Here is a 57671-nt window from a genome sequence, read left to right on the forward strand (position 1 = left end):
GCCATCGCCCGCCGCTTCGGCCTTGCGGACCCACACCCGTACGGTCTCCGTCTTCAGTGACATCCGTTCGGCGATTGTGCGGATCGCCTCGTATTCCGAGGCGTAGTCACCACGGTGCTCGAGGACCAGGCGCACGGCCTTCTCTCGCACCTCGGCTGGATAGACATTCGGCATAAGGATTACCTTCCCAAGAAAGAAGGTGCGCATCAAACCCGGGACGATTCACCATGAGCACAAGCCTGGCCCTGGCGGGGATGTGGGGGACGGGCTTGCTGCGCCGCCGCCGCGGCCGACTCCTCGGCGCCGCCGCCTGTATCGCGATCGCGGTCAGTCTCCTCACCGCCCTCGGCGGGTTCCTTGCCGCGTCCAAGGCCACCATGACCGACCGGGCCACCCAGGCGGTTGCCGTCGACTGGCAGATCCAGGTGCAGCCCGGCGCCGATCCCGGCACCGTCCTCGATCAGATCCGGTCCTATCCGGGGGTTCGGGTGGCGGACCCGGTCCACTTCGGTGACAGCGCCGGGCTCTCCGCCGCCGGGGGCGCCGCCGTGAGCACCGGGCCGGCGGTCATCGTCGGTATCCCGGATCGGTATCGGCAGCATTTTCCTGGCACCATCCGCACCCTCAGCGGAGCCGACTCCGGGGTGCTGCTGGCGCAGCAGACCGCATCGAATCTGCGGGCGACGGTGGGGTCGGTGATCACCGTCCGGTTGCCGGGCGGCGGCACCGCCGCCGAGACGGTGGCCGCGGTCGTGGATCTGCCGCAAGCGGATTCACTGTTCCAGACCGTCGCCGCCCCGGCTTCCGCGCAGCCGCAGGGACCCCCGGACAATGTGCTGCTGCTGCCTATCGGGGAGTTCGACGCCCTCTTCGCCCCCGGGCAGCGAGGCGATCCGGCGGTGGTGCGTGCGCAGGTGCATGTCGGCCGGGACCGGAATCTGCCGCCGGATCCGGCCGCCGCCTACGCTGCCGACACCGGCACCGCCCGCAACCTCGAGGCAACCCTCGCCGGTGCCGCACTGGTGGGGGACAACCTCGGCGCCACCCTCGACGCGGCCCGCCAGGACGCCCTGTATTCGCAGGTGCTGTTTCTGTTCCTGGGTCTGCCCGGTGTCGCGTTGTCCGCGGTCCTTGCCGCGGTGATCACTGCCGGCGGCGCGGCACGTCGTCGCCAGGAGTTGGGGTTGCTGCGAGCCCGCGGTGCCGGCGGCGGGCAGCTCACCGCGGTGGCAGCGTCCGAGGCGGTGGCGGTGGGGCTGATCGGCGGTGTGGTCGGCGCCGGGGCCGGAGTCGTTGTCGACCACGTGGTGTTGGGGTCGCCGGTGTCCCTGTCCTGGTTGCTCTCGGCCGCTGCGGCGGGTGTGGTGCTGACGGCGGTCACCGTTCTCACTCCCGCCCTGCGTGATCTGCGGTTCTCGACGGCGATCGCTGCACGCGCCGCGATCGGCCGCACCCGGCGCCCGCTGTGGCGGCTGGCCGGGGTCGACTTCCTCGCGCTGGCCGCGGCGTTCGCCGTCTACCGGGTCACCAGCCGCGCCGGGTACGCCCTGGTGCTCGCGCCGGAGGGGGTGACCGCGTTGTCGGTGAGTTATTGGACCTTCGCCGGACCGGCGCTGCTGTGGATCGGGACAGCTCTGCTGACACTGCGCCTGGCCGATCTCACCCTCGGCGGGGGCCGCCGCTTCGTCGCAGCCCTGTTGGGGCCGCTGGCGGGCCCGCTGTCGAGCACGGTGGCGGCGATGCTCGCCCGCAATCGCCGCGCGCTCGCCCGGTCGGTCGCTGTCGTGGCGTTGGCCGGGATGTTCGCCGTCTCGACCGCGGTGTTCAACAGCACCTACCGGCAACAGGCCGAGGTCGACGCCCGGTTGACCAACGGCGCCGACGTCACCGTCACCGAACCTCCCGCCGCCACCATCGGACCGGACCTCGCGGGCCAGTTGCGCCGGATTCCCGGCGTCCGAGGTGTCGAACCGCTCCAGCACCGCTACGCCTACGTCGGTGCGGACCTGCAGGACCTGTACGGTGTCGATCCCACCACCATCACCGGTGCGGCGCTGCTGCAGGACAGCTACTTCGATGGCGGCACCGCGACACAACTGATGGACCGCCTCGCCGCCCAACCGGACGGGGTTCTGGTCAGCGCCGAAACCGTGGCGGACTTTCAACTTTCCCCCGGCGACCCGGTGAAGCTGCGGATTCAGGACGCCGCCACTACGGCGTTCGAGACCGTGCCGTTCCGCTTCATCGGGGTGGTCAAGGAGTTCCCGACGGCACCGAAGGACAGCTTCCTCGTCGCCAACGCCTCCTACCTCGCCCAGGTGACCGCGAACCCGGCGGTCGGCGCGTTCCTCATCGATACCGGTGGGGCCAACACCCCGGCGGTGCGTCAGGCGGTGTCCGATGCCGTGGGTACCGGGGCCACCGTCACCGATATCACCACGGTGCGCGGCACCGTCGGATCCACTCTCACCTCCGTCGATCTGCGGGGGTTGACCCGACTCGAACTGGGTTACGCCGCGGTCCTCGCCGCGGCCGGGTCGGCGTTGATGCTGGCGTCGGGGTTCGCGGAGCGTCGGCGCACCTTCGCGATCGTCACCGCGCTCGGTGGCACCCGTCGTCACACTGCGTCGATCGTGCTCGCCGAGGCCGCCGTCGTCACCGCCGGCGGGGCAGTACTCGGGGTGATCGGCGGTGTGGTCCTGTCCCGTCTGCTCGTCGCGGTGCTGTCCGGGGTCTTCGACCCACCCCCGGCGACACTCGCGGTGCCCTGGGCCTATCTGACCCTGGTGACGGCGGCGACGGCCGCGGCCATCGCCGCCGTCACCGTCGCCGCCGCACACAGGGCCGCCCGGTATCCGATCAGCGTGCTCCGCGAATAGCCGACCCGACCGGCCGTGAGACAGGCTGCGACGGCCTCAGCGTGTGCACGGAGCCGAACCGCCGCGCTCGGTGACGAAAAGGTCGCCCTGGGCGTTCCCGCCCCGCGCTTGATCGTGGCTTGTTCCACCGGACGCTCACCTGCCGGGGCGAGCCGGATTCCGGCCCCAGCTACTACACCACCCCAGCGGAGCCGCAGATTTCTCCACCGGCGGGGCCGCAGCCTGTTCTGGTACCGAATGTTCGAGTGCGCCAGGGAATGATCTCCGACTGACGGGGCCCGCCGACGAGGTCCGCGTCGCTGGCGCCCAAGTCGGTCGGTGCCAGGATCCGAATTTCCACCGCGCCCGGGGAGTTGGTGTACTGCGCCACAGGCCAGGCGAGGTGTGAAGGGCCCCCGCCACCACGTCTAGGGGGCAGTGAGCGGGGGCCGACGTGTGCCGCCGTATCGGTTGCAGCGAACTGCAGCACAGCCTGAATCCTACGTGTCCACGATGGGCGAAAAGCGACGGATTCTCGTCTTCTCAGAGACGTCTCAGTTCTCAACATTCTCTCAGCGGGACTAGGGCATACTCCGCGCAAAAACGCTGACCACCGGTTCAGAGTGCTTATGAAATCCTCGCTCTCGCAACCCCTTTGTGTCATTGCGGGGCACCGTCTAAACCGCGAACGAGCCGCCGAACTTCCCCACTCCGGGACACAGCCGGTGCCTGACTCCCCACATGCCACTCGACCCGCACGGCGTCATGTCCTCACCGGGGCCGGCGTGACACTCCGGCCGTTGCGGTCTCGCCGCGGGTGTCGTGAAGTGCCACACCGAGGCTCTGCCGATAGTCGTGGCGTACGGCCTGTCTAGCTGTGCGGTACCGACTTCCGTCACAACCAGCGTGCAGGCGGATACGCTGCCGCGCGTTGCCTTACAACGGGCAAACCGGACTTCTCTCAGTGATTTCTCAGCACCCGCGTCGTACTGTGGCGCGGGATCGCCCTGCCCGCACAATAGTGATCGCGGAGTCAGTAGAAACACGAAAGGGCAAGCGCTGCATCGGTGTAGGTTGACGGCAACCGACCAACTGGTCGGACAAACCTGTTTAACGGAGACATCGATGATCAATGTGCTGATGGTGTTGCTTCTCTTATTCGCGGCCGTCGGTGGAACGGCTGTCGTTCAACGCCGCTTCGACAACCGGTGAAGTCGACGCTCACACTGGAGCCTCGACCATGTCCGGTTTTCACACCCCGTGCGGCCCACGCAATAGCTGGCCGACGCGACTTCCGTCGCGTCGGCCAGTTGTTGTCGTTCTCGTGTCGTCGCGGGACCACTGGTCGCCGGACGACGAACGCTAATTTAGCTTCTGCGGCATGCCGTACGTCGTGACGGTGTCACCGCTGGATGTCACGGCGGTGGCGTACGGCCGGATGGTGACCGCACCGAGCGCACCGGAGATGGAACCATGGACTCCCTGCATCCGCACCGACGCCGCCGGTCCGTCGAACGACTGGTTCTCCAGCAGCGGGACGGTGGTGATACCGCCCGGCGCCAGGTCGATGTCGAGTTCCTGCGATGGGATGATGTCACCGGCGAGCCCGACGTTGCTGCCCGCGTGTAGATCCAACGTGGGTGCCGGGACGAGTCCGAGATCGATCCCGTTGCTCGAACCGATCACAAACCCCAACCCGGGCGAATTGAGAACAATGGTCGCGCCGCTCAACGCGATCGGATACCCGATCTGGTAGCCGACGGTGAGCTTGGTGCCCTTGAACTCTGCCGCGTTCGGGCCGGTGATGTTGACCCCGGCGTAACCGTTGTGGAAGAACTCGACACTGGTGGGAACACCGTCCAACGGCGGGACCACCTGATACGACGTGTCGCCCTGCAGGACTTCGATCCGATTGCCCCGCGCGTCGACGACGGAGCTGGAATTGTCCACGCCGGCCGAGGCGGTGCCGTTGCCCAAGACTATGGCGAGCACGGCGATTCCTGCGACTGCGACTGCGCGGGTGAATGATCTGTATCCAGAGCGAGTTGTGCTGATGTCCGTCATGCCGACCCCATTCAGAGTGCTTCGAAACAGAGATGAAGAAGTACGCGAAGCGTAACCACAGGGGGCGCATCAAATCTCAGTATTGATAAGAAGTTCACGACCTATGTTTTTCGCATCCGATCGGTGGCACGGCGAGACCCTACAGGAGCCCATAATGTTGCTGGGCAACGAGATTCGGTCCTAGCAGAGTGCGCACGTCCCGCGGACACGCGGCTCCGGCTCACGTCGCCCCCGGCGCGCGACGGAGGACAGATGGCTGTGTCCTAGGTGAGCTGAGGAAGCCTAGCTTTTCCATGCTGAAAGAACGCTGAGAACGAATCTCAGCTTCATGCGCGATTCGAGGGGATGCAACTCGTGCTGCGGTCCGCCGCAACCAATACGGAGGCACCCCCCAGGCATGGTGACGGGGACCGCACTGGTGGAGTCCGCGTCGCACACCATCGACGTTTATCGCACACCCCTACAATGCGGCCGTGGATCGACGCCAATTCCTCACTCTCGCCGCGGCCACCGTCGCCGGCGCGGCGGCCGGGTGCAGCATCAGCACCGCCGAAACCCCGGGCACCGCCGTCCCCGCCCCCGCCGATCCGGGCATTCCTCCGGCACCGGCAGCATCCCCGCCACCGGCGGTACTCCCGCCACCGCCGGCCGGGTCCCGCATCCAGTTACCCGGCGGCGGCACCCTGACAGCGTTGCCCGGCAACGGCGACCTCCTCGCGCTCACCGTCGATGACGGCGTCAACAGCGACGTGGTCCGGCTCTACACCCAGTTCGCGAAGGACACCGGGGTCCGTCTCACCTACTTCGTCAACGGCCAATACGACTCGTGGACCGACAACGCCGTACTCCTGCGACCACTGGTCGAGCGCGGTCAGATCCAGCTGGGCAACCACACCTGGTCCCACCCGGACCTGACGACCGTGTCGAAGAGTCGGATCGCCGACGAACTCACCAAGAATCACAAATTCCTGAAAACGACGTACGGCGTCGACGCCGCACCCTACTTCCGGCCGCCCTACGGAAAACACAATGCCACCGTCGACGCCGTTGCCGCCGACCTCGGCTACACCGTCCCGACCCTGTGGTACGGCTCGCTGTCAGATTCCTCGCTGATCACCGAGGACTACATCCTTCAGATGGCCAACCAGTACTTCACCCCGCAGGCAATCGTCATCGGCCATCTCAACTACCTGCCGGTCACCCACGTCTACCCGCAACTCGTCGAGATCATCCGGAACCGAAACCTGCGCACCGTCACCCTCAACGACGTCTTCGTCGAACCGTAGCGGAATGCGGATTGTTCGGATCCGTCCCGGATCCCGGCACCGCGGCGGAAACTGATCTCCCCACACCGGGGCCGGCGCCCACTCACCGACACCTACGCCTGTTTCGCACCGCAGTCCCGGTCAGGGTCGCCGCCGCAGCACCGGGGGGTCGGTCAGGTTGTGAGCCCCAGCCGGGTGGCAAGCCAGTCCATCTCGGTGGCGAGTGCGGCGGCCCACACGGCGAAGTTGTGGCCGCCGCGAACCTCCGTGTAGGTGACGTCCATCCCCGCCTGCCGGGCGGCGTCACAGGCTTTACGGATCGCCGGCTTGAGTTCGTCGTCGTGGCTACCGACCACGAAGACACCGGCCGAGCCGGGATAGCGATGTTCGGCAAGCAGATCGAGGGGATTGACCCGAGTGAACGCGGCCTGATTGCCTCCGAACGCGGCGTCCAGGGTGCGTTGATGATCGCCGAGGGTGGGCTCCGGGTCTCCGGAGAGGTCCAGGAAAGTTGGATATGTCTGGGGGTAGTTGGTGGCCATCTGCAGCGCGCAGGTTCCGCCCAACGACAGGCCGCCGATCGCCCACGCGGCCGGGTCGGGGTCGACCTGAAGATGGGCCTTGGTCCAGGCGGGCACGTCCTCGGCGAGGTAGGTTGCGGCATTTCCGAGTGGCGAATCGAAGCAGAGCGGGTTTCCCCAGGTCGATCCCGTCGCGTCGGCGACCACCACGACGGGTCCGAGCCCGCCGTGGTCGCGGGCGTAGTTGTTCATGGTGGTGCCGAGCCTGCCTCCGGTGAGCCAGTCTCTCGGTTGGCCGGGTTGACCGGCCAGGAGGACGAGAACTGGTAGCTGCGGTCGTGGATCGGTGAAATAGGCGGGAGGAAGGTAAATTTCGGCGCGCCGAGCGGAGAACCGGGAACGGTCCCCGGGGATGGTCACCGAGGTCAGCTTGCCAGAATGCGGCATGTCCGCCGGTGGCGTCCAGACGGATTCGAGGGGTCGGCCCGAGATCGGTGCCGGTACGGGCGGGGGAACTGCCTGGAAGTCGATGCGGGTCACATGCTCGAACCCCATGGCTGCGCCGACCGTGGGGTAGGCCGCGAAGAACAGGTTGATCTGTACTGCGCAGGCCGCGACCACGGCGACGGCGGCAACCACCGACACCGCCGCCGCCCATGCACGGCGGGGGACGGTGAGAATGCGGGGGACCAGCAACGTCACCGCCCACAGGGCGAGGGCCGTCCACAGGTAGACGGTGAGGGGTATCGGGTCGGGAAGTGGACGCCACAATCGCTCCACCCAGAACCAGAGGCAACCGGTGAGTACTCCCGCCGCGGCGGCGCACAGCGGTATCGCCCGGCGCCGAAACCACCCCGCGCGCCCGGTCAACAACCACACACCTCCCGCCGCACCCGTGGCGGCGACCACGAATGGGACCGGCCCCGACAGCAACGACAGATCGGTCAACATGTGCCCCTGCAGAATTCCTGAATTCCTGAGATCTCGCTACCAACCGTTCTACTCGTGGTCGCAGACCCAACCGCCCCGGACCGCTCCTCCGCCAATAGTGTGCGGACATCCGAGACGGTCGCGGGGAGAGGGGGGAGGGGGCCCGCCGACCTGTGGAGTTCCTGAGAATTCGGATTCGGCTGTGAGGGCCCGGCCTACGATGAAGGTGGACCGAGCCTCGATCTGTCCTCGAGCCGCCACAGCGGATCCCGGACATCCACGCGACGGTCACGAATACGCCAGGACGACATCGGTCGAGAGGTGCCCTCTGTGACGGTTTCATGGCCGTCCCGAAATATGGGGACTGACCATCATGAACACGAACACGACAGTCAAGAGGGGCTCACGCTTCCTCCTCGCAACACTCGTGGCGGCCGTCCCGCTTGCCGGGCTGGCAGCGGGAGCGGCATCGGCTGACGCGACGATGACCGCAGTCGGCGGACCGGGCAAGGTGACTGTGACCGCCAAGGGTGACAACACCGCGCGAGACTGTGATGTCGGCGTGCTGGATCAATCGAAAAGGTCGATCGCTTCGCAAGAGGTCAGCCTGGCGCCGAATAGGACTCGCACTGTGACGCTCACCAGCATTCCTGCAGGAAGCTCCTACACGGTCGTCATGCGCTGCGGTGGTCAGAAAGAGACTTGGGTCGAAGGCGTCGCGGTCCGACCTGCGCCCGATCCGCATTGAACCGAGATACGGAGCGGTCTGACGCGTGACCGACACACAGAGCCATCACTCCGGTTCAGCGGCCAGGACGATCCGGTGCACACTGAGTTGATGGACGTCGCCATCTCCTCACGCCTGCGATCCTTTCCGCGGGCAGCGTGGATGTACGTTCGGCGGGCACCCGGGACCTACATCTGGCTGGCGATCCTGCTCGTGACGTCCGTGGTGATGAGGAACCTGCCACCGGATGTCCTCGCCCAGGTACTGGGCGATCGATCGACCAACTTGCATCATCTCGCCGAGGATCCCGTCCGGGTACTGATCTCGAGTGCCTTCTGGCTCGCCGGCGGCGGATGGATCACCTACTTCATTTCGTTCAACGTCTTCCACGTCCCGGCGGAGCGGTGGCTGGGGACACTGCGGTGGTTGTGCGTGGTGGTGATCGCGCACGTCGGCGCGACCTACCTCAGCGAGGGGGCGCTGTACTGGGCCATTCGCCATGGCCACGCCCCCGCGTCGGCGGTCGACACCCTCGACATCGGTGTCAGTTACGGACTGGCCGGAGTGATCGCGGTGCTGACTTACCGGATTGCCCCGCCGTGGCGTTACCCCTATGTCGCAGCAGTGCTCGTGTTCTTCGCCGTCCCGCTTGTCGTAGACCTGAACTTCACGGCGATCGGACACTTCACCGCGGCACTTCTCGGTCTGGGGTGCTATCCGCTGGTTCGCTCACACAGGAGCACGTGATCCCCGGGCGGGGCGGTGCTCCGTGTACGGAGAATGAGGGCGGTCTCCTGAATCCGGATGGATCGTCCTTCGCCGCGCTGCCCGAGTGGATTGCCGTGTCGACGCTGGAGTGCCCTGGTATCCGGTCGCCGACCACGGTGCCGTGGGCGGGTGCTCGCAGCGGTCCGCGTGCTCAGGGTAGGCGTTGGTTGAGAACGAGTGCGGTGCCGGCTGCCACCGCGATCAGGATGGATCCGAGGATCAGCCATGGTCGGCTGGCGTCGCCGAGGTGGGTTTCGTAGCCGATCTGCTGTTGCAGGTTCTGGTAGCTGGCTTGGAGCTCGTCCGCGCTGGTTGCGGTGAAGAACGAGCCACCGGACAACTCCGCGATCCGCCGCAGAGACTCGTCGTCGACGGGACGGGGATGTGGCTTCCGTTGAGGTCGATCGCACCGGCAGTGGTGCCGAAGGAAATGGTGGAGATGGGGACGTTGTGCTCCTTCGCAAGACGTGCCGCGGTGAACGCGCCGCGCGGATCGTTCAAATCGGTGGGCTCGGTTTGCTTGCCGTCGGATTCGAGGACGATCCGTCCCGGTGGCGGCGCACTGCCTCCACCGAGTACGCCGGCGAGGGTGTCGATCGCCTGCAGGGCAGTGAAGATCGCTTCCCCTGTCGCGGTCCGTTCGGCGAGTTGCAGATGGTCGAGAGCGTTGTCGGTTGCGGTGTGGTCGGTAATCGGTGAGACCAGCATCGACGCCGTCCCCGCGAACGCCTCCAGTCCGAGGTTGATGCCGGGGGTGAGGTTGTCCGCGAACGTTTTTGCGCCGGCCTGGGCTGCGGCGAGCCGAGACGGCGGCACGTCTGTTGCGCGCATCGACAGTGACACGTCGATCGCGAGGATCACCGTGGCGCGGTTGCGCGGAACTCTGGTCTGCGCCAAGGGTCCGGCCATGGCGACGGTCAGCAGCAGCAGTCCCACCAGTAGCAATGTCGGTGGAACGTGCCGCGACCATCTGGGCCGGGTCGGTGCGACGGTCTCGAGTAGTTCCAGATTGGTGAACCGCAGAGTGTATTTACGCCGCAGACGATGTACCCACAGGTAACCGATCGACAGCGCGGCCACCACGGCGGCGAATGCCAGCCACCCCGGTGTGGCGAGACCGGAGAACCTCATGTCTCACCTCCGGTACCTGACACCGCCCGCCGCGATCTGCGAGGCCATCATCGGTTCGGCATCATTATCACCTGCCGCACAATCACTTGCCGCAACTCGACGGGCCGAGGGTGACGAGCCCCCGATTCCGGTGGATCATCCAGGAGCCGGTACGAACCCGGGCTCGGGAACCGCTCCGAGGGTGCCGGGTGGCACCCGAGAGGCGAACGCCACCAGCCCGGCGTGCCCCACCGTCAGACACATCGCCGCGACCAGCACTCCCGCCGCCACCTCGGTCAGGGGCATCCCGGCATACAGGCGGGTACCGACGAGAGCGACGACGGCGATGATCACGGCGGCGGCCAGCACCGCCCGGCGGGTGCGGCTGCGGCCGATACCGGCGATCACCGCCGCCATACCCAGCACCGTGGCGGTCCCGGTGAGGTTCGACAGCACCGCGTTCCCGGTGTCGACGTGTCGCACGCCGGCAACTGCCCGGTCCGGCCCGAGCACGGTGTCGAGGGCGGCGCCCGCGAACAGGGCGGCCATCACTGCACCCAGCATGATCGAGGCAACCGGCACCGGCCGACCGCGCCGGATCAGCACGATCCCGGCCACCGCGGCCGCGGCGATCGCAACCGCCGGGGTGCCGAGCGCGATGCCCACGGTGGCAAGGTGATCGAGTCCTGCTCTGTGGTGCGCTGCCAGCACGGAGGTGATGGAGCGGTCGGCGCCGGTCAGCCAACCACCGTCGCGGAGGTGAATGCTGACAATGCCCAGCGCCAGGGCCAACGCCGCGGTGCGCAGCCCGCTCGCCTGTCCGGACCCGGCGACGACCATCCCGGCGACGAACACCGCCAGGGCGATCCCGAGGACCGTGAGAGCGATCTCCATCGTCGCGGTCTCGGTCACGACCTCGGTGACCATCTCCCGAACAAGGGGCACAGTGCCGGACACCCTTCCAGTCTGATGCGCGGGTGCTGTGGAAACGCTGAGAGCGGGTAGCGCAGAGGGACTTTCCGTGTCCTGATCGGGTGTCGTCGGGGGAGCGTGGGCACCTCGCTTCCCCGACTCGAGGGTGCACGCCGGTTCATCGGTCACTGCAGAGTATTTCTCGCGGGGTCATTCGCGCATGTGGTGGTGCCAGTCGCCTCCCTCGCCGCCGTGCGCGATCAGAACAATCGCGGCGATCGCGTAGAGGACGATCGCCAGCAGCAGCAAGCCACCGAAGATCCACAGCGCCAGTTGCCCGAGCTTGCGTACCCGGCGGGAGGCGTATTCGGCGCCGTCGATATCGCCGTCCACCCATCTGGGGTAGACCTCGAATGCGTGGTGGAAGGCCGAGAACGCCAGCGGCCAGAAGAACAGCAATGACGCCACCGCCCAACCGGCGTTGCTGGTGGGTCGCGACCGGACCGATGGGACCGCGGCTGCGTCGGCGGCGGGGCCGCTTCGGGTGGGCCGATCGTCCGGCGCAGGTTCGGATGCTGGATTGACCATGGTGACTCCGTATCCGTCATAAGGGCATCCGTCATAAGGAAACCCGATTCGACGGTACGTCTGCCACGCTGAGGATTGGCTGAGAGCTGCGAACGAGGTACCGGCATGCGCGGGCGGTAAACCGCGGCGGTGACGGACCCGCTGTCACACTTGCCGCCCCGGCCCGTCCAACAGGGACGGAAGGCTTCTCTGCGGCCGCAACACCGTCGGTGTCGGGTTGCGGCCGAGGAACGCCGGGGACCATGCGCCTCTCGTGGCCGAAAATTCACCCTCCCGGGCTGGCTGGGTGTGATCGCCGTCCCGCTCTCAGCGGCTCCACAGCGGCCGACACTGATACTGCGGGTGTGAGAGAAGCAATACAACCCCCGGTGTCATTGGCGTCGGCGCACGGTGCACCGATTCATTCCAATCTGGTCGGGCGGGCCCACGAGGTGGTTGCCGATATCCATCAGGGCGGTGCCACGACCCTGGCCTTGGCCGTGTTGGTCGGGGGTGCGGCGTTGTTCCTGGGTGGGTCGGTCTGGCGGAGCCTACAACGTGATCGCCGGGGTCCGGCCGCGGCGGCGATCGCCGTGCAGTGCACCGGATTGGCGGCGGCATTCGCCGCGTTGGCCTATCAGGTCAGGGCCGGGGGCTGGGTGACCGGTGCGGACCCGGCGGTGCTGGGTTGGTTCACCGGACACCGGTCGGACTGGGTGACCGCACCGGCCATCGCGGTGACCGACGCCGGCGGTCCGGCGGGCACCATCATCGCCGCGGTCGTGATCGGCGCGGTGCTGTCGCGGCGAACCCGCTCACCGATCCCTGCGCTGATTCTCATCGGGACCGTCGGTGCGGCGGCACTGGCCTCCACCGTGACGAAATCCGTTGTCGGGCGCGCTCGCCCGCCGATCGTGTCCCAGGTGTTGCTCGAGACGGACCATTCGTTTCCGTCCGGGCATGCGACCGGGGCGATGGCGTTGTTCACGATGGCTGCCGTGATGTTCGGGTACGCCCTGTCGCCGACCCGTCGCGCCCTGTTGCTGATCTTGGCTGCGGCGGTGACCGTGGTGGTGTCGGTGACCCGCCTGTACCTCGGTGAACACTGGCTGACCGACGTGATCGGCGGGATGCTCCTCGGTGGCCTCGCCGCGGTGATCGGCGGGGCGCTCTACACGACCTGGATGGACCGGACCCGCGCCCGGGTGGCTGCGAGTACGGACGAGAACTACACGCACTCGGGTCGCAGCGACCCGACGACGATGGGATACGCGGCATGAATGTGGCACTGGGACTTGGCTTACTGGACGCGTCGACGCTGCTGGGTGCCTTGGGGTTGCTCGGCGTCCTCGGCGCCGTGGTCATCGAAACCGGTCTGCTCGTCGGCTTCTTCCTGCCGGGCGACTCGTTGCTGTTCACGGCCGGTGTCTTCGCCGCCCAGTCGCATCCGTTCGCGCCGTTGTGGTTGCTGCTGCTCACCGTCCCGGCCGCGGCGATCGTCGGTGACCAACTCGGGTTTCTGATCGGCAGACGGGCCGGGTACACGGTGTTTCATAGGCCCAGCGCCAAGCGGATCGGTCCGAAACAACTCGAGCAGTCGCGGCGGTTCTTCGACCGCTACGGGCCGCGCACGATCCTGTTGGCCCGGTTCGTTCCCGTCGCCCGCACGATCGCACCGGTGATGGCCGGCGCGTCCGGGATGCCGTACCGAACCTTCGCCGTCTACAACGTCATCGGCGGCATTGCCTGGGGAGTCGGGGTGCCGGTCCTCGGCTACCTGCTCGGCGGAATCGCATTCGTCCGCGGTCATATCGAGGTGATTCTGATCGCCCTCGTGCTGGTGTCGATTCTGCCGCTGTTGATCAACGGTCTGCGGGCCCGGCGTCGAGGACAGGGTGCGGTCCTTCAACCGGACAGCATCCCGACGCCCACCGGTGAGCCGGGCCAGTGCGCCCGTCCCGGCGCACCGTTCACCCGATGAACCTCGACGGTCACAACGACATTCCCGACCACCTCGTTCCCCACCGACCTCGTCCTCGGCCTGCCCGGATGCAAGTGTCGGCGGGTGCGCTCCGCACGGATTGGAGGTCGATGAAGAAGCTGCCACAGGTGACCGCGGTCTTCTGGATCATGAAGATTGCCGCCACCACCCTCGGGGAGACCGGCGGCGACCTGCTCGCCCAAACCCTCGACGTCGGTTACGCCGTCGCCTCGGTGCTGTTCATCTCCCTGTTCCTCGTCAGCCTGATCACGCAGATGAAAGCGAAGAAGTTCCATCCCGCGCTCTACTGGACGGTGATCGTCTCCACCAGCACCGCGGGCACCACCATGTCCGACTTCCTCAACCGGTCCGCCGGCCTCGGCTACGCCAAGGGCTCCCTCCTGCTGATCACCTGCTTGGCCTGTGTGTTCGCCATCTGGAGCCGGTGCGGAGAGACGTTCGACGTCGAACAGATCACCACCTTTCGCGGTGAGATGCTCTATTGGATCGCGATCTTGTTCTCCAACACTCTCGGTACCTCAATCGGGGATTTTCTCGCCGACAGCTCCGGTCTCGGCTTCGCCGGCGGAGCCGCGGTGATCGGTGTGCTGATGGCTCTGATCCTGCTGGCGCACTACTTCACCCGCATCTCGGGCACCGTCTTGTTCTGGGCTGCGTTCGTGCTCACCCGCCCGCTGGGGGCCACCGTCGGAGATCTGTTCAGCAAGCCGCACGACAAGGGTGGTCTCGAGCTCGGCACTGTCGGGTCGTCGGCGGTCCTGGCTGCGATCCTGCTGGCCTTGATCGTCTACACCCATCTGCGTCACCAGCAGACCGCAGCCGAGCGGGAGCCCGTGCACGAACGTTCCTGACTGCCTGAGCGCCCATCCGAGTGTGAGGGGTTCCGCGATTTCATCCCCCGTCAAAGGAGGAAACACCCGAAAAGCGGCGTGCCTACTCGGGGGATGCACCCGAGCCGGTGAGGACGCGGGCGGCGATCGCCCGCATTCCGGCGGTGGTGGGGTGCAACGACTGGGCGAAAGACTGCGGGATCAGGCCTTCGAACCATCGCTGATCGGGTCCGGCGCAGGCATCGTGTCCGATGGCGGCGGTCGCGATGTCCACGAACCGGGCGCCGGTGGTGGTGGCCGCGGCGGCGAGAACCTGATTCATCCTCACAAAGAAGCCCGAGATCCAGGCTGCGTCGGCGTCGCTGATGGGGATGTTCGGCCAGCAACCGCTGGCACCGAAGATGCCGCCGTGACCGACGAGCAGCACCTGGGCCCACGGGGCACGTTGTTCGATGGCGGCCAGTGCCGCGGACACCTTCGGCTCCAGCGCGGCGAGTGCGGAATTCATTCCACCGATGGTCTCCGGGTCGGTGCGACAGTGCGCATCGGTGCCCGGGACGGTGGCGTAACACGGCGCCACCAGGGACTGCCACGCGATGTCGTTGCCGCCGATACTGACTGTGACGAGCGTCGTATCGGGTCGCAGGGCATCGATCTGCGGTGGTACCGCACCGGTGGCGGTGGATTGGGACGTGGTAGTGAGATTCTCGGTTGTCGCGCCCGAACAGGCAACGTTGGTGAAAGAGTCGGCGTGCAGCGCCCGGGCAACAACCCCCGGATATCCCTCGACCGACCGGAAGCAACCGTCGTGCAGCGAGATCGGCGCCAGGTATGGACCCGCGGCGCGGGAATCGCCCATGGCGACGTAGCGGATCGTCGAGTCCGTGACCGGATCGGCCATCGCCGGGTCGGACCACAGGACGGCGAGCGCGGCCATGGCCCCCACCAGAGCCGTCTGGACAGTCCGCGTGCAGAACGGTGCCCGACTCCGGCGTTGCGGCGTTCCCACACCGTCAGTGTCTGCCCGCCCCGCTGTGAGGACGCTGAGAAGAAGAGCACCGACCCGTTTGGTGTCAGCCGTTCCGACGGTTGCCACCGGCGTCCCGGAGAGGACGGATAGCGGATGATGGCCGCATGAGATCCGTACCCGAGTGGCTCAGACCGTCGCTGTGGGGGCTGGCGATCCGATCCGCGCTGGCCGCCGGTGCGGTCGTGACCATCGCCCTGGCGCTCGGGGCGACGGCACTGCTGTTCGTACTGGACCGGTCCCTGCTCTCGGCCCTCGACGACGCCGCCACCGCCCGAGCCCAGGACATCACCACCAGCCTGCGGTCGGACCCACCCGCCGACCTCGACGCTCAGCTACTCGACACCAATCAACGCATCGCGCTCGTTCAGGTCATCGACCCGGCCGGGCAGGTGGTGCGGACATCGGACACCGACCCCGGCGCCCCAGCGACCGATGTGCGGCCACCTGCCGGCGGTTCGCCGGTGCCGGGACTGACCGGGCGGGCCGAACACGGGACGGATCTGCGGATCACCGTGCAGGGCGCCCGCGGCGTCGGAGGTGAATACACCGTCCTGGTCGGAGCGAGCGAGGAACCGGTGGAAGCCACCCTCGCCACGGTCGGTGGGCTTCTCGCCCTCGGCGGTCCGGTCATCGCCCTCGTCGCCGCAGTGGTGACCTACAAGCTGGTACGGCGCTCGCTGCGGTCGGTCGAACACATCCGCACCCAAGTCGCCACGATCTCGAGTACCGACCTCGGCGAACGGATTCCGGTGCCCACACCCCGGGACGAGATCGCGGCGCTGGCGCGGACGATGAACGACATGCTCACCCGCATCGAGGCCGGCCACACCGCGCAACGCCGATTCGTGGGCGACGCATCACACGAGCTGCGCAGCCCACTGGCCACCGTCACCATGGCCCTGGAACTGGCCGATGCCCGCCCAGAACTACTCGACCGCGAACTCGTACGGGACACCTTGCTGCCCGAGGTCACCCGGATGCACCTGCTGGTCGACGATCTGCTGCTGCTTGCCCGCGCCGACGAGCGCGGCCTGCCGCTGCGGCTCGGCGACGTGGACCTCGACGACGTGGTGGACACCGAGGTCCACCGCGCCCGAGGCAAGACCGGCAAAACGGTGACCGCCTCGTTGACCCCCGTGCGGATCCGCGGCGACCTCACCCAGCTCGAGCGGGTAGTGCGCAACCTCATCGACAACGCCGTCCGGTTCGCCGCACATGCTGTGCACGCGGAGGTCTCGCGCCGCGGGACCACCGCGCAGATCACGGTGTCCGACGACGGGCCGGGCATCCCGCAGCCCGACCGGGCCCGCGTCTTCGAACGGTTCGTGCGACTCGACAACGCCCGTGAACGCGACCGCGGCGGTTCCGGCCTCGGCTTGGCCATCGTCGCGGAAATCGTGTCCGCCCACCGAGGTTCGGTGCGGATCGAGGAGAGCGCGGCGGGCGGGGTACAGGTCGTGGTCACCCTTCCGGCGACTCCGGCTGAGCTGTCGTGAGCCGATATCCGACGCCGCGGACCGTGTCGATGGTGTGCGCGCCGAACGGTGCGTCGATCTTCCGGCGGAGATAACCGACATACACCTCGACGATATTCTCGTCACCGTCGTAATGCGCGTCCCACACGTTGCGCAGAATCTCGCCCTTCGTCAGGGCAGTGTCCGGGTGACGCAACAGGAACTCGAGGACCCCGAATTCGCGGGGAGTCAGGGCCAACTCTTCGTTACCACGCATGACGCGTCGCCGCGCCGGGTCGAGGCTCAGATCGCCCGCGGTGAGCAACACCGGGCGCGCTGGTGCGCCGCGGCGCGCCAACGCGCGCAGGCGGGCGACGAGCACCACGAAAGAGAACGGTTTGACCAGGTAGTCATCGGCACCGAGATCGAACGCGTCGGCCTGGTCATACTCACCGTCCTTGGCGGTCAGCATCAAAATCGGAGTCCAGATCTGCTTGGCGCGAAGTGCACGGACAATTTCATATCCGTTGATTCCCGGCAGCATGATGTCGAGAACGATCACATCGAAGGTGTCCTCGGTGGCGCGCCAGAGACCGTCCTCACCGGTAGCGGCGGTGACCACCACGAAACCCTCGAATTCGAGGCCACGGCGCACCACACTCGCCAACCGAGCTTCGTCCTCGACGACCAACACCCTCATCAGACTGCCGCTTTCTGCCACTATTCGGTCGACGTTACGGGGCGGTGGTGGGGATGACGTCGCCCCAGGCGGCGCGTGAACCCGATTCGCCGATTCGGTAGACCTGAACGATGGTCCCTGTTCCCACGACCAGCGCGAGGGCGGCGACGATCAGCGTAAGTGCACGGGACGGGTTCGTCGTTCGCTCGCGGAGATGGACCGCGGCGACCGCCAGTGCAGCCACGAGAAGGGCGGCGGAGAAGTAGATCATCGTGTCGCCCAGCTCGGTGTGGGTGTGCACGGCAGCCGACCTGGCGACGTGCTTCTCGAGCCATTCGCCGGCGTCGGTGGTCAGCGGAGTCAACACGGTGATCACGGCGGCGAGGACGAGGGTGGGCCAGACGAGTCGACGTCGGGCTGCGGGCCACACACCGCACACGATGACCAGGATCGCTGTCAGTGGAGCCAGGGCCACGATGAAATGAACGAGCAGCACGTGGACGGGCAAGCCGCTGACAGTGGACATGACGCCAGTATCGTGGCCGGCGCTGAGAAAGCGCTGAAGGCCCGGTCGAACCTGCCGACGCCGAGACCTCACCGCTCGAGCCCACTCGTCGGCCGATGGGGTCCCAGCCGTAGCCGTGCCATCGACGATCACGTCCCGGACCGACCGCGGTTCCGGTCGGGATCGGCCGGCAGACCCGGGTCGCGCAGAGTTCAGGTCGTGATCTCCGCGAGGACGGCCTGCAGGCCCTCGATGAACGACCGGACGGTGGAGGCGTCGAACAGGTCCGTGGAGAACACCAGTTCGGCGTCGATGCCGGCGGGCTGCCCGTCGGTGTCGTGGCGTTCGGTGAAATGGAAGTGCAGATCGCATTTCGCGATGTCGAGGGGCCGGGGGCTGATCTCGAAGCGCAACGTCTCGGCGGTCAAGGTGGCGGGCGTGAAGTTGTTCAGCGACACCGCGACCTGGAAGAACGGGTGCAGAGAGGGGGAGCGCGGCGGATCGAGCACCTCGACCAGCCGCTCGAACTGCACCTCGGACTGGGCGAGGGCACGCAGTTCCACATCGCGGGACTGGTCGATGACCTCGGTGAAACTCATGCCCGGCTCGAGGCGGGTCCGCAGGACGATGGTGTTGACGAACATGCCCACCACGTCGTCGAGCGCGGGATCCCCGCGGCCCGCGACGGGGGTTCCGATGGCGATGTCGCGGTCCCCGCTCAGGCGCACGAGCAGCATGGCCACCGCCGACCGCAGGGCAGTGAACAGCGAGGCGTGCTGATGGTGGACGAGGGTCAGCAGGGCGCGATGGGTGCGTTGATCGATCTGAAAGCTCTCGCGTCCAGCCCCGAATGACCACTTTTGTGGTCGCGGGCGGTCGGTCGGCAACGAGAGTTCGCCGGGAAGACCCGCCAATTCCGTTTCCCAGTAGTCGATTTGGCGTGATGCGAGGCTCTCGGGGTCGGACTCGGCGCCGAGGAGTTCACGCCGCCACACACTGTACTGCGCGTACTGCACCTCGGCGGGCGCCCACTCCGGGGCCGCGCCCGCGGCGCGGGCGGTGTACGCGGCGACGAGATCGCGGGCCAGCAACGCCAACGACCAGCCGTCGGCCGCGATGTGGTGGATGACGCACGCCAGGATGTGCTCGCGAGGGGTCAGCGCGAAGATCCCGGCCCGCAGCGGTGGTTGCTCGCGCACATCGAACCCGGTCTCGAGGAGACGCGCTATCGGTTCGTCGGCGTCTCGGGCCGGGATCTTCGCGGGGGCGAGATCGGGCAATGCGTCGGCGACGTCAAGCACCCGTTGGTGGGGTCCGGTGGGGGAGTCGGGGAACACCGTTCGTAGCGATCGGTGCCGCTCGATGACGTCCGCGGTAGCCAGCCGCAGGGCGTCGGTGTCGAGTTCGCCGACCACCCTGACGGTGAACGGAATGTTGAACAGCGCGGGTGTGGTGATTGTGCGGTCGATGAACTGTTGCGACGGCGACAGCGGCGCGCGATTGGGCACCGTGACGGCACGCAACTGCGGGCGGGGTGCACGGTCGCCGTCAGCCCGGTGGGCACCGGCTTCGGTGACGACCTGCGCGAGCGCGGCCACGGTGGGCGTGTCGAAGAGTTCCCGCACCCCGAGGGTGGTGCCGTGTTCGGCGTTGATCACCGCGACCACCCGGGTGGCGGACAGGGAGTCTCCGCCGAGGTCGAAGAAGGAATCGTCCGCCCCCACCGCGGGCACGGCGAGTATTCGGGCGAACACGTCGGCGACACTGCGTTCGGCGGCCGTCGCCGGGTCGCGACGAGATGCAGGGGAGGAGCCGAACTCGGGCGCGGGAAGGGCGCTGCGGTCGAGTTTCTTGGTCGGTGTCAGCGGAACCGTGTCCAGGACCATGATCGATGCCGGAACCATGTAGTCCGGAAGGAACTGGGCCACTTCTGCTTTCAGCGTCTCCGGTGTGATCGCCGCCTCCGGTCGACGCATCACATAGGACACGAGGGCCGGGTCACCGGCCGGGTTCTGGTGCACGACCGTGGTGGCGAAGGTGACCTCGCTGTGTTGGTGCAGTGCGGTGTTGATCTCGCCGAGTTCGATGCGGAACCCGCGGATCTTGACCTGTTCGTCGGTGCGGCCCAGGAATTCGAGGGTGTGTTCGGCGGTCCAGCGGACCCGGTCGCCGGTGCGGAATAGGCGGGATCCGGGTTTGCCGAACGGGTTCGCGATGAACCGTGATCCGGTCAGCGCCGGCCGCTGGTGGTAGCCGCGGGCCACCGCCGCGGTGGCGAGGTAGAGCTCGCCGGCCGCGCCCGGTGGCAGCGGGCGTAGTCGGTGGTCGAGTACGACGGCGCTCACCCCGCGCATGAGGGATCCGATCGTCACTTTGTCGTGCGGTGCGATCGGGTCGGTCAGGGTGACGCTGCAGGTGGTTTCGGTGGGCCCATACGCGTTGCGCAGCATCCGCCCGCCGGCCCAGCGCCGCACCAGCTCCGGCGGGCACACTTCACCACCGACCAGCGCGAGCTGTATGTCGTCGAGCCCGGTCGGGTCCACGGTCGCCAACGCCGACGGCGTCGACAGCAGATGGGTGATGTGTTCGGCGCGCAGCAGCGCCGCCAGCTCCTGCCCGCCATACACCTCCGGCGGGACCACGACCAGTGTGGCGCCGGCGAGGCACGCAGCGAGAACCTCGACCAGCGCGGTGTCGAAGCTGGGGGAGGCGAAATGCAGCACACGCGAATGGGCGGACACCGCGTAGTTGTCGCGGATCTCCTGGGCGAGGTTGGCCAGACCCTGGTGGGTGACAACTACCCCCTTGGGCCGTCCGGTGGACCCGGAGGTGTAGATCACGTACGCGGGGTGCTCGACCCGCAACGAACGGACACGGTGCCGGTCCGCCACTGCCGCAGAGCCCAGGCCAGGATCACCGCCCGTGATGTGGCCGTCGTCGAGGGTCAGCCACCGGACGGTCTCGGGCAGATGCCCGACCTCGGTGGACACGGTGAGTCCCACCGCGGCGCCGCAGTCGCCGACGGTATAGGCGATCCGCTCGACCGGATGAGTGGGATCGACGGGCACATACGCGGCGCCGGTCTTCGCGACCGACCACAGCGCCAGGACCGACTCGTACGACCTCGGCACCGCTACCGCAACCAGGTCTTCCGGTCCGAGTCCGTGCCCGATCAGGGTCCGGGCGATCTGGTTAGCACGATGGTCGAGTTCGGCATAGGACACCGTGCGTCCGCGGTCGCGGACGGCGACGGCCTCCGGGTGGGATTCGACCGTCGCCGTGAGAAGCCGATCGAGCGTGACCGGATCACTGTCCGTCAGGCCGCTGGCCGGTGTGAACTGTTCGCGTTCGCCCTCGGCGAACAGGTCGAGATCGGCGACTGAGAGATTCGCCGCGGTCGCCGCGGTGAACGATGCCAGGAAGGTGGTGAATCGGCGGTGATGGCTGCGCAGTTCCGCTTCGTCGTACAGCGACGGATTGCCCTCGAAATCGGCACGGGGGAGCGAATCCGCGAGTCCGGGGTAAATGTTGACCGCCAGATCCGCGGTCGGCCCGGTGGTCAACACCCGCACCCGGCCGGTCACCGCGCCGAGCGTGATCTCCTGCTTGAACAGCATGAGGTTGAGTACCGGCCCGAAATACGCCAGACCGCCTCCCTCCGAGCCCATCTCACGCCCAATATCCTCCCGGCGATACCGTTGATGGCGCAGTGCTGTCGTCAACGCCGTTCGGGCCACCCCGATCGCGCCGCCCACCGTGGTAGCTCCGATTCCCTCCAGCCTCAGCGGAAGAACGTTCGATACCGAACCGCCAGCGGCCCGGAGCCGGGCCGAGGTGCGTGCCGAGACCGGCAGTGACAGGACGACATCGTCGACACCGGTCATCCGGGCGAGGTACGCGGCGAACGCGGCCACGATCAGCGCCGTCGGATTATGGCCGTTTCCGTGCGCGAGCCCCCGGCTCGAAGGGGCATCCAGCACAAGGGAATCACTGGCCACCCGAACCGTGGCACCGGGTGGCGCTGTGTGTGAGGTGAGGCTGACCACGGGGGGAAGCTTCTGCACCTGGTGTTGCCAGTAGTCACGATCGCGACCGAACCGGGGGGAGGACCGATATTCCGCATCCTCCTGCACTATCCGCTCCGGGTCGATCACCTGGCGCCGAGGCGCTTCGACGCCATCGATCGCGGCGACATACAGTTCGGCCGCCCGGCGCATCGACATCATCGCCGCATACCCGTCCAACGCGATGTGGTGGGCCCGCGAATACCAGTAGAAGTGCTCGTCAGCCAGTTGCAGGATGTGCGAGACAATCAGCGATTCGCCGTACATGTCGATGGACGCGGTGCTCTCGTTCCGCATCCACGCCTGGGCCGCCTCGACGGAGTCGCCACGGAAGTCGACCACGGGCACCGGTTTCGCCGACGTCGTGCCCAGGACCTGGTGCGGGTGCCCGTCGACGTCGACGAGCTTGATGAATCCTCCGCCCAGTTCGCGGCGTGCCTGCTCGCTGGCCTCGGCCAGCAGGTCGAGGTCGACCGGTCCGCGAAGCTCCACGTACTGGGCGATCACGTACGGGACGTCGGGGGTGAGTTGCTGGGCGAACCATATGGAGCGCTGCGCCGCCGTCAGAGGAATCACGCGCGCCCCCGGCCCGGGCAGGTCGTTACCGGTGATCACATTCGCCTCGCGGATCTCGTCGCATCTGGTCTGTGTCCAACCACAGCGGGCGGTGCCGGCGAGGATGTCGAGTCTTCGACTCGACGCGACGAGTGGGGCGTCAGAGTCGGGGCGACGGCACCCACACCACCCCTCACTTGACTGCCCGCAGCACGACAAGCTCCTCGCAGTGCTGCCCCACATCGATCACCCCACGCTGGACGAGCATGTCCCTTCGGGCCGCGAGCACCGGCCCGAAAGGGATATCGACCCGCGACACAATATTGACGCGCAGACCCTGTTCTTCGAGCATCGTCTGGGACTTCTCGATCCCACTAAATGAGGACTGCACGAGCAGCAGCACCCCGCCGGCCGCGAGAACGTCCGGGACCTGCAGACAGATCCGGTCGAGCAACGCGCGACCGTCCTTGCCCGCATCCCAGCATCGTGCGATCCCGCTGACCGGCACCCGGTCATTCTCGGCGGGTACGTAGGGCGGATTGGACACCACCAGATTGAAACGCTCGCCGCGGACAGGCTCGGTGAGGTCACCGCGCACCACTCGCACCGAACGACCGTGCAGTCGGGTGTTCATCCACGTAGTCGCCCACGCGCGCCGCGACAGGTCAACCGCCGTCACCTGCCCGGCACCCGCTTCCGCTGCCCGCACACTCACAATGCCGGTACCGGCGCACAGATCGAGCACTCGAGAATCGGGCCCGAGAGCCTCCTGTTTCAGAGCTTCGACCAACGCCCATGAATCATGCTGCGCGGGGTATACCCCAGGAAGTCGCACCAGCACCAGAGCCCCCTCGTCACTATTTAGACTCCGCTCCAGAGGTCGTTCCGAGCGCCGATGAGACTATACAAACTCCAGGGCATGCGCTTGACAACCGCGGCCGCGGCGTGAGCGTCGACACCCTTTGACCTCGACATTTCGTCGACGACCCTCACCCTGACGCCCAACGCACGGCTGTGGTTGCACGCGTCGCGAAAGGTCGCTACCAAGAAAACGATGCTACATACTGGATGCCAAACTTAACCATCCGGATCCTGGTGGACCGCGTAACAGGTGGAAGGGTGATCATCGGCAACCCGGACGGCACCCGCCCGAGAATTCGACGCGGCTCGATTCCGACGCTGCGGGGCAGGGATTTTCGCTGTACCCACGGAGATAACGATCCGACCGTACGCGATCCTCGTTGAGAATTCCCTGAGAGCGGGCCCCGTTACCGGACATCCCGGGCTAATCGGACAATTTGAACCAAATAGAATGTGCGGCAACATACCTCGCTGGTCGTTCCAGTTTGTTTCGTTCTCGACGGCCATGCACTCGCCGCCGTCCGTCCAGCGAGTGTTGCCCGATAGACGCCACGCTGTCCCAGGGATCGAAGGTTCGCGTTCGGGCTGCTCTACGGAGCCCGTACTCGGGCAGCTAATCGGGTCGCTCCCGTTATGTTGCGTTCCGCACCGCAACACGGCCGTCAGGTGGTCGGCGCCGCGGATCCCGGAATCGAAGCGGCGGACCGGACCGTGATCGTCCCCGCGTCATGCATACGCCGGTAAAGTTCACGCGATGCTGCTGAATCCGAACCTGCAGGGTCGTGTCTTTCCGTCCGTGGGGCCGTATCTCGTTGGTAGGGAGAAGGTCCGCGAGTTCGCGCACTCGGTGTCCACCACGAATGCCATCCACGTCGATGTCGACGCCGCCCGCGCCGCGGGCCATCCCGATGTTGTTGCGCCACCGACGTTTGCGGCGGTTCTGGTCGAACCCGCGGTCGGACAGCTGCTTCGCAGCCCGGACACCGGCCTCGATCCGACCCGGGTCGTGCACGGGTCCCAGAGCGCCGGTATCACCGGCACATCGTGGCCGGTGACGAGCTGACGACCGATCTCACCATCACCGCGGTCACCGAACGCGGCGCCTACGCGATCGTCACCACGTCCAGTACTATCCGCGACAGCGAGGGGCGCCCCGTGGCGACCGTCATCTCCACCCTGTTCGCGCGGGGAGACGATGAATGACCGCCCGTCCCGATCACCGCCGTGGCCGTCGGGGATGTGGTGGCGAAAACCACCCACACCGTGAGTCGGGAGTCCTTGGTGCGGTATGCCGGTGCCTCCGGGGATTTCAACCCGATCCACTACCGCGACGATGTGGCCGCGGCGGCAGGGCTGGCGGGTGTGCTTGCGCACGGCATGCTCGCCGCCGGGTTGGCCTTGCACCCGGTGATCGACTGGCTCGGTGACGGCACCCGTATCCTCGGCTACGAGACCCGCTTCACCCGACCGGTGGTCGTGGACCCCGAGCTCGGTGCGGACGTCGACATCATCGCCACCGTGACAGAGGTCGACGCCGGGGCCGCGACCGCCCGCATCGATCTGACGGTCAGTTGCGGTGGGCGGGCGGTGTTGGGCAAGACACGAGTGGTGGTCAACCTGGTTGCGTAGGTGAACCGCCACTGCCGAGGGCGGTGGGGTTCGGTGGCCGGTGCCACGTCGAGCGGTTGGCAGGGGGGCGGGAGGCGCTTCGGTGACGCGCCACCGGGTAACGGGCATGTCGCCTCGCGTAGTCGCCTGTCGGGCGGGTACCCGAACGTCGACGGGGAAAATCTTCCGGTCCGTCCCTTTTCGTGCAGGTGAGTGCGGTGATCAATCTGTACTATCCGCTGGTCATCGTCCTGTATGTGATGTCGGCTCTCTGGCAGGGCAATCTCGGGCACTTCTGAACCGGTCGGTGGCGATCGTCCACCGTTCCTCGGCGAGGTGATCGGTCGGGTGCGTCGCGGGATGCCGGTTCGCCGATCACCGTGCCCACTGTCTCGATCGGGTTCGGGGTGTGCGTATGAAAAACTGGCGTCGGAACCTGTCTGAGGGGCTTCAGGCAGGTTCTTCTCGGGTCTTGTGGGTCGTCACCGAGGGGTGGGGTCGAGAACGGGGTTGCCGCGGTCGTCCGCTGCCGGTCCGGTTGTGGCTCGCCGCGGTTCGTCGGGCGGTCACACGTCGATGGTGACGGTGGCGGTGGCCGGGGTGTGCGGTGGTCACCGAATCGAGCGACCTGTCGGGTCACGAGGCTACGGGAATGGTCGAGTTTCGTTGCGTCGACGAGGCAGGGCAGAAGGAGATCCCAGGTCGAGGTCAGTTGGGTGGGCAGATCGTCGGAGCGGCCGGTGGCCGCGACCACGAGGTGGATCCCGGTGAAGACTTCCACCAGGAGGTGAGCGAGGGTGTCGGGGTCTTCCTCGCGAAGGTCGCCTTCGGCGATGGCGCGGCGGACGAGGTGTTGGTAGTCGGACAGCCAGGTGCCGAGGAGGGTCGTGCCCGTTGCTGGACGGTCGCCGACGTCCGTGATTAGACGGAAGGTTGCCTGGACCAGGGTGTCGTTGACGGCGGGGTCGAGCAGCAGGCACGAGATGCCGATCAACGCCTCGACGGCAGGGATCCCGGAGGTGAGAAATGGGTCGCACGCGCTTTTGAACCGGGTACTGCCCGCCGCGATGACTGCGCGAGCGAGTTCTTCCTTGGATCCGAAGTGGTCGTACAACGCGCCCTTGCTGACATGAGCCTCGGTGATGATCGTGTTCAGTCGGGCGTGGGCGTAGCCGACACGGATGAACACCGCCGCCGCTGCGCGGAACAGCGCCGCACCCGTGACTTCCGCCCGCTTCTGCATTACCCCGCCTTCGGAAAGCGACCGCTGACGTTTTCGCCGCCGATATCGACTCGTTCCGCTGTGAATGCCGGACCCGAGGATGAGGGTCCGAGCGCTCGGCTCGAGTGTCGACGCGCAGCGAGCGAACTCGGCACGAACCCGCGTGCAAGAGGTCCGGTACCTCGTGAGAGACACCGGTTCCCACCGCCACCGCTCTGATTTCGTGTCTGATCTCGTGGTGGTGCTGGAACCCTAGAACCAGTGCCGGCGCCCGCCGACGGCGCGGCCGGTGGCACCGAGCAGGGCGAGGATGATCCCGATGACCAACAGGATGATCCCGATGGTCCAGAGGATCGAGATGTGCGCCACGAATCCGATCACGAGCAGAATCAATCCGAGAATGATCACGAGGAACGTCGTTTCAGCTGTGGTGTGCGCCACCGACCTGCGCGTATGGTCCGGGGTTACCCGCTGAGCAGTGGTGAAAACCCTGGACGGTCACGCTTATGCTCGCGAACACCGCCGAGCTCGGGCACGACGTCTGTAGATCCTCGGCATCCGAGATCTGTGCTGACTCATGGAGCGAGACGTTGACGGCAAGATCAACTTTCGCAGATGGGTCTTGAAACGACCCGTTCTCGGAAGCTGGCCGCATCAGACACGACTGCGCTCATGAACCCTTCAGGAACCTCAAACCGAACGCCGAGAACACCAGGACGATCCCGACGTTCACCATCAGCCGCTCCCAGAAGTGGTGCCTGAAGAACAGGACGTCCACGCCGACCACGACGGCTACCAGTGCGAGCACGTAGAGCACGACGGCTGCTTGCCTTTCCATCATCCCGTTCTACTCCGGTGCCAGCCCGTAACGAGAGCAGAGCAGAGCCGGTCCTTGTGCTTGAGATCGGAGGTACCCCAGATCGTCGCGTCGGTGTCATGAGACACCCCAACGGGATCGCCTGACGGGATGCGGCCGGTCAATGGGATGGTGGAGTGGGTTGCTCTGGATAGTGACACACGGCATTTCATCCGGCGCGCCCGCGCAGCAGATAGATGACCGGCAAAATCCCGCCCGAGTTCACCAGGGCGAGCGCGAGTGCCCACATGGACTTCGAGCCCCGGATGGCCGAACGTGGACGCTGGGCAAGATCGATCAACGTGGCGATCTTCAGGCCTGTCTCGAAGGCGCCGTCAATGAGGAGTGCTTGCCGAAGACGTGGATCGAGGTCACTCCAACGCTTCTTGGTCATGGGATCATCGTGCGCCTGATCCCTGACCTGGAGCAAGGCCGATGGCCGGTCGCTGCGCCTCTGGTGCTATGCCCATCTGAGGGGTTCTCTTCGGCAGCGGTTGCGGCCGAGCGGTCCCCTGTGCGCACTGGCAGGGTGGTGACCATGCAGACTGCCGACAAGGATGTGCTGGACCTGCTCGACCACGCTTGGGAACGGTTGTGGAACCGTATGGTTGGACTGACCGATGGGGAGTGGTCGTGGCGGTCGGTTGACGCCGACGACAAGATCACCATTCGGTGGCGGTTGTTTCACATCGCTGAAGTCCTGACCCAATCGCGCAACTGGACGTGGCTCGCGGTCACGCCACCGGAGGCAAAGGTCGATAACGGGGGCGCGGACTGCGCGCAGGATGCCCTGGCCTCGATGGACTTGGCGTACACCGCCTTCCGCGAGCTCGTCACCTTCGAATCTGTCGACCTGACCGCGGCGATCGGTCCGGCCGCCGGGCCATACGGTTCGGCATCCCGAAGGTCGTTTGTCCTGCGCATTGCCAACGGACACGTCAGACTCCTTGTAGGCGGTCAGTTCGCTCCGGTTGGGCGGACACGGTTTCTCCGGATCAGTGGACACGAGAATTCCGGGTCGGCGGCCGCGAAACAGCTGATTGACACGCTGGCGTAAATACCGGACGGGGTTCCTTCGCCCGWGTTGGCTTGGTTTGCCGCGCAAACCAACCGACCGAAGGAACCCCATGACCAAGTGTGCCAGGGAAGTGATGGAGATCTTGGARGCCTACGACCTGACYCAGTGTGCGCATTCGGCGGCGCAGCTGGTCGGGTGTGACGAGAAGACGGTGGCCMGGTATGTCGMGCTCCGCGACGCCGGCCGCGACCCGGCCGAGCGTGCGCGTCGCGCACGCTCGATCGACCCGTTCCTCGGGAAGATCGAGGAGCTGGTGGAGGCCTCACAGGGCCGGATCCGGGCGGACGTGGTGCACGACAAGCTCACCGCGATGGGCTTCGATGGCACCGACCGCACCACCCGCCGCGCGGTCGCCGAGCTCAAGGCGACGTACCGGGCCGGGCACCGCCGRAAGTATCGGCCCTGGATCCCGGAGCCGGGGATGTGGCCGGGAGTTCGATTGGGGCGAGGGCCCGCGGGTCGGTGGCCGGCGWACCCAACTGTTCTGCGCATGGTTGTCGTGGTCGAGGTTTCGGGTGGTGGTGCCGGCGTGGGACCAGCAGCTCCCGACGTTGATCGCCTGCCTGGACACCACGCTGCGCCGGATCGGTGGGGCACCGACGTATCTGCTGACCGACAATCCCCGAACCGTCACGATGGACCGGATCGCCGGCGTCCCCGTCCGCCACCCCGACATCGTCTCCGCAGGAAAGCATTACGGCTGCGTCGTGCACACGTGTGAACCGTTCGACCCGGAATCGAAGGGCGGCGCCGAGCATACGGTCAAGATCGCGAAGGCCGATCTGGTGCCGACCGAGGCGAACCTGCTCGAGGAATACCCGAGTTTCGCCGAGCTCGTCGACGCATGTGAGCGGTGGTGCGAGAAGGTCAACGCCCGCCCGCAYCGCGCCGTCGGGGCCGCCCCGGCCRMRCGGTTGGCCACCGAACTCGRCCGGCTGCACGTGCTGCCCGAGGATCCGCATCTGCTTGCCCTCGGTGAGGAGCGCCTCGTCGGCTTCGATCAGACCGTCAGCTGGGGMAACGTGCGGTACTCGACCCCGGACGGGCACCAAGGGACGAAGGTGTGGTGCCGGGTCACCGGCGACGAATTGGTGATCGTCGCTCGCACCGGAGGCGGTGTCGCGGAGATCGCCCGCCACCGACTGTCCACCCCGGGGAACCCGAGGATCGTCGCCGCGCATTACCCGCATCACCCCGATGACGGATCGGTGCTGCGCCTGCCCAAACYCCGCCCGCGCACCGCGGCCGAGATCGACTTCCTCGCCCTCGGCGAGGGTGCACACCGCTGGCTGACCGAGGCCGCCGCCGGAGGGGTCGTCCGGATCCGCCACAAGATGGCCAGGGCAGTCGAATTCGCCCATGTCCTCGGCGCCGGACGGGTCGATCAGGCATTGGCCGTGGCCGCGGTGGCGGGCCGGTTCGGCGACGGGGATCTCGCCTCGATCCTTGACCACCTTGCCGCCGCCGTCCAGCCCGGACCTGTGGTTGTGGTCGACGAAACCCACTCCACGCAACCCGGCACCGCCGGATGGGGCCGGGTGGGCGCATGAACAGCAATTCGGCGCCGCCCCTCCCGGACGAGCTGGCCAAGATCTGCACCCGCATGMGGYTGCCGTATCTGCGCAAGGCCGCCCCCGACRTGCTCGCGACCGCCCGGGCCCAACGCTGGGACCCGGCCGAGGTGGTGCGGGTGCTGCTGCAGGAGGAAGTCGTCGGCCGGGACGCCGCCACCCGGCGGATGCGSCGCAAGAACGCGAAATTCCCGACCGRCAAGACGTTCTCGTCGTGGCGCCCGGAGGAGTCCTCKATTCCCGAGGCCACCCAGAACGCGCTCACCACGCTCGAATGGGTGCACCGCCGGGAGAACCTGGCCGTGTCCGGAGCATCCGGGACGGGGAAGAGTCATTTCGTCGAAGCGCTCGCGCACGCSGCGATCGAGGCCGACCTGCGGGTGCTGTGGTTCACCCTCGAAACCCTCACCCAAACGGTGAACAAGGCGAAGGCCGACGGATCCGTCGCCCGGACGGTGGCGAAAGTCTGCTCCTGCGATCTCGTGGTGGTCGATGACATCGGCATGCTGCCCGCCGGGCAGGACGCCGCCGAGGCGTTCTACCGCATCGTCGACGCCGCATACGAGCGCCGCTCGGTCGCCGTGACGTCGAACATTCACCCCTCGGGATTCGACACGATCATGCCGAAGACCCTGGCCACCGCTACTGTCGATCGGCTCCTGCACCACGCCCACGTCATCGTGACCAAGGGCGATTCACACCGCCTCGCCGACGCCCTCGCCGGCAAGGGCGTGCACCCACTCGACTAACGACGCGGACCAACGGCACCGGCCCGCCACCGGTCTTCAACGACCGCACATCCGGAATTTTGACGTCCACAGATCCGGAGATCTCATGTCCGCCGGCCCGGACTTCCTCGTGTCCGTTGACACCAATGTCGTTTCGCGAGCCGGGCATGATTGGCAGTGTGTGCTCGATACCGCCGGCCGCAGGAGAATGGTGAGTCGGGATCGAACATCGCCGGATTACGCGGCCGGCCACGGCGGACATAGGCGCTTGCGCTGACCACCCGGCTCAGGCCCTACACCGAGGAAACGGCGGAGAGACGCGGAGAGGGAGTGCGCAGCGACTACGGGACCCCTAGCGTGATCCTGGGGAGGGGAATCAGTGTTTGCATCCTGGCCCGTGGACTCGTGTGTGTGGTTCGCCGGGTTGCCGACCGACCCCCGGTTGGAGGCGACGAATGCCGGCGGGATGCATGCCGGTCGGCGGTATGGCGTCAGACCGGGATCGTGACTTCCTGGCTCGATTCGACCCGGTGGACTCGCAGCGACAACTCCCGCATTCCTAGAGAGGGGAGCATCCCGACGAAGGCCCGGCCATGTTCCGAATCGGCATGCTGATCGAGCGCTGACTGCGACTCCCATTCCTCATAGACGTAGAAGACCCCCCGTGCCACTAGGTCAGCGCTGATAACAAACGAGATATTGCCCGCATCGCGGACCGACTTCGCCACTAGCTCCCCGATTGCGGCGCTGGCCCGGTCATGGAGGTCCTCCTCGATCACGAGGCGTCCACTTTGGACGATTACCGCACCGTCTGGCACCTGCCCGCGCCCCGTCATCTGGTCGATGTCGTCGTGCAGCCTCTGTCGGACATCCGGGGTGAGCGAGACCAGGAACGTGTCATCGCGCAAGCCGGCGAGCAACGCGTCCGCGACCTCGTCGGGGCTCTGGAGGGCCTCCAGCTCGAGTCCGGCTTCGAAGACCTCGGTCGGTATGCCAACTAGGGGAACTTCGAGCGTGTGCCGAGTGTTGGTGATGTCCGGGCAGAGCAAGGTGACGCCCACGCCTTGCGGTGAGAGGTAGGCGTTCAGCGTGCGGGCGAGACCGATCAAACCGGACTTCGACAACGTGTAGGCACCCCCTAACGGCACTTGCTCAGGAAACAGCCCGAGGCTCGATGAGGTGACGATGAGGTGGCCATGGCCTCGCGCCACCATTTCGGGCCCGAACTCGAGGAAGGCACGGACAACGCCGACAGCGTTGACATCCAGAACATGCTCCCACCGCTCGAGAGGGATCTGCTCCAGCGGGCCGGCTACCGAGGTGCCTGCATGGCTCCAGACGATGTCGGTCTGGCCCATCACCTCGGATGTCTGACGGTGCAGGTCTGCGAGATCCTCTGTTCGGGTGGTGTCGCAGGCGACCGAGAGGGAGCGCCGCCCGAGGCCCTCGACCTCGGACGCAACCGCCTTGGCTGCGGACTCGTCGATGTCGGCGACGACGACATCACAACCGGCGCGCGCGAGCGCGAGAACACCGGCTCTGCCGATGCCGGCTCCTCCTCCGATGACCACTGCTGTCTTGTTGTGAAGATCCATTTCAACGTGCCTTTCAGACGGGTTGGCTCAGGGTGGTGGTGAGATTTACGCCGTCAGGCGTTTCCCATTCGTTGACGTTCTGGTAGCCACCGGCACCGGCAAGGTAGTCGACGAAGACGCCCTCCGGATCGCGGTCGGCACGGATCACCTGCAGGCGCGCCCACGCGTCATCGCTCAGGCATTTCACCCTGCGGTGTTGCTGGTCGGAGTCGCCCCAGTACTGCCCCTTTGTGTAGGGCTCCAAATGCTTCATCGCTCCGAGCGACCACTGCCGGTATTTTTCGTCATCCGCTGCGTCGCTGTAGATGATGTACACCCCGACCATCATTTCGGTCATCAACGACATGGCCTGGTCGGGTCCTTCGTGGGGAAGGGTGTACTGGAAGAAGGTATGCCCGGGCTCGTTGCTGGGCCGGTCCATGACCAGCGTCTGTGCGGCCGCAGCGATCTCGTCGTACGGTCCTTCGACCCAGGCGGACTCGACCCGGTAGCGGAAGCCCTTGGGATGGGTGACGTCGACGAACTCGTACTCGGACTTCATCGTCGTGGGTTGAGCATTGTTCATGATCAACGCGTGCTCGCAGTAGGGTGCGGTCGCCAGGGGTGCCAGCGCCTGCTCGGCCTCTTCGCGTGTGTCGCAGAAGGCGAGTCCCCACACCGCGAAGACGTAGCCTCCCTCGTGGCCGGGGATTTCGAACTGTGGATTCATCGATACCGCGACCAGGTGGACGCTGGGGGCGATGTCCTTCTGCGCTGTGGAGAGCCACTCGAGAATCTCGGCATACCGCTCCACGGGATAGATCTGCATCGTCCCGGTAAGAGCCTTGGGCAACGGTCGGGTCTGGAGGTGGAACCGGGTGATGACCCCGCAGAACCCGGGCCCCGCTCCGCGGGCCGCCCAGAAAAGGTCCGAGTTTTGTTCGGCATCTGCGCGAACAAGGTCGCCGTCGGCCGTCACGACATCGATCGCCAGAACCTGCTCTGACGCCCAGCCCCAGCCCCGATGATTCCATCCCATGCCGCCTTGAAGCAGGAAGCCGCCGATACCGACCGTCGGGCACGGCCCGCCGGGGAAGAACCGTCCGAACTGCTCGAGGTAGACGCCCAGCTCGCTGCCGCCCTGGACGGACGGGGTCACGCTGACGATGCCGGTGTTCTCGTCGAGAGAAAATTCCTTGTAGCCGCCGAGGTCGATCAGCAGGGCATCGTCCCGCACGCCCCACACCGGGAAGCTGTGGCCGCCAGACCTTATGCCGACCTTCCAGCCGCGTTCCCTGGCCAACCGAACGCCCTCAACGATGTCGTTCTCGATTTCGGCCATCAGGACGGCCGGGGGAAAGCGGTCAGGATATCGACTGTGGAACACTCGGCCGACGCGAGCATTCTCGTAGCCCTCATCGTCGCGCTCGAAGAGGGTTCCGGTGAATCGGGCCTTGGCCGTGAGGGTCGGGATGTCGATCATGGATGGTATTTCTCCTGTACTGAGGCGTGCGCAACTCGGTCTGCCGCCGGCGACATCGCGTGCTGGCAATAGGTTTGAAATTGTCGGTGTCGACGTTTATCGGGTGCCCGTGCCATCCGGCGAGGTCGGTGTCGAATCCCATCTGGGGTTCCGGGGCCGGTGCTTCGCCGTGACCAATGCCCGCTCGCGAGATGTCCTTTCACGGACGATGAGTCCGCCATAGTTGGTGCTCGGGGGTCATCGTCTTGACCCTTCCTTCTGATGAGTGCTGGTGTGCCCGCAACATTGTTGTGGCCTGCTCGGAGAGAGCTCGAACTGTGGGCGCGTCCAGTAGCCATGTCCATCGCCGGTAACCGAGCAGGCACGAGATGCGCTCCCAGAATTGTGTTCGGTCGATCCCGAACTGCACCCAGATGTCTTCTGACGATGGTCCGTCGAACGGTAGCCATTCGATGGCGAGTTCGAGGATTAGTTGATCGTCGCAAGGGCGGGCGGCAGCTTTCGAACCTCTACCGGCGCTGCCACCACGTGGGGTTTCGTTGCTCATGCGGATGTTCAATCTGTGAAAGCCGTGTTAGGGATTGACGGCCGTGAAGGGCAGACGCGTACGGTGTTCTGCCCGGGAACGGTTTTGGACACCGTGTGTTCTATGGTGATGCTCCGCGGGCACCGAACCCGCTCGCACGGAGCGGGTTCGGTGCATCCGTCAGACTATGGGGCGCGCCCGATGTGTTGACGGCTGAAGCACGTCGTGTGGGCGGTCTATTGCTGTGTGGCGTACTCGGCGAGGTTGGTCTCGAAGCCTGTTTGTGTTCCGAGGGCCAAGACTTCACCGTTGTCGATGTCTTCTTGCCATACGAGCGATCCCGTGGAGGTGTGCAGGGGGTGGTCTTGAACGGTGAGGATGCGGGCTCCTTCACCGCTGATGGTGTGTGCGTGCGCCGCCCATCCGGGTGCGGACAGCATCAGGTCGCCTGCGGACCAGTCGAAGCGCTGGCCTTCGACGATGCTGTATCCGTTGCCGGCGAAGTGGTAGTTGATGGCGGAGCTCATGTGCCGGTGGGTTCCGCCGGCGAAGTCGCCACCGATCGCGGTGATGGTGGCGAAGAACGAGGGTGTGGTGCCGTTGAGGCGTCCGGTGGAGGGGTTGTACAGGCAATACAGTGGCCGACCCGTGTATCCGGTTTTGAGGCCGAGGACGCCGCTGAGGTGTTGGCTGACCTTCGCCCAGGCGAAGAGGAGGGGGGAGTCGGTGATCGGGTCGGGGTCGATGATGTGTTCGTAGGGCAGGAGTTGGCTGCCGTCATCGCCCAACGCGATAGCGGGAGCGAGGTCTTTCGCGCGGCGTCCTGGTGCCGAGACGACATCGTGGTCGTGGGTTTCGACGGTGCTGCCGAAGTCTTCGTAGTAGGCAGAGATGGCTTCCAGCAGTGCCGCGTTGGTGTAGCGCAGATACCTGAAGGCGGTGGTGCCGTTGTTGGCCAGCGCCTCGAGGTTCATCGACGGCTTGGTCCACACGTCTTGCTGGACCACGCGCATGGTGCGGGCCCCGATGCTGACCGTGCCGTTGCCGGCCAGACACATCGACAGGCCGGTGGTGTTGGCGCGTACGGGGACGGTGGATTCCCCGGGCAGGAGGACACCGAGGCTGACCTGTGTGGCGGGGGCGAGGCCGCGGACCCCGTTCGGCGCTTGCGGATGCACGATCAGCATCTCGCGGCGGCCCCGGTCATCGGGTTCGCCGGCTTCGAGTGCGGTGAAGGCGGTGTCGATCTCGGCGGCGCTGATCATCAGCGGGGACCATTGTTCCCGCCGGTATGGGGGTGCCTGGCGACTGTCGAGCAGGTGGGCGTGCGGGCTCATTTCTTCTCCTGGATCGGATCGGTGCTGTCGGGTGTGGTGGGTTCGAGGGATATGCCGGCGGTCTCGGGGGTGAACCGCATGACGAGGGCGCCGAGGAGAGCGGCCGATGCCAGGTAGCCGACGAACAGGTACGAAACGTTGTGTTGCGCGGTCCACTGCTGCAGGTAGGGGGCGGTTCCGCCGAACACGACGGCCGAGAGCGCATAGGGCATGGCGATGCCTGAGGCGCGTACGCCGGTCGGGAACAGTTCGGACAGGACCGCCGGCAGGATCGAGGCGACGAAGGCGAACAGTACGAGCGCGATCGTCATGGCCAGACCGAATTGCCATGCGCCTTGTCGGGCGAGGTGGTCGAGGGGGAAGGCGGTGACGGCGACGCCGAGGCCGTAGATGTAGAAGCTGCGGCGTCGACCGATACGGTCCGACAGGGAACCGAGCAGCGGTAGGACCGAGGCGCTGACGGCGAGCGCGATCACGCCGGCCCACAACGCTGCCGTGGGGTCGAGGTGGGCGACGGAGATTGCCCAGGTGGGTCCGCTCACTGCCCAGGCGTAGAACATGGCGGTGACCGATGCCATGAGCAGGAACACCCGGGTCCCGGAGGCGCGGTAGGTCCACAGATTCGCAAAGACAGATCGTTTCGGGCTGGCGTTCCGGGTGGGGGCCGCGGTGGCGGATGTGAAGGCGTGGGTTTCGTCCATGCCGCGGCGTAGGTAGAGGGTTACCAGGCCGAGGGCGGCGCCGAGGAGAAATGGCAGGCGCCAACCCCAGGTGGCCATCTGGTGCTCGCTGAGAGCGGTGGTCAGGAGGGCGCCCATGATGGTGGCGGCCATGATCGCGAGGAATCCGGATACATAGATCGCGGAGGACCACAGGCCTCGCCTGGCGGGAGGTGCTTCTTCGGCGATGTAGGTGTAGGCGGCGGCGACTTCCCCGGTGTGTGCGAGGCCTTGCAGCAGTCGAGCGACGAGAAGGACTGCGCCGGCGAGAACACCGACGGAGGCGTAGGTCGGTGTGAGACCAATGAGGAGCATCCCGGTCGACGCGCACGCGATCGCTACGAGCAGTGAGTGCTTGCGGCCGAATCGATCGGCCATCCACCCGAAGAGGAGTCCGCCGAAGGGACGGATCGCGAATCCCACGCCGAAGACCACCAGGGTGGACAGCAGTGCGGAGGTGGCGTTCTGGGGGTTGAACAGTGCCTTGGCGAAGAAGGGGGCGAAGACGGCGTAGCAGGTCCAGTCGAATACTTCGAGTCCGTTGCCGAGTGTGACACCGATCAGGCTGCGCCGTTGCCGCAGTGCACTGGTGGGCGTTTCGGCGGGGCTGCCGGGAAGCGGCGTGCTCGTGCTCGGGTCAGGACGATCGGTGGGCGGTGCGGTCATGGCACGTCCTCGTTCAGTGGTAGATGTGGTCGGCGTGCAGCACGGCTGCACGCTGGTCGACCAGTTGTTTGCGGATCTTCGCTAGGGCGCCTTGGGCATTGAAGGCGGTGGCCCCCACCGTGATTCCGTCACGCGAATAGGTGAACACCCGAGCGGAGTGGGAAAGGTGCACTGCGTCGACGTCCACCGCGGTCAGGTTCGGGTCGCCCACGTGCTGGATCCGGGTGCCGTGCTGATCGGACCAGAGGAACGGCACCGTCGCCGCGTGGCGTGGTGAGTGCGGATGCCCGATGTTGTGCGCGGCGATCCCGGCGTGCTCGCGGGCGTTGGTCCAGTGCTCCACTCGCATCTCCTCGCCGTAGCGGGGGTTGAACCAGCGGGCGACGTCACCGATGGCGTGGAGGTTCGATGTGCCCTTCACCCGCAGGTCGGGGCCGCACACGAAGCCGTCCCGGATGGGGAGCGAGGAGTCGGCCGCCCAGTCGGTGCAGGGCGTGGTCCCGATCCCCACCACCACTACGTCGCCGACGATGGTGTCCCCGTCGTCGAGGTTCAACTCGACGGCTCGCCGATCTGCGTCATAGGACGCACCGTGCACGGCGGTTCCGCATCGCACGCTCACGCCATGTTGTGCGTGTAGTGCCGCCAGCGCGTGGGAGACCGGTTCCGGCATCACCCGGGCCGCGATCCGTGGTCCGGCCTCGATGATGGTGACGTCGAGGCCGAGTTCGCGCGCACTGGAGGCGATTTCGGAACCGATGAATCCGCCGCCGATGACGACGACGCGTGGGCGGCGACGCAGGTCGTTGCGCAGTGCAGTCGCCTCGGCGAGGGTTCGGAGATAGTGCACGCCCGGTATCCCGGCGAGCTGGGGGAGGTGGCGGGGTGCGGAGCCGGTGGCGAGGATGGCGCTGTCGTAGCGGATGACGCTCCCGTCGCCGAGGGTGAGTGTCGACGCCGCTGGATCCACGGCGACGGCCTGTGTTCCCCGGAGGTAATCGATGCCGTGTCCGATGTGGTCGGTCAGGGTCGGTGACGGGAGGTCGGTGTTCGACAGCACCGCCTTCGACAGTGGTGGCTTGTCGTACGGATCTTCGTCTTCACCGTCGACGAGGACGATGCGGCGGTGCGGGTCGTTGTGTCGTAGCGCCGCCGCCGCTCGGATTCCGGCGACGGAGGCGCCGACGATGACGGTGGTGGCTCCGGCGTTCATGGTCAGGACTCGGAGATTCGGATAGCCCGGACGGGGCAGTCGGCTTCGGCTTCACGAAGGCTGTCGTGGTCTGCCTCCGTGGGGTGGCCGGGCTGGGTGAAAGCGATGTTGGTGTCGGGGTCGAGGTCGAAGACGTCGGGCGCGGCGACCAGGCAGTTTCCGTAGCCATTGCAGGCCGCGGTGTCGATGTGGATGCGCGGTGTCATAGTGCTTCAGCTCCTGGGTGCAGCGTCGATGAAAGCCAGGGGGAGTTTTCGTAATCCGAAATGTGTCCCGGCCTCGATGGCCGTGAAGGCGGGGTCGGCCGCCAGCGTGATCGGCGGATACTGGCAGAGGGTTTCGAGAAGGATGCGCAGTTCGGATCGGGCAAGTGCAGATCCGACACATTGATGAATGCCCCACCCGAATGCCAAGTGGCCTCGTGCGGAACGGTCGATGTCGAACGCCGTGGGGTGCTCGAACTGGTGGGGGTCGCGGTTGGCTGCGGCATTGAGAAGCAGTACCCACGAGCCTGCCGGGATGGTGGTATCGCCGACATCGACTGCGCGATTGGTGCGGCGGGCGAACATCTGTGCAGGTGTACGGAGCCGCAGCATCTCCTCGACGTACCGTGGTGCGACACTGGGGTCGGCGCGAAGCCGCTCCTGCAAGGGCAAATCCGATGCCAGCAGATACAGCAGGGTGCTCACCGAATTCAGGGTTGTCTCGTGGCCGGCGACAGCCAGCGTCAGAAGCACCGAGTGTATTTCTCCGATGTCGATCGGGCGTCCGTCGACTTCAGCATCGAGGAGCCAGGTCAGGTAGTCGTCGGGCCGACGGGCGCGGTGCTCGTCGATGTCGCGGTCGAGGGCATCGACCAGCGCCGCGCGGCCTCGAAGCTGAGACTCGGCCGTCCCGTCCTTCCAAATGTCCTCGGTCAGTTCGCGAAAGCGCGCCACGGTTGCCGGGGAGAAACCGACAATCTTGGTGAGCACGCGCAGCGGAATCGACAGTGCGACCTCAGCCACGGCGTCGCCTCCACCTGACTGGTAGAACGCGGCGACGACCTCGGAGATCATCGAGGTGAGCCACGGCTGCAAATCACGTATCGAGTCGGGAGTCAACGCTCGCGTCAGCAACGACCGATAGTGGGTGTGCACCGGGGGGTCGTAGTCGATCGGTATCGACGACATGCCGTCCACCATCGGGATCCGGTGACCAGAGGCAGAGGAGAAGGTCTCGTGGTCACGAAGCGCCTTCTTGACCTCCGAATAGCGACTGATGATCCAGTATCCGCCGTGGAGAGGCGAGTAGGTCGCAGCGCCGGCGGATAACAAGCGCTCGTACGCGTCCCAGAGGGTCGTGTCATTCCAACCCGGACTCAGGTGATCGAATTCGAATCCTCCGGTCGGCGAAGTCATTTGCTCGCCCTCGGCTGTGTTGGTCGTGATAGTTTCCGACACCGGGCAATGCGGTATCCGGTCTCCCGTGCCGATAGTGGACATGGTCCGGTCCTTTCGTGGGCTCGCGACGGCCCCGCCTCGAAATCAGTGCTCCAGGTCACACTAAGAGCGCACCGCTATATAAACAATTACCGAATTGGAGATAAGGGCATAAGTCGCCACTTATTCCGCAGATCGACAAGCGAATAACCGTCTTCTTATGGATTCATCAGAAAGATGATTCTTGCCTTATGTCGCGGGAACGATAGTGTGATTGCGATCACTATCCACCTTTGTGCGGGGAGTTCCGCGCAGCACTCGAAGAGGACCACCATGAAGCCGAGAACCGAAGACCCTTCGCAGCTGAGCCTCGGGTACTTCTTTCCCAGTGGAAAGACAAATTTCCTGTACTCGGACGAAGCTGCTCGGCGAACACCGGCGATGACGAAAGCGAACCTGGTCGAACTCGCCCAAGCGGCCGAACGGGTGGGCTTCGATTCCTTGTTCATCGCTGACAACTGGTCCGGGCACCAACGTGTCGCCGAGGGGTTCGGGCACCAGTCGCCGGCGTATCACGCGCCGTTGCTGGCCATGGCTCTGCTGGCAACGACGGAGCGCATCGGCGTCATCTCCACGTTCCACACCACTCACCACAAGCCCGCTCATGTCGCTCGAATGGGCGCCACGCTCGATGCGTTCAGCGACGGGCGGTGGGGCTGGAACGTGGTGACGGGATTCAGTGCCGACGAGGCGGCACTGTTCGGGGAGCCGTTCATCGACCACGACGAGCGTTACGTCATGGCAGCCGAATTCGTCGACATCGTCAAAAGATTGTGGACCGAGCACGAACCCATCGACGTCGACGGCAAGTATTACCGCGTGACGGGACGGATCAAAAGTCCCCGGCCCGTGCAGGATCCGCACCCCTTGTTGGTCAGTGCGGGCGCGTCTCCGGCGGGCGCCGAGTTCGCTGCACGGTTCTGCGATCAGTTGGTGACGTTGGCAAACACCGAGGAGTTGGTGCGTGAGGTCGATCGTCGGCTGGCTGCGTTGACCGAAAGTAGTAAACGAGCGGTGGGAACGTGTCCGTTCTCGATGGCGATCGTGCGCCCGAACGAGGGCGAGGCCGAGGAGGAATATGCGCGTCTGCTGCAGACTCTCAACGTCGAGGCCACCAAGGAGATCGCCGCTGATGTGCTCGGATCGATCGAATCCTCGCGGTCGATGTACGAGAAGATGGGGGAGGGCGAAGCCACCCGCGCGTTCGGCGGTGCCGGCTCGGTTCTGCAGCTGATCGGAACCCCCGAACAGGTCGCGGAGAAGATCATTTCGCTCAAGCGCACCACGGCGACAGCCAATGTGCTGATCAACTTTCCTCTGTGGAGTCCGCAGGAGCTGGAGTCGTTCTCACCGGTGTTGCCGTATCTGCGGGAAGCGGGAGTCTGGTCGCCGCCGCAGGAGCGGAACTGGTCGTGGTGACAGTGCGTGACCGCGGCGTCACCGGGATCGGAGAGCGTCGCGGATCTCGTCGACGGCCGCTTGCTGCAGTGGCGAGAAGAACTTGTCCCGCCGCCACAGCAACGCGATACGCTCGGTGAGTTCGAGGCCGGGAACGGCCAACTCCTGTAGTCGGCCCGCGGCGAGGTCGGATTCGACGACGTAGCGCGGGGCGAAAATCGCCCACGCGTTCTCGGCGGCGGCCTGCTTCATCGGTTCGGCATGCCCGAATCTGATGATGAAATTCGGTTCGATATCGCTGAGCCGGGTGAGCTGTTCCATCAGGTTGCGTTGGTAGATCACCTCCCGCGGCGCGCCGACGAACGGCAGCGCCAATGCCTCGTCGAGGGACAGCGCCCTCGACGAGGCGACGAGGCCCGGCCCGGCGCAGAGGGTGATCGGCTCGGTGCGGATGACGTCGGAGGACATGGTGTCCGGGAGGTGCCGCTGATCCCAGGTCACGACGGCGAAGTCCGCCTCACCGGTTTCCACCGCACGCAACGCTTCGTTGGGTTGCGAGCTGGAAAGGGTGAGGTCCGCACCGGGCCGGCCGCGCTGGAACCGGGACAGAATCGGCGGGAGGAGGTAGCTGCCCACCGCCATGCTCGATGCGATGGACGCGGCGCCGCCTCGCCCCGATCCGAGTTCGTCGACGTCGCGCCTGATCTGGGCCGCCGAGGCCAACATCTCCTTCGCCCACTGGTTGGCGCGTTCGCCCGCTTCTGTCAACAACATTCGGTTACCGCGGCGGACGAACAGCTTTGCGCCGAGCCATGATTCGAGAGCCCTCAACTGTCCCGAGACGGCCGGCTGGGCGACCATCAGCACTTCCGCGGCTCGCGTAACACTTCCCTCCTCGACGACGAGCCGGAACACTTCCAGGCGTTTGAGCGACAGTTGCGCTTCCATGGTCCCTCTATAAGCAATCAATGATGCGTGTATCGATATCTTGATATTTGCTTTATACCACGGAATCTCTATTGTTAGGTGCATCACAGCCTCAGTGGTATGGATCGCCGATCCGTTCCGCGGGAATGAGGACCACACACCCCGTGCGCACCGATTGCACGGGTGTGTCCGCCCTCGAACACACAACTGGCAAGGAACACGATGAACGTACCGTGGATAACGGAACAGCAAGTACGCGAAAGGGTCTCGATCCTCGACGCCATCGAGTCGGTCACCCGATCGATTACCCGTGAAGTCGACGGCACCGCCCGCAACATCCCGAAAACGATGACGACCTGGGAGCCGGCCAGCAGCGCGCACGCTCTCGGTGCCTATGACGAGGGCGCCGGCCTCGTCGCGTTCAAGACCTGGGTCAACACTCCGGCAGGTGCCTCGGCGCTGATGACGCTGTTCGACGCCACTACCGGTACCCCCCGTGCGGTGCTCGAGGCCGGTGCGCTGGGTGGGATGCGTACCGCGGCGGTCTCCGGGCTGGCGACACGCCTGATGAGTGCCCCCGATGCGTCCGAGCTCGCCCTGATCGGCAGCGGACGGCAGGCATTGGGACAAGTTGCTGCGGTGTGTGCAGTTCGACCGATCACCCGGGTACGGGTGTGGAGCCGCTCCGAGAACAGCCGGACCGGTTTCGCGGCAACGGTGCGCGAAAACCTCGGCATCGACGCCGTCGCGGCCCCCACACTCGCCGAGGCCGTCGACGGGGCCCCCATCGTCACCCTCATCACCCGAGCGACGGAACCGTTCCTCCCGCGAGGACTGTTGTCCCCGGGAACGCACCTCAATGCCGTCGGCGCGATCTTGCCGAGCAACGCCGAGTTCGATCCCGCGTTGCTGGCCGACGCCGACCTGGCGGTCGTCGACAGTATCGCCAACGCACGTCGATCATCCCGGGAGCTGACCGAGTACTACGGCGAGGACTGGACCCCCGTCAAGACCCTCGGCGACCTTCTCACCGGTGCGGTGGTGCGTCCGCTGCACCCCGTTTTGACGATCTTCAAAGGACTCGGGATGGGTCTGGCCGATCTGGCGGTGGCAGCAACGGTGCTCGAGTCGACCAATCGCGAAGGAGTACTGGCATGAGATTCCGCACCGACACCGCACTGATCACCGGATCGATCGCACCCTTGATCACCCCGTTCACCGATAGCGGGGCGCTCGACACGGCAAGCCTGCGCCGACTGGTCCAGTGGCAAATCGCGGCCGGATCGCACGGATTGTCGATCGGTGGATCAACCGGGGAGCCGGCCGCACAGACCGTCGCCGAGCGGATCGAGGCGATCGAGGTCGTCGCCGACGAGATCAACGACCGCGTTCCCTTCATCCCTGGAACCGGATCGGCCAAGCTGGACGAAACCCTCGAGATCACCGCAGCCGCTCGTGCCGCCGGAGCCGATGCGGCCTTGATCATCACCCCGTACTACGCGCGACCCACCCAAGAGGCGCTGTACCGGTGGTACGCCACCATCGCCGGGGAGTTCCCGGACCTGCCGATCATCATGTACAACGTTCCCTCGAGGACCGCCGTCGAACTGGACCCCTCCACGGTCGCCCGCCTCTACCGGGACTTCGACAACATCGTCGGTATCAAGGAAACAACGAAGGACTTCGAACACTTCTCCCGGGTGATTCACGAAGCCGGAGAGAATATCTCGGTGTGGTCCGGCATCGAACTGCTCTGCCTTCCCCTGCTTGCACTCGGCGGTGTCGGATTCGTCAGCGCCGTCAGCAACATCGCCCCCCACACGGTCGCGCGGATGTACGAACTGTGGACATCCGGTGATCACGACGGTGCCCGCGCACTTCACTACGCGCTGCACCCGCTGGTGGACCTGCTGTTCGTGGAGACCAATCCGGCACCGGCCAAGTGGGTCCTGCACCAGCAGGGACGGATCGCCTCACCGCACGTGCGGTCCCCGCTGATTACGCCCACATCGACGGGCATCGACCGGATCGAGACCCTCCTCGGTCAGGCCTCGACCATCCTCACCGAAGAAAAGGCTTTCTGATGCGATTGGCAACGGTCGAACAGGACGGTGATCCGCGGACCGTCGTCCTCGACGCAGACGGCCGACCGCGGGACGTGACCGGGCTCACCGGTGTGGTGACCGCTGACGTCGACATCGACAAATTCGCTGCTCTGACGGATCAGGATCTCCACCGATGCCCGGTGATCGATCTCGACCGGATCACCCGTTGGCTACCGCCGGTCACCGATCCGCGGCGGATCCTCTGCGTCGGTTTCAACTACCACAACCACGCCGTCGAGATGGATAAGGAACCGCCGCAACATCCCACGTTCTTCGTCCGTTTCCCCTCGTCGCTCGTCGGGCACATGGAGCCGGTCGAACGAACGCCGGCGTCCGACAGTTTGGACTGGGAGGGGGAGATCGCGATCGTCATCGGCCGCGGCGGCCGGAACATTCGGGCCCGAGATGCGGCGCACCACGTCTGGGGCTACACCGCCTTCGCCGACAACAGTGTCCGGGAATTCCAACTCCACGGAACGCAGGCCACAGCGGGAAAGAACTTCGACCGATCCGGGTCGGTCGGCCCGTGGCTGGTCACGGCGGACGAGATCGCCGACCCGAACGCCCTGGAAGTACACACCTACCTCGGCGACAACCGGGTACAGGCCGGGGTTCTCGCGGATCTGGTGTTCGATGTTCCCTCGGTCATCGAATATGTCAGCACATGGACGACGCTGACCCCCGGAGACATCATCGCCACCGGCACGCCGGCCGGGATCGGTTACCGGCAGGATCCGCCCAGATACCTACAGCCCGGGGAAGTGCTGACCATCGACATCCCCGGCGTCACTCGACTCGTCAACCACATCCGCTGACGTAGCGAGGAGGAAGAACATGACGACATGCTCGACAACACCGCACGAGGACATCGCAGCATCACTGAAGGAGGTGATGGCTGCGGTCTGCACCCCGGTCTCGGTGGTGACGGCGATGGACGGTGATCGACCGCACGGAACGACCGTCAGCGCCTTCGCATCCTTGTCGATGGCACCCCCCATGGTCCTGGTCTCGCTCGACCGGACCTCCGAGCTCCTCGGAATCATTCAGCGCGGCAGACGGTTCGGCGTCAACATCCTCGGTAGCGCCCAGTCGGCGGCAGCAACGACTTTCGCCCGCAAGGGGACCGACAAATTCGCCGACACACCGTGGACCCTGGCCGGTGGTGTTCCCCGTTTGACCGGCGCACCGGGCTGGGTGGTCTGTGACGCGTCCTCCTTCGTCGAGGGTGGAGACCACATCGTCGTGTTGGGCGAGGTTCGTGAAGCTGTTGCCCACGACGGATCGCCGCTCACCTACTTCCGCCGCGATTTCGGTACCCACATGTTGCTCGGCCAGGAGCACCGGTGACCCCGGATCGGGCAGGCGATCACGCGGTCAACCGGGCCGTCACGGCGCTGCGGGCCGGCGGCATGGTCGTCGTCCTCGATGGCGACGATCGCGAGAACGAGGGCGACCTCGTGGCCGGTGCCGACACCGTCAGCGCCGAGCAGATAGCTTTCATGGTCCGCCACACCACCGGCATCCTCTGCGTTCCGATGACCACCGAACGAGCCGATCAGCTCGAGTTGGCGCCGATGGTGCCGGTGAACACCGACACCCACCAGACCGCCTTCACCGTCACCGTCGACCACATCGGCGCCGGGACCGGGGTGTCCGCCAGCGACCGCGCGATGACCGTACGTGCCCTCGCCCACTCGACCAGCGTCCCCGCTGACTTCCGTCGCCCCGGACATGTCTTCCCGCTTCGCGCCCGCCCGGGAGGTGTCCTGGAGCGGCCTGGGCACACCGAAGCCGCAATCGACTTACTCACCCTCGCCGACCGTGCTCCGGTCGGGGTGATCGGGGAAATCGTCGCGGAGGACGGCTCGATGCGGCGGGGGCCGGATCTGCGCCGATTCGCGGACAGCCATGGGCTGCCCATGGTCACCATCGCCGACCTCGCGCAATCCCTGCATCCGGAAACAGGACCCGTGGACAGACTCTCGACCTCGCGCATGCCCACCGCCTTCGGAGAGTTCCAGGCAATCGCGTACCGGTCGAGCGATGACGGAGTCGAGCATCTGGCGTTGGTGATGGGAGACGTGGCCGCGGCCGCCGAGAGTGAATCCGGTGCCCTCGTGCGCCTGCACAGCGAATGCCTGACCGGCGACATCCTCGCCTCGACCCGGTGTGACTGCGGCAGCCAACTCGAGCAGGCACTGATGGCGGTCAGCCAGGAGCAATGCGGCGCAGTGATCTACCTGCGGGGGCACGAAGGCCGTGGCATCGGTTTGGCGCACAAGATCCACGCCTACGCGCTGCAAGATTGCGGGATGGACACCGTGGACGCCAACCTCGCCCAAGGCCTCGCCGCCGACGCCCGCTCGTACACGGTCGGAGCCCACATCCTCAGGGAACTCGGAGTAGTCAGAGTGCGCCTGTTGACCAACAATCCGGCCAAATGCGCAGCATTGACCACCGACGGACTCGAGGTCCTCGCCCGCGTCGGGCTCTCGACCAACGCGACCACCGACAATGTCCGTTACCTCCGTACCAAACGCGACCGCATGGGCCATGTACTCGACATCCCCGATATCACCGACTCTGAAAGAAGCGTGCTGTGACCGCTCATCTCGGCGATCAGGTCCTGACACCCCTGAACTTTCTCGAACGCGCGGAGGCCATCCACGCCGATCGCACCGCCATGACCTACCACGCCCAATCGTGGTCGTACGGCGAGTTCGCGGTCACCGCCCGCCGCATGGCCGGCACACTCGCAGGCCACGGAGTCAAACCCGGCGACCGCGTCGCCGTCCTGGCCTCGAACACCCCGCTGATGCTGCTCGCGCACTTCGCCGTTCCCTTGGCCGGCGGCGTGCTCGTCACCCTCAACCACCGCCTGGCCGCACCGGAACTGAAGTACATCGTCGAGCACTCCGGCGCATCACTCATTCTGGGCGATAACGAATTCAGCGCCGCCGCAGAATCCTTCGGCATCCGGACCCTCGCCGCCGAACAGGTCCTGGACGCGGACGGACCCGAACACGCGCGCACGGTCGAGGACGAACGCAGCCTCATCTCGCTGAACTACACCAGCGGCACGACCGGCCGGCCCAAGGGCGTCATGTACCACCACCGCGGCGCCTACCTGCAGGCGCTTGCCATAACCCACCACGCCAAACTCGGCCTCGATACCGTCTACCTGTGGACCCTGCCGATGTTCCACTGCAATGGCTGGTGTTTTCCCTGGGCAATCACCGCCGCGGCAGGAACACAGGTCTGTCTCGATCGCCCCGACCCCGACACAGTATGGGCCCATCTGCGCAGCGGGGGCATCACCCACTTCAACGCCGCTCCCACCGTCCTCACCAACCTCACACAACATCGTGAGGCAGACAACGGGCCTCTCGGCAGAATCGTCGAGGTGGGAATCGGGGGAGCGCCGCCGTCCCCCACACTGTTGTCCGAATTGACCGCACTCGGCATCCACACCACCCACCTCTACGGTCTGACCGAAACCTTCGGACCTGCTGTGGTGAACGAACCACGCCCCGAATGGAACACCCTCAGCCATACCGATCTCTCCAAAGCAATGGCTGTCCAGGGCAACTCCAACATGGTCGGCACAGGAATCAGGGTCCTGGACACCGTCGGCAAGAAAGACGGCGCCCCGATCGCCGACGTCACCGCTGACGGCACAACTCTCGGGGAGATCGCTGTCCGAGGGAACACCGTCATGCTGGGCTACTACAACGACGACGCAGCGACCGAGGCCGCCCGGATCGGCGAATGGTTCAAGACCGGCGACCTCGGCGTCATGCACCCCGACGGATCGGTGGAAATCCGGGACCGCGCAAAAGACATCGTGATCTCCGGCGGAGAGAACATCGCCACGGTCGAAGTCGAACACGTACTCACCTCCCATCCCGCGGTCGCCGAGGCGGCCGTCATCGGCGTCGCTGATCCGAAATGGGGCGAAGTTCCGGTGGCTGTCGTTGCGCTGCGGCCAGGCGCGGACGTGTCCACCGAAGACCTCATCTCCTACACACGTACCCAACTCGCAGGCTTCAAGACACCCAAACAAATCTACTTTCGCGAACTGCCCAAGTCCGGAACGGGGAAGATACTCAAACACGTTCTCCGGGGGCTTATTGCACCGGGAGACGAACAGGTGCTGCAGGTGGATCTGCGGGCGAGCACCTGAACCTGTTCACAACCGATTCCGCGATGCTGCCCATGTGTCGCCAACCAAGGTAAGCAGCGCGGCGTGCGCCGCCCTGCGAGATGCACACCGGACGGTGACCCAAGGGAGCGGGCCTGCTGAGTGTGCCAGCGGCGATCTGCCGGGACGGCGCCAATAGTGCCAGGTCGCCGAATAGCCGTGCGAGGGTAACCGCTCAGGGAGGAGGCCGCATTCGTGGATGCGGCCTCCTCACAAGACGTGAAAGCTACGGAACGAGGTACCCCCCATCGACGGGCATTGTGATGCCGGTGACGAAACTGGCCTGATCGGAAAGCAGCCAGGCCGCCGCGGGAGGAATCTCCTCAGGTCGACCCATTCGATTCATCGGGCTGGCGGTATTGAACTTTGCGGCGATGTCGGGGGGCGTCTGCGCGAGCCCGCCGATGAGCATCTCGGTGGCGGTGGATCCCGGCGCGATGGCGTTGATGCGGATCCCGCTCTGGCCGTACTCGAAAGCTGTCGCCTTGGTCAAACCGATAACACCGTGCTTCGCCGCAATGTAGGGCGCAATTCCGAAGTTACCAACGAATCCACCTACGCTGCTCGTGTTGACGATGGATCCGCCTCCCGAAGCAAGCATCGCTCGGATCTCGTGCTGCATCGACAAGAACGTGCCTTTGAGGTTGACCGCCAGGACGCGGTCATAATCTTCGTCGCTGTAGTCGTGGAAGTTGTCCAGCGTATTGAAGCCGGCGTTGTTGAACGCTGCATCGAGCCGGCCGTACGTCTCCACACAATGAGCGACCGCGGCCGCGATCGTGTCACCGTCAGTGACATCGACGAAGAGGGATTCGACGTGATGGCCCTGTGCGCGCAACTCGTCACGAAGAGCTGTCGTGGCTTCGAGGTTTCGTGCTCCGAGCACGAGGCGCGCTCCTTCGGCAGCGAAGTGGCGGGCGGCGGCGGCGCCGATGCCCTGGCTGGCGCCGATGATGAGGGTTGCTTTGCCGGTGAGAATCCCGGTAGTGGTGGTGGTCATGACGTGGCGTTGCCTTTCGTATTTCCTTGCGAGGGGACGTCGAATGAGTACTCGACGCCGAGGGTCGATGCGAGAGCATCAACGGTGGAGGGCCCGACGATCTGGCAGTTGACGTGTTCGACGGTTGCCCGCGCGGCGTCATCGGCGACTTCGAATTCGCCGTGCCAGGCGACGCGGGTGCGGGCGTGCGGTCCGGCCGGGAGTGCGGTGACGGTGACCGAGGTGCGGGAGGCGCTCACCGGAATCGGAGGAGTCCCGACGAAGGAATAGGTGAAACTCCGACCCTGGTGATCCAGCTCGACAAGGCGCTCGAGAATGCGTGAGCCATCTTGGAGGTGAATCTCGCGGATTGCGCCGGGGGTTTGCGCGGCACCGTCGACGATGGTGCAGCCGGTGACAGTGGGATGCCAGGACATGTTGCCGAAGTTGCCGGCCAGTGCCCATACCTCCATTGCGGATGCGTGAATGACGGCAGCGAGATCGTGATGAATGCGCATCGGCATCAGATCGATCCGCCATTGTTGGCCAGGAGAATTTGGCCGTTGACCCAGCCGGCGGTGGGGGCCGCGAGAAATGCCGCGATGCCCGCGATGTCCGAGGGATGCCCGAGTCGCCTCACGGGCGCGGCCGCGGCGAGCGATTCCATCATGCCTGTCGGCGCTCCCGCGACGACTTCGGAGTCGGCGGCGAGGAATCCGGCAGCCACTGGGCCGACCATGATCGAGTTGACTGTGATACCTCGGCTGCCGAGTTCGTTTGCGAGCACGCCGACTGTCACGTTCGCACCGGCTTTGGTGGTTGCGTATGCGGAGAACCCGGCTGGCGTGAACTTGACCGTGCTGGAGGTGATGTTGATGATCCGGCCGCCGTCGCGGATGGTTCTCGCGGCCTCCCGGAGCACGAAGAAGACCGAGCGAGTGTTGACCGCCAGTAGCCGGTCGAACTCCTCGGTCGTGACGTCGGCCAAGGGAGTAAGGGGTGCAGTGACGCCGGCGTTCGCAACGACGATATCGACACCGCCGAAGTGAGCCGTGGTCGCCGCGAACAGTGCTGAAACCTCGGAGCTTTCAGTGAGATCGGCCCGGACTGCGAGTGCCTGTGCGCCCCGGGATCGAAGCGACGCCACGGTGTCCTCGGCCTCGTCGCGGCGGCTCCTGTAGTGCACGACAACGGAGGCACCGTCTGCGGTCAGTGCCTGTGCGATTGCTCGCCCGATGCTGCGGGGTGCTCCGGTCACTATCGCGACCTTCCCGTTCAGTGGCCCGCTCGGCCGCGCCGACGGGTAATCCCGAGTCGAGTTCTCCATGGACGTTCCTCCGAGTGGGGCAGTAGATGCCGAGTTCGTGACTGTGCGACCTCGAGCGATGTGAAGTGGGAACGGCTATATCGTCGACCGGCAACGCGATGACAACCAGGCCCTGCTCGGCGGTAGGACTCGCAGTACCACGACGGGGCGGAAGAAGAGGAAGACAATGGAGCGGTGACCACGAACGACAACTCGCTCGGCCAGATCCTGCGCACATGGCGAGACCGGCTTCAGCCCGCCGATGTGGGACTTCCTGACAGTCGACAACGCCGTTCGCATGGTTTACGGCGCGAGGATCTCGCTGCGTTAGCCGGCGTGTCCGTGGACTACGTGGTACGACTCGAACAAGGACGAGCACGTAACCCATCAATGCAGGTAGTTGCCGCGCTCGCCCGGAGCCTACAGCTCAACCGAACCGAGCACGATCACCTCTACCGGCTCGCGGGTCTTCTACCTCCAGCCAGCAGAACCATCTCCTCCCACGTGCCGCCCGGAGTGCAGAGACTCGTCGCACGGCTCGGGGAACTTCCTCTCGCGATCTATTCCGCCGACTGGACGCTCCTGTACTGGACTGCCCTCTGGGCGCTGCTCCTCGGAGACCCGCTCGACAGGCCGACAACCGAACGCAATCTCGTTCGAGCCACCTTCCTCGGCAACGACAAAGCCGAAACGCGGGCGACCCCATGGCCTGTCCACTCCGAGCGAGGATCGGAAGCAATGGAGGCGGCCCTTGTAGCAGACCTCCGTCTAGCATCGGCCAACTACAGTGACGACACACAACTGGCCTCCCTCAACGCAGAGTTGAGAAAGGCAAGTCCGCGCTTTGCCACGCTGTGGGCAGGGGGGACAGCGGCAGTGCACGCCACTGATCGCAAAACGATCCAGCATCCCTCAGTCGGCAACGTCACGGTCGATTGCGACGTACTCCTGGTGCCTGGGGAAGATCTGAAGATCGTCGCCTACAGCGCTGATGCGGGCAGCGTCGACGCTCAACGACTCGATTTGCTGCGAGTCGCCGGCACGTATGCCCTCACAGAACGCACTGGGTGAGCACGTCCCGGCCACCCGCACAAGATTTGTTCGGGTGGAGGGGGGTGGGCGCCACGGCCACAGAGCACGCGTCCACCCCTCCGGGTGCGGTCTGCGCGCTTTCAGATGCCGGTCCCCGGGGTGTCTGAAGATTGCCGAGTAGGTCGGTGGTGGCCTCAGCGGGGCAGGAACTCCTCGAGTTCGCCGACGACACCGTGCGCCTCCCGCGCCGCATGTGGTGATCGTGTTGACGGACGGGGACATGCCGTGGCTGGAATATTCGTCGCGAGCGCATCTGGTGTGCGGTGATCGGTGGAACCGCCCAGGTGGAGCGCACACTGTCGTGGCGTCGAGGGTGCAGATCCCGGTCGGTGCAGCGTGAGCGCGGCGCGTGGCGGCGATGTGATCAGAGACGCCCCACGCCGGGCAAGTTGCTACCGCACCAATGGCGTGGACAATTCCGAGTGGAGAACTCCGGCGACACGCTCAGTGCGATTTCTCGGACTGCGGACGACGTGAGACGGTGGGTCGCCCAGTTGACGTGATAGCCCATTTGATGTGCCGGCCGTGACGTCGTCCAGACAACGACGAGGTCACGGCAGGCATTCGGCACGGGTGACTATGCTGTTTCCACCGACACAATCAATTCGATTTCCACGCATGCGCCGTGAGGAAGTTGCGCGACACCGATGGCGCTGCGTGCGTGGGTTCCTCGATCGCCCAACTCGTTGATGAAGATTTCCGATGCGGCATCGAGAACCTTGCCTTGTTCGGTGAAGTCCGATGTGGACGAGACGTACCCTGTGATCTTCAGGAGGCGGGCGAGCTTGTGGGCAGGACCTAGTTCGCGTTGCAACGTGTCGAGGCTCAGCTGGGCGCACAGGCGCGCCGCGGCCTGAGCCGTTGGCAGATCGATGTCATCGCCTACCTTTCCACGGTGGACGAGTCGGCCGTCTTCCCTGGGAAGCTGACCGCTGAGGTAGGCCACGCCCCGATGGACCACCAGTGGGCGGATATTGCTACTGGGCTGCTCTGATTTGACTGTCGAGTCGACAGTGGAAGCGCTCATGATATTTATCGGTTCGGCTTTCTATTGCGGAAGGGTGTAGGCAAAGCTGGAGATTTCGCGCACGAGTGCCTCGGGTTCCTCTTCTGGGATGTAGTGGCCCGATCGCGGTATGAGCCCGCCTCGCACATCGGTGCCGAGTGGTTTCATACGTTCGAAGAGATCGGGTGCAGAGCCGACTTCGCCACCGAGCGCCAAGACGGGCACGGCAATCTTCGTCGTCATCAGCGATGAGTTCTGCTCGATGTCCTCGAGCACCGCGCGGTAGTACCCGAGCATCCCCCGGGTGCCGCCCGGCGCTTGGTAGACACGCTCGTATTCGTCGATGTCCTCCCGGCTGAACGTCGCCCTCCAGTTCGCTGTCTTGCGACTGAAGAACCATTCGATCAGGATTCGCTCGCGTCCGGCGAGCAACGCCTCGGGTAGGTCCGCGATCGGGTTGAACAGGAAGTGCCAGTTGCGCCAATTGTCCGGCCCGAGCGTTAGAGTCGGCTGCAGCGTAACTCCCGGAATGTTTCCATCGAGCAGGACGAGGCCACGCAGGTCGTCGGCGAACTGGTGGGCATAGGCGTAACCGACCCAGGATCCGATGTCGTGTCCGACGAATAGGTAGCGTTCCTGATTCATCGCGCTCATCAGGGCTCGCACCCGCGCGCTCGTCGTCTTGGTGTCGTATCCACCTAGCGGCTTGTCGGAGTCTCCCTGGCCTGGGAGATCGAGTGCGATGACGTGATAGTTCTGGGCGAGTAGGGGAATCACTCGCCTCCATGCGTACACACTCTGTGGGTACCCTGCGACCAGCACTATCGTTGGGCCCTCGCCGGCTTCGACGACGTGAAATCGGATGTCGTCTGCCCACACCATGTGGTGTTGCGGTTCTACGGGTTTCACTCTGGATTGCCTCCGGGATTCAAAAGGTTATTCTGCCTTGGTCGATCAGGCGGAGATCACGTCGTTGATGGCATCGATGATCGCGATGTGATCATCGAGCGGCAGGCGATCGATGGTCATCTGAAGTTGGCCGAGCCGATCGGTTCGGCTATCGTCGATTGCTTGGCCGATGTGCACTGCCTCGCTCAGGTATTTCTCCTCGTTCGCGGCGTTGAAATGCGCAAGCAGTTTGGCTGTAAGGTCCGTGCGTAGTACGGCAAGTGCCCCTAGCAGGCCGTATGCGCCCCAGTTCGCGACGCCGGAGACGATCAGATGATCGGCGCTGGTTTGTGCTGCTACGAGTGAGCCATTGGGGATGTCGTTTTCGACGATATCTTTTGGTAGAACACCCATTCCGATTTCGTTCCCACCGTCACCGATGCCGATGCTCACCCAGGGAGCGGTCCAACCGTCGTCTTCGAAGAGATAGTCGAGTGGGGCGGTGTCCTGCGAGATGTCCCAACCGTGCTCGCGGTGCGGTTTGCCATCGGACCCCAGTGAGCATCGCTCGATAGCGACGATGTGGGACAGCGGGTGTTCTGCCGATTCCAGGCGTGCCCGCAGGGCGCGGACGGCGGCGGGATCGACTGCCACGATCTCGAGGTCGACCTTGGCCGGCAAGGCCTCCACGACGGCCCACACCGCCTTGGCGCATGGGGCATCCGTGATCACGGTGACCGGGATTCCGGCTTCGATCAGTCCTGCTGCGAGCTGACCCATGCCATTGAGACCGTCCGTCTCCGGTGATGGCGGTTCGGCGTGACGGACGAAGAATCCGCACACGATTCCGACGTGCGGCGTGGGGGTGTTGGCCAATGATTCAGCCGCGCGTTGCAGGTTTCCTTCGGCGAACTTCACCAGGCGAGTGATGTCCCGGCGGACTGTACGACCGACGATGGTTTCGATGCGAGTGATCGAACTGTCCACGTCAACCTCCATCTGTATATGTAACGTATATTTACTGTAGCGATCGGTGTTCGTCGTTACAAGGGTTTACGCGATCAAGCGCTACGCTCCTTGTAACCAGGAAGTATGCAGAACGTATATTCGTGGGTTGACCCAGTAGCCCAGTATCTATCCTCGGACGGGGGAGCGAAATGACGAATCAACTGACGGATGGCGAGTCCTCGTCTGCGTCTCAGACCGACAGCGTTGTCGAGAGAATCCGATCACTCATCATCGACCTGGAACTTGCACCGGGGAGTCGAATCGACGAGAGATTGCTCCTGAGCAATTACGGCTTCGGCCGTACCCCCGCGCGCGAGGCGATCAATCGACTGGCCGCCGAGGGATTCGTCAAGATCGCTCCGAATCGAGGCGGCACCTTCGTTCGCAAACTCGACCTCGCAGAGATCCGCGAGATCGTCACCGCCCACCAGTTGGCGGAGACCGTCGTGGGAAACCTGTGCCGATTCGACGACGCGGCGCTGGTGCCCGATCTGACTGCCATTCAGGCCGAGTATCGCGAAAAGGTGAACCAGCGCCAGTACTTGGAGATCACCGAACAGAATCAGCGATTCCACCTGAGAATGCACCGCACCATCGACAACAGCTTCATCTACGACTTCGCGCATTCGACCCACCGACACGTCCGCCGTCTCAACGTGCTTCTCTACCAACTCGAAGCCGCAGACTCGGAACTGCACGAAGCACGATTCGACGAGAACCTCAGCGAACACGAGGCCATCATCGACGCGGTCCGCCGCGGCGATCGCGACGCGCTTCGCACGCTGTGCCCGGCTCACGCGACCAAGACACAGGACCGGTTGATTCAGATACTGAAGACCGGAACGGTCCAGCCTTTCGACATCGACATACGGACGGACGACCTTCTCGTTCCGAAGTCCTAAGGCCCACGCGCCTGCTGTCGATCACCGTCGTCATACTGTGAAGGCCTCACGCCACACCAGACCTTCGACGGTGTCGTGGCTGGGCGCGTATTCACATCCGATCCACCCTTGATACTGCAGCCGGCGTAGTTGCTCGAACACGCAGACCCATGGGATGGAGCCCGTTCCGGGTTCGGATCTCCCCGGGCTGTCGGCGATCTGCACATGCGCAACGAAGGGCATCATCCGCGCCAGGTCGTCGACGACGTCGCCGCCGTCTGTTCGACAGTGGTAGACGTCGAAGAGAACACCCACTCGGCGGTGTCCGACTGCGTTCACTACCGCCGCTGTCTCGTCGAGCGATTCGAGTACGAATCCCGGGGATTCTTGCTGAGAGATCAACTCGATGACGAGCGTGATGCCCGTCGACGCTGACCGCTCCACCGCCCAGGCGAGATTCTCGACATAGGTCGCTATCGCGGAATCTTTCGATACATCAGGCCTACGAACGCCGGCCCTGACATGGATGATGCCGGTGCCCAATTCGACCCCGTAGTCCAACGCCGTCGAAAAGTCTGTCCGGAACACTCGCCTAGCGTCAGGAGTGCATGCGGTGCCGTACCGCAGGTTCGAGTCCGGAGTATTGATCAGCACCTGCTCAAGGCCCGAGTCGGCCAAGTATTTCGTGAGTTCCTTCAGCGAGTACTCGTACGGAGATGCGTACTCGACTCCGGTGARCCCGGCGTCGGCGGCGGCAGTGAAGCGCTGCTCGAAGGGGAGTTCCGTGAACAGCCACTTGAGGTTCGCAGCGAACCGAAACGCCGGCGCGACAGAAGTCATTCGAATGCCTCGACTCGCCCAGTAAAGCCCTCAGGTTCTCTCTCCAGCGGAAGATAATGACTTTCCTCTTCGCGGTCGGGGTTTCTGCCGATGGCGAGACCGGTGATAGTGCATGCAGCGGCGATGCCGATGTAGACCGGGATCAAGTCCCAGCTGCCGGTTCGGGTGAACAGATACGTGAAGATGAGAGGCGCCAGCGCGCCGCCCACGATTCCGGACAAACTGAACACCAAGGAGGATCCGGTGGCGCGAAGTCGGACGCTGAACTGTTCTGAAATGAACGCAGCCTGCGGGCCGTACATGAGTGAATGGAAGGCCAAGCCGCCGACGACACCCACAATCATGAGGAGCAGTGAGCCGTCCTGCACGATCACGAAGAACGCGATCGACCACACGAACGCGCCGACGGTCGCGACTCCGAACATCAGTCTGCGGTTGACGCGGTCGGATAACGCGCCGGCAGCGGGTGTGAACACGATTTGCGCGGCGGAGCCCACCATCACGGCCACCAGCACCTCGCTGCGACTGAAGCCCAGCTTCTGAACTCCGTATGTGATCGAAAAGACCGAGAACAACGCGAACGTGATATCTGGGCAGATTCGCGTGAGTATTCCAGCCACCAGTGCACGTCGCTCCGTGCCGAAAACTTCCGCGACCGGCGCTTCCGGGCGCTCTCCGCTTTCGCTCAGCGCTTGGAACACCGGAGTGTCTTCCAGCTTCATGCGTATCCAGAGACCGAAGCCGACGAGGACGGCCGACAGCAGGAACGCAACTCGCCATCCCCACGACGTGAATTGTTCGTCGGTCAGGACAACCGCCAATAGAGCGAGCACACCGTTGGCCATGAGGTTGCCGATCGGAGTTCCGACCTGCGCGGCCGAGGCTAGAAGTCCACGACGTTTCGGGTTGCCGTATTCGCTGGACAGCAATACCGCTCCACCCCACTCACCACCCACTGCGACACCCTGGGCGAACCGCAACACGACGAGCGCGATTGGTGCCGCGATGCCGAGAGTCGCGTAACCGGGCAGCAATCCGATCAGGAAGGTAGTGGCACCGATGATGATCAATGTGACGACCAGCAAGTGCTTTCGCCCGATCACATCGCCGAGGCGCCCGAAGACGAAGCCTCCTACGGGCCTTGAGATGTAACCCACGGCGTAGGTCGAGAACGCGAGAAGGGTGCCCGCAGTGGGGTCACTGTTAGGGAAGAAAACTTCTGGAAAGACCAGAGCGGCAGCCACCGAGTAGATGGCGAAGTCGTACCACTCCAGCG

51 protein-coding genes and 2 pseudogenes (1 of these 53 running past the window's edge) are annotated in these 57671 nt (G+C 65.4%); 23 read left to right on the top strand and 30 right to left on the bottom strand.

Features of this window, described 5'->3' with window-relative positions; genetic code table 11:
- Positions 1-227: 227 nt before the first annotated feature.
- Positions 228-2879: an FtsX-like permease family protein gene (locus AC1D1G_RS07970; protein ID WP_477951660.1), complete on the top strand. Its 2652-nt coding sequence runs from the start codon at positions 228-230 to the stop codon at positions 2877-2879.
- Between the two features lie 1341 nt (positions 2880-4220).
- Here AC1D1G_RS07970 and AC1D1G_RS07975 read toward each other — a convergent pair.
- Positions 4221-4922, bottom strand: a complete 702-nt coding sequence (locus AC1D1G_RS07975) for an MspA family porin (RefSeq protein ID WP_477951661.1) — start codon at positions 4920-4922, stop codon at positions 4221-4223.
- 473 nt (positions 4923-5395) lie between these two features.
- On the opposite strand from AC1D1G_RS07975, the gene AC1D1G_RS07980 reads away from it, so the two are divergent.
- Complete coding sequence (locus tag AC1D1G_RS07980; RefSeq protein ID WP_477951662.1) at positions 5396-6208, top strand: polysaccharide deacetylase family protein; 813 nt, start codon at positions 5396-5398, stop codon at positions 6206-6208.
- A gap of 152 nt (positions 6209-6360) precedes the next feature.
- Here AC1D1G_RS07980 and AC1D1G_RS07985 read toward each other — a convergent pair whose 3' ends face one another.
- On the bottom strand, positions 6361-7659 hold the full coding sequence (locus AC1D1G_RS07985; RefSeq protein ID WP_477951663.1) for an alpha/beta hydrolase: 1299 nt from the start codon (positions 7657-7659) through the stop codon (positions 6361-6363).
- A 352-nt stretch (positions 7660-8011) separates the two neighbouring features.
- Here AC1D1G_RS07985 and AC1D1G_RS07990 point away from each other — a divergent pair, with 352 nt between their 5' ends.
- The gene (locus AC1D1G_RS07990; RefSeq protein ID WP_477951664.1) at positions 8012-8386 is read left to right on the top strand and encodes a hypothetical protein; all 375 of its coding nucleotides are present in this window, start codon (positions 8012-8014) and stop codon (positions 8384-8386) included.
- A gap of 90 nt (positions 8387-8476) precedes the next feature.
- Positions 8477-9112, top strand: a complete 636-nt coding sequence (locus AC1D1G_RS07995) for a rhomboid-like protein (RefSeq protein WP_477951701.1) — start codon at positions 8477-8479, stop codon at positions 9110-9112.
- 172 nt (positions 9113-9284) lie between these two features.
- Here AC1D1G_RS07995 and AC1D1G_RS08000 read toward each other — a convergent pair.
- From AC1D1G_RS08000 to AC1D1G_RS08010, 3 genes and pseudogenes are all read right to left on the bottom strand, one after another.
- A pseudogene (locus AC1D1G_RS08000) lies at positions 9285-10264 on the bottom strand (VWA domain-containing protein).
- A gap of 135 nt (positions 10265-10399) precedes the next feature.
- Complete coding sequence (locus AC1D1G_RS08005) at positions 10400-11188, bottom strand: hypothetical protein (protein ID WP_477951665.1); 789 nt, start codon at positions 11186-11188, stop codon at positions 10400-10402.
- Positions 11189-11365: 177 nt separating this feature from the next.
- A complete protein-coding gene (locus AC1D1G_RS08010; RefSeq protein WP_477951666.1) occupies positions 11366-11743 on the bottom strand; it encodes a CD225/dispanin family protein in 378 nt (125 codons plus the stop codon).
- A gap of 368 nt (positions 11744-12111) precedes the next feature.
- On the opposite strand from AC1D1G_RS08010, the gene AC1D1G_RS08015 reads away from it, so the two are divergent.
- From AC1D1G_RS08015 to AC1D1G_RS08025, 3 genes are all read left to right on the top strand, one after another.
- Complete coding sequence (locus AC1D1G_RS08015; RefSeq protein ID WP_477951667.1) at positions 12112-13002, top strand: phosphatase PAP2 family protein; 891 nt, start codon at positions 12112-12114, stop codon at positions 13000-13002.
- On the top strand, positions 12999-13703 hold the full coding sequence (locus AC1D1G_RS08020) for a DedA family protein (RefSeq protein ID WP_477951668.1): 705 nt from the start codon (positions 12999-13001) through the stop codon (positions 13701-13703). Before AC1D1G_RS08015 ends, AC1D1G_RS08020 begins: the two co-directional genes overlap by 4 nt.
- A gap of 110 nt (positions 13704-13813) precedes the next feature.
- Positions 13814-14575, top strand: coding sequence for a COG4705 family protein (locus tag AC1D1G_RS08025; protein WP_477951669.1), 762 nt, complete (start codon positions 13814-13816; stop codon positions 14573-14575).
- Positions 14576-14657: 82 nt separating this feature from the next.
- Here AC1D1G_RS08025 and AC1D1G_RS08030 read toward each other — a convergent pair whose 3' ends face one another.
- Complete coding sequence (locus AC1D1G_RS08030) at positions 14658-15491, bottom strand: SGNH/GDSL hydrolase family protein (RefSeq protein WP_477951670.1); 834 nt, start codon at positions 15489-15491, stop codon at positions 14658-14660.
- Positions 15492-15688: 197 nt separating this feature from the next.
- On the opposite strand from AC1D1G_RS08030, the gene AC1D1G_RS08035 reads away from it, so the two are divergent.
- The gene (locus AC1D1G_RS08035; protein WP_477951671.1) at positions 15689-17080 is read left to right on the top strand and encodes a sensor histidine kinase; all 1392 of its coding nucleotides are present in this window, start codon (positions 15689-15691) and stop codon (positions 17078-17080) included.
- Here AC1D1G_RS08035 and AC1D1G_RS08040 read toward each other — a convergent pair.
- From AC1D1G_RS08040 to AC1D1G_RS08055, 4 genes are all read right to left on the bottom strand, one after another.
- Positions 17046-17738 carry a response regulator transcription factor gene (locus AC1D1G_RS08040; protein ID WP_477951672.1) on the bottom strand — a complete coding sequence of 231 codons (693 nt, stop codon included), beginning with the start codon at positions 17736-17738 and terminating at the stop codon, positions 17046-17048. The two genes, AC1D1G_RS08035 and AC1D1G_RS08040, sit on opposite strands and share 35 nt — an antisense overlap.
- A gap of 34 nt (positions 17739-17772) precedes the next feature.
- Positions 17773-18243: a DUF2231 domain-containing protein gene (locus AC1D1G_RS08045; protein WP_477951673.1), complete on the bottom strand. Its 471-nt coding sequence runs from the start codon at positions 18241-18243 to the stop codon at positions 17773-17775.
- Positions 18244-18434: 191 nt separating this feature from the next.
- A complete protein-coding gene (locus AC1D1G_RS08050; protein WP_477951674.1) occupies positions 18435-22901 on the bottom strand; it encodes an amino acid adenylation domain-containing protein in 4467 nt (1488 codons plus the stop codon).
- A 133-nt stretch (positions 22902-23034) separates the two neighbouring features.
- Positions 23035-23682, bottom strand: a complete 648-nt coding sequence (locus AC1D1G_RS08055; protein WP_477951675.1) for a HemK2/MTQ2 family protein methyltransferase — start codon at positions 23680-23682, stop codon at positions 23035-23037.
- Positions 23683-24456: 774 nt separating this feature from the next.
- On the opposite strand from AC1D1G_RS08055, the gene AC1D1G_RS08060 reads away from it, so the two are divergent.
- Genes AC1D1G_RS08060 through AC1D1G_RS08070 form a run of 3 tightly spaced genes read left to right on the top strand, consistent with a single transcriptional unit; the run spans position 24457 to position 25331 of the window.
- Positions 24457-24765, top strand: a complete 309-nt coding sequence (locus AC1D1G_RS08060) for an FAS1-like dehydratase domain-containing protein (protein ID WP_477951676.1) — start codon at positions 24457-24459, stop codon at positions 24763-24765.
- The gene (locus AC1D1G_RS08065; RefSeq protein WP_477951677.1) at positions 24747-24905 is read left to right on the top strand and encodes an FAS1-like dehydratase domain-containing protein; all 159 of its coding nucleotides are present in this window, start codon (positions 24747-24749) and stop codon (positions 24903-24905) included. The genes AC1D1G_RS08060 and AC1D1G_RS08065 overlap by 19 nt, the downstream gene beginning before the upstream one ends.
- Before the next feature lie 21 nt (positions 24906-24926).
- The gene (locus tag AC1D1G_RS08070) at positions 24927-25331 is read left to right on the top strand and encodes a MaoC/PaaZ C-terminal domain-containing protein (protein ID WP_477951678.1); all 405 of its coding nucleotides are present in this window, start codon (positions 24927-24929) and stop codon (positions 25329-25331) included.
- Positions 25332-25542: 211 nt separating this feature from the next.
- On the opposite strand, the gene AC1D1G_RS08075 is transcribed toward AC1D1G_RS08070, so the two are convergent.
- From AC1D1G_RS08075 to AC1D1G_RS08090, 4 genes are all read right to left on the bottom strand, one after another.
- Entirely contained in the window at positions 25543-26553 is a 1011-nt protein-coding gene (locus AC1D1G_RS08075; RefSeq protein WP_477951679.1) for a TetR family transcriptional regulator, read from the bottom strand.
- A gap of 231 nt (positions 26554-26784) precedes the next feature.
- Positions 26785-26940, bottom strand: a complete 156-nt coding sequence (locus AC1D1G_RS08080) for a DUF6131 family protein (protein WP_477951702.1) — start codon at positions 26938-26940, stop codon at positions 26785-26787.
- 262 nt (positions 26941-27202) lie between these two features.
- A complete protein-coding gene (locus tag AC1D1G_RS08085) occupies positions 27203-27373 on the bottom strand; it encodes a hypothetical protein (protein ID WP_477951680.1) in 171 nt (56 codons plus the stop codon).
- A 184-nt stretch (positions 27374-27557) separates the two neighbouring features.
- Positions 27558-27782 carry a DUF5652 family protein gene (locus AC1D1G_RS08090; RefSeq protein ID WP_477951681.1) on the bottom strand — a complete coding sequence of 75 codons (225 nt, stop codon included), beginning with the start codon at positions 27780-27782 and terminating at the stop codon, positions 27558-27560.
- Positions 27783-27926: 144 nt separating this feature from the next.
- Here AC1D1G_RS08090 and AC1D1G_RS08095 point away from each other — a divergent pair, with 144 nt between their 5' ends.
- The 3 genes and pseudogenes from AC1D1G_RS08095 to istB all read left to right on the top strand — a co-directional run bounded on the left by AC1D1G_RS08095 (position 27927) and on the right by istB (position 30786).
- Complete coding sequence (locus tag AC1D1G_RS08095) at positions 27927-28445, top strand: DinB family protein (RefSeq protein ID WP_477951682.1); 519 nt, start codon at positions 27927-27929, stop codon at positions 28443-28445.
- A gap of 70 nt (positions 28446-28515) precedes the next feature.
- Positions 28516-30016, top strand: a pseudogene (gene istA / locus AC1D1G_RS08100) (IS21 family transposase).
- Entirely contained in the window at positions 30013-30786 is a 774-nt protein-coding gene (gene istB, locus AC1D1G_RS08105) for an IS21-like element helper ATPase IstB (protein WP_477951683.1), read from the top strand. Before istA ends, istB begins: the two are co-directional and overlap by 4 nt.
- A 470-nt stretch (positions 30787-31256) precedes the next feature.
- On the opposite strand, the gene AC1D1G_RS08110 is transcribed toward istB, so the two are convergent.
- From AC1D1G_RS08110 to AC1D1G_RS08140, 7 genes are all read right to left on the bottom strand, one after another.
- On the bottom strand, positions 31257-32360 hold the full coding sequence (locus AC1D1G_RS08110; RefSeq protein ID WP_477951684.1) for an SDR family NAD(P)-dependent oxidoreductase: 1104 nt from the start codon (positions 32358-32360) through the stop codon (positions 31257-31259).
- Positions 32361-32373: 13 nt separating this feature from the next.
- Entirely contained in the window at positions 32374-33822 is a 1449-nt protein-coding gene (locus tag AC1D1G_RS08115; RefSeq protein ID WP_477951685.1) for an FAD-binding oxidoreductase, read from the bottom strand.
- 762 nt (positions 33823-34584) lie between these two features.
- Complete coding sequence (locus AC1D1G_RS08120; RefSeq protein WP_477951686.1) at positions 34585-35685, bottom strand: cupin domain-containing protein; 1101 nt, start codon at positions 35683-35685, stop codon at positions 34585-34587.
- Positions 35682-37070, bottom strand: coding sequence for an MFS transporter (locus tag AC1D1G_RS08125; RefSeq protein ID WP_167118160.1), 1389 nt, complete (start codon positions 37068-37070; stop codon positions 35682-35684). Before AC1D1G_RS08125 ends, AC1D1G_RS08120 begins: the two co-directional genes overlap by 4 nt.
- Positions 37071-37083: 13 nt before the next feature.
- A complete protein-coding gene (locus AC1D1G_RS08130) occupies positions 37084-38283 on the bottom strand; it encodes an NAD(P)/FAD-dependent oxidoreductase (RefSeq protein ID WP_477951687.1) in 1200 nt (399 codons plus the stop codon).
- Positions 38284-38285: 2 nt separating this feature from the next.
- Positions 38286-38489: a ferredoxin gene (locus AC1D1G_RS08135; protein ID WP_167118166.1), complete on the bottom strand. Its 204-nt coding sequence runs from the start codon at positions 38487-38489 to the stop codon at positions 38286-38288.
- A gap of 6 nt (positions 38490-38495) precedes the next feature.
- Positions 38496-39341 carry a cytochrome P450 gene (locus tag AC1D1G_RS08140; protein ID WP_477951688.1) on the bottom strand — a complete coding sequence of 282 codons (846 nt, stop codon included), beginning with the start codon at positions 39339-39341 and terminating at the stop codon, positions 38496-38498.
- 696 nt (positions 39342-40037) lie between these two features.
- On the opposite strand from AC1D1G_RS08140, the gene AC1D1G_RS08145 reads away from it, so the two are divergent.
- On the top strand, positions 40038-41183 hold the full coding sequence (locus tag AC1D1G_RS08145) for an LLM class flavin-dependent oxidoreductase (RefSeq protein WP_477951689.1): 1146 nt from the start codon (positions 40038-40040) through the stop codon (positions 41181-41183).
- A gap of 18 nt (positions 41184-41201) precedes the next feature.
- Here the strand turns inward: AC1D1G_RS08145 and AC1D1G_RS08150 are convergent, their stop codons facing one another.
- On the bottom strand, positions 41202-42110 hold the full coding sequence (locus tag AC1D1G_RS08150) for a LysR family transcriptional regulator (protein WP_167118175.1): 909 nt from the start codon (positions 42108-42110) through the stop codon (positions 41202-41204).
- A gap of 201 nt (positions 42111-42311) precedes the next feature.
- Here AC1D1G_RS08150 and AC1D1G_RS08155 point away from each other — a divergent pair, with 201 nt between their 5' ends.
- From AC1D1G_RS08155 to AC1D1G_RS08180, 6 genes are read left to right on the top strand one after another with little or no spacing between them, the layout of a single operon-like run.
- The gene (locus tag AC1D1G_RS08155; RefSeq protein WP_095869934.1) at positions 42312-43247 is read left to right on the top strand and encodes an ornithine cyclodeaminase family protein; all 936 of its coding nucleotides are present in this window, start codon (positions 42312-42314) and stop codon (positions 43245-43247) included.
- A complete protein-coding gene (gene dapA, locus AC1D1G_RS08160; protein WP_167118178.1) occupies positions 43244-44173 on the top strand; it encodes a 4-hydroxy-tetrahydrodipicolinate synthase in 930 nt (309 codons plus the stop codon). Before AC1D1G_RS08155 ends, dapA begins: the two co-directional genes overlap by 4 nt.
- A complete protein-coding gene (locus tag AC1D1G_RS08165; RefSeq protein ID WP_095869936.1) occupies positions 44173-45009 on the top strand; it encodes a fumarylacetoacetate hydrolase family protein in 837 nt (278 codons plus the stop codon). Before dapA ends, AC1D1G_RS08165 begins: the two co-directional genes overlap by 1 nt.
- A 19-nt stretch (positions 45010-45028) precedes the next feature.
- Positions 45029-45541: a flavin reductase gene (locus AC1D1G_RS08170; RefSeq protein ID WP_167118184.1), complete on the top strand. Its 513-nt coding sequence runs from the start codon at positions 45029-45031 to the stop codon at positions 45539-45541.
- On the top strand, positions 45538-46797 hold the full coding sequence (ribB, locus tag AC1D1G_RS08175; protein ID WP_346842862.1) for a 3,4-dihydroxy-2-butanone-4-phosphate synthase: 1260 nt from the start codon (positions 45538-45540) through the stop codon (positions 46795-46797). The genes AC1D1G_RS08170 and ribB overlap by 4 nt, the downstream gene beginning before the upstream one ends.
- Positions 46794-48377, top strand: coding sequence for an AMP-binding protein (locus AC1D1G_RS08180; protein ID WP_346842863.1), 1584 nt, complete (start codon positions 46794-46796; stop codon positions 48375-48377). The genes ribB and AC1D1G_RS08180 overlap by 4 nt, the downstream gene beginning before the upstream one ends.
- A gap of 244 nt (positions 48378-48621) precedes the next feature.
- Here the strand turns inward: AC1D1G_RS08180 and AC1D1G_RS08185 are convergent, their stop codons facing one another.
- From AC1D1G_RS08185 to AC1D1G_RS08195, 3 genes are read right to left on the bottom strand one after another with little or no spacing between them, the layout of a single operon-like run.
- Complete coding sequence (locus AC1D1G_RS08185; RefSeq protein WP_477951690.1) at positions 48622-49395, bottom strand: SDR family NAD(P)-dependent oxidoreductase; 774 nt, start codon at positions 49393-49395, stop codon at positions 48622-48624.
- Positions 49392-49898, bottom strand: coding sequence for an SRPBCC family protein (locus AC1D1G_RS08190; RefSeq protein WP_477951691.1), 507 nt, complete (start codon positions 49896-49898; stop codon positions 49392-49394). The genes AC1D1G_RS08185 and AC1D1G_RS08190 overlap by 4 nt, the downstream gene beginning before the upstream one ends.
- Positions 49898-50701, bottom strand: a complete 804-nt coding sequence (locus AC1D1G_RS08195; protein WP_167118193.1) for an SDR family oxidoreductase — start codon at positions 50699-50701, stop codon at positions 49898-49900. The genes AC1D1G_RS08190 and AC1D1G_RS08195 overlap by 1 nt, the downstream gene beginning before the upstream one ends.
- A 174-nt stretch (positions 50702-50875) precedes the next feature.
- On the opposite strand from AC1D1G_RS08195, the gene AC1D1G_RS08200 reads away from it, so the two are divergent.
- Positions 50876-51751: a helix-turn-helix domain-containing protein gene (locus AC1D1G_RS08200; protein ID WP_477951692.1), complete on the top strand. Its 876-nt coding sequence runs from the start codon at positions 50876-50878 to the stop codon at positions 51749-51751.
- A 598-nt stretch (positions 51752-52349) separates the two neighbouring features.
- On the opposite strand, the gene AC1D1G_RS08205 is transcribed toward AC1D1G_RS08200, so the two are convergent.
- The 3 genes from AC1D1G_RS08205 to AC1D1G_RS08215 all read right to left on the bottom strand — a co-directional run bounded on the left by AC1D1G_RS08205 (position 52350) and on the right by AC1D1G_RS08215 (position 54653).
- Positions 52350-52799, bottom strand: a complete 450-nt coding sequence (locus AC1D1G_RS08205) for a RidA family protein (RefSeq protein WP_167118196.1) — start codon at positions 52797-52799, stop codon at positions 52350-52352.
- Positions 52800-52820: 21 nt separating this feature from the next.
- Positions 52821-53660 (bottom strand): alpha/beta fold hydrolase, encoded by an 840-nt coding sequence (locus AC1D1G_RS08210; RefSeq protein WP_206016924.1) that lies wholly within the window; start codon positions 53658-53660, stop codon positions 52821-52823.
- A 72-nt stretch (positions 53661-53732) separates the two neighbouring features.
- Complete coding sequence (locus tag AC1D1G_RS08215) at positions 53733-54653, bottom strand: glutamate cyclase domain-containing protein (protein ID WP_167118202.1); 921 nt, start codon at positions 54651-54653, stop codon at positions 53733-53735.
- A gap of 170 nt (positions 54654-54823) precedes the next feature.
- Here AC1D1G_RS08215 and AC1D1G_RS08220 point away from each other — a divergent pair, with 170 nt between their 5' ends.
- Positions 54824-55576, top strand: a complete 753-nt coding sequence (locus AC1D1G_RS08220; protein WP_167118205.1) for a GntR family transcriptional regulator — start codon at positions 54824-54826, stop codon at positions 55574-55576.
- A 30-nt stretch (positions 55577-55606) separates the two neighbouring features.
- Here AC1D1G_RS08220 and AC1D1G_RS08225 read toward each other — a convergent pair whose 3' ends face one another.
- On the bottom strand, positions 55607-56395 hold the full coding sequence (locus AC1D1G_RS08225) for a hydroxypyruvate isomerase family protein (RefSeq protein WP_477951693.1): 789 nt from the start codon (positions 56393-56395) through the stop codon (positions 55607-55609).
- Positions 56392-57671, bottom strand: the 3' portion of a protein-coding gene (locus AC1D1G_RS08230; protein WP_167118211.1) for an MFS transporter. The gene runs 85 nt beyond the window's last position; only the last 1280 of its 1365 coding nucleotides appear in the window; its start codon lies beyond the right edge, outside the window; the stop codon is at positions 56392-56394. Before AC1D1G_RS08230 ends, AC1D1G_RS08225 begins: the two co-directional genes overlap by 4 nt.

This window comes from Rhodococcus sp. P3_B8 (genome assembly GCF_056402775.1).

Coding starts and splice junctions, on each gene's coding strand:
- AC1D1G_RS07970 (WP_477951660.1), top strand. CDS start 228: ATGAGCACAAGCCTGGCCCTGGCGGGGATGTGGGGGACGGGCTTGCTG.
- AC1D1G_RS07975 (WP_477951661.1), bottom strand. CDS start 4,922: ATGACGGACATCAGCACAACTCGCTCTGGATACAGATCATTCACCCGC.
- AC1D1G_RS07985 (WP_477951663.1), bottom strand. CDS start 7,659: ATGTTGACCGATCTGTCGTTGCTGTCGGGGCCGGTCCCATTCGTGGTC.
- AC1D1G_RS07990 (WP_477951664.1), top strand. CDS start 8,012: ATGAACACGAACACGACAGTCAAGAGGGGCTCACGCTTCCTCCTCGCA.
- AC1D1G_RS07995 (WP_477951701.1), top strand. CDS start 8,477: ATGGACGTCGCCATCTCCTCACGCCTGCGATCCTTTCCGCGGGCAGCG.
- AC1D1G_RS08010 (WP_477951666.1), bottom strand. CDS start 11,743: ATGGTCAATCCAGCATCCGAACCTGCGCCGGACGATCGGCCCACCCGA.
- AC1D1G_RS08020 (WP_477951668.1), top strand. CDS start 12,999: ATGAATGTGGCACTGGGACTTGGCTTACTGGACGCGTCGACGCTGCTG.
- AC1D1G_RS08025 (WP_477951669.1), top strand. CDS start 13,814: ATGAAGAAGCTGCCACAGGTGACCGCGGTCTTCTGGATCATGAAGATT.
- AC1D1G_RS08030 (WP_477951670.1), bottom strand. CDS start 15,491: ATGGCCGCGCTCGCCGTCCTGTGGTCCGACCCGGCGATGGCCGATCCG.
- AC1D1G_RS08035 (WP_477951671.1), top strand. CDS start 15,689: ATGAGATCCGTACCCGAGTGGCTCAGACCGTCGCTGTGGGGGCTGGCG.
- AC1D1G_RS08040 (WP_477951672.1), bottom strand. CDS start 17,738: ATGAGGGTGTTGGTCGTCGAGGACGAAGCTCGGTTGGCGAGTGTGGTG.
- AC1D1G_RS08045 (WP_477951673.1), bottom strand. CDS start 18,243: ATGTCCACTGTCAGCGGCTTGCCCGTCCACGTGCTGCTCGTTCATTTC.
- AC1D1G_RS08060 (WP_477951676.1), top strand. CDS start 24,457: ATGCTGCTGAATCCGAACCTGCAGGGTCGTGTCTTTCCGTCCGTGGGG.
- AC1D1G_RS08075 (WP_477951679.1), bottom strand. CDS start 26,553: ATGCAGAAGCGGGCGGAAGTCACGGGTGCGGCGCTGTTCCGCGCAGCG.
- AC1D1G_RS08085 (WP_477951680.1), bottom strand. CDS start 27,373: ATGATGGAAAGGCAAGCAGCCGTCGTGCTCTACGTGCTCGCACTGGTA.
- AC1D1G_RS08090 (WP_477951681.1), bottom strand. CDS start 27,782: ATGACCAAGAAGCGTTGGAGTGACCTCGATCCACGTCTTCGGCAAGCA.
- AC1D1G_RS08095 (WP_477951682.1), top strand. CDS start 27,927: ATGCAGACTGCCGACAAGGATGTGCTGGACCTGCTCGACCACGCTTGG.
- AC1D1G_RS08110 (WP_477951684.1), bottom strand. CDS start 32,360: ATGGATCTTCACAACAAGACAGCAGTGGTCATCGGAGGAGGAGCCGGC.
- AC1D1G_RS08115 (WP_477951685.1), bottom strand. CDS start 33,822: ATGATCGACATCCCGACCCTCACGGCCAAGGCCCGATTCACCGGAACC.
- AC1D1G_RS08120 (WP_477951686.1), bottom strand. CDS start 35,685: ATGAGCCCGCACGCCCACCTGCTCGACAGTCGCCAGGCACCCCCATAC.
- AC1D1G_RS08125 (WP_167118160.1), bottom strand. CDS start 37,070: ATGACCGCACCGCCCACCGATCGTCCTGACCCGAGCACGAGCACGCCG.
- AC1D1G_RS08130 (WP_477951687.1), bottom strand. CDS start 38,283: ATGAACGCCGGAGCCACCACCGTCATCGTCGGCGCCTCCGTCGCCGGA.
- AC1D1G_RS08135 (WP_167118166.1), bottom strand. CDS start 38,489: ATGACACCGCGCATCCACATCGACACCGCGGCCTGCAATGGCTACGGA.
- AC1D1G_RS08140 (WP_477951688.1), bottom strand. CDS start 39,341: ATGATCTCCGAGGTCGTCGCCGCGTTCTACCAGTCAGGTGGAGGCGAC.
- AC1D1G_RS08145 (WP_477951689.1), top strand. CDS start 40,038: ATGAAGCCGAGAACCGAAGACCCTTCGCAGCTGAGCCTCGGGTACTTC.
- AC1D1G_RS08150 (WP_167118175.1), bottom strand. CDS start 42,110: ATGGAAGCGCAACTGTCGCTCAAACGCCTGGAAGTGTTCCGGCTCGTC.
- AC1D1G_RS08155 (WP_095869934.1), top strand. CDS start 42,312: ATGAACGTACCGTGGATAACGGAACAGCAAGTACGCGAAAGGGTCTCG.
- dapA (WP_167118178.1), top strand. CDS start 43,244: ATGAGATTCCGCACCGACACCGCACTGATCACCGGATCGATCGCACCC.
- AC1D1G_RS08165 (WP_095869936.1), top strand. CDS start 44,173: ATGCGATTGGCAACGGTCGAACAGGACGGTGATCCGCGGACCGTCGTC.
- AC1D1G_RS08170 (WP_167118184.1), top strand. CDS start 45,029: ATGACGACATGCTCGACAACACCGCACGAGGACATCGCAGCATCACTG.
- AC1D1G_RS08185 (WP_477951690.1), bottom strand. CDS start 49,395: ATGACCACCACCACTACCGGGATTCTCACCGGCAAAGCAACCCTCATC.
- AC1D1G_RS08190 (WP_477951691.1), bottom strand. CDS start 49,898: ATGCCGATGCGCATTCATCACGATCTCGCTGCCGTCATTCACGCATCC.
- AC1D1G_RS08195 (WP_167118193.1), bottom strand. CDS start 50,701: ATGGAGAACTCGACTCGGGATTACCCGTCGGCGCGGCCGAGCGGGCCA.
- AC1D1G_RS08205 (WP_167118196.1), bottom strand. CDS start 52,799: ATGAGCGCTTCCACTGTCGACTCGACAGTCAAATCAGAGCAGCCCAGT.
- AC1D1G_RS08210 (WP_206016924.1), bottom strand. CDS start 53,660: ATGGTGTGGGCAGACGACATCCGATTTCACGTCGTCGAAGCCGGCGAG.
- AC1D1G_RS08220 (WP_167118205.1), top strand. CDS start 54,824: ATGACGAATCAACTGACGGATGGCGAGTCCTCGTCTGCGTCTCAGACC.